Annotated in this window: 55 protein-coding genes, 1 tRNA gene and 1 riboswitch (1 of these 57 cut by a window edge); of the genes, 27 read left to right on the forward strand and 29 right to left on the reverse strand. The window is 66.8% G+C overall.

All coding sequences use genetic code 11. The annotated features are described in order from the left end of the window. Positions 1–235 precede the first annotated feature (235 nt). Positions 236–1,846 carry a S49 family peptidase gene (locus IEY21_RS12115; protein WP_188904611.1) on the forward strand — a complete coding sequence of 537 codons (1,611 nt, stop codon included), beginning with the start codon at positions 236–238 and terminating at the stop codon, positions 1,844–1,846. A gap of 71 nt (positions 1,847–1,917) precedes the next feature. Here the strand turns inward: IEY21_RS12115 and IEY21_RS12120 are convergent, their stop codons facing one another. Next, positions 1,918–3,741 carry a M3 family oligoendopeptidase gene (locus IEY21_RS12120; protein ID WP_229753066.1) on the reverse strand — a complete coding sequence of 608 codons (1,824 nt, stop codon included), beginning with the start codon at positions 3,739–3,741 and terminating at the stop codon, positions 1,918–1,920. Positions 3,742–3,894: 153 nt separating this feature from the next. On the opposite strand from IEY21_RS12120, the gene IEY21_RS12125 reads away from it, so the two are divergent. The 4 genes from IEY21_RS12125 to IEY21_RS12140 all read left to right on the forward strand — a co-directional run bounded on the left by IEY21_RS12125 (position 3,895) and on the right by IEY21_RS12140 (position 8,196). Next, a complete protein-coding gene (locus tag IEY21_RS12125) occupies positions 3,895–5,139 on the forward strand; it encodes an ABC transporter substrate-binding protein (RefSeq protein ID WP_188904612.1) in 1,245 nt (414 codons plus the stop codon). 21 nt (positions 5,140–5,160) lie between these two features. Then, the gene (locus IEY21_RS12130; protein ID WP_188904613.1) at positions 5,161–6,105 is read left to right on the forward strand and encodes a carbohydrate ABC transporter permease; all 945 of its coding nucleotides are present in this window, start codon (positions 5,161–5,163) and stop codon (positions 6,103–6,105) included. Then, positions 6,102–6,956, forward strand: a complete 855-nt coding sequence (locus IEY21_RS12135; protein WP_188904614.1) for a carbohydrate ABC transporter permease — start codon at positions 6,102–6,104, stop codon at positions 6,954–6,956. The genes IEY21_RS12130 and IEY21_RS12135 overlap by 4 nt, the downstream gene beginning before the upstream one ends. A 112-nt stretch (positions 6,957–7,068) precedes the next feature. After that, positions 7,069–8,196 carry an LLM class flavin-dependent oxidoreductase gene (locus tag IEY21_RS12140; RefSeq protein WP_188904615.1) on the forward strand — a complete coding sequence of 376 codons (1,128 nt, stop codon included), beginning with the start codon at positions 7,069–7,071 and terminating at the stop codon, positions 8,194–8,196. Between the two features lie 48 nt (positions 8,197–8,244). Here the strand turns inward: IEY21_RS12140 and IEY21_RS12145 are convergent, their stop codons facing one another. From IEY21_RS12145 to pstS, 5 genes are all read right to left on the reverse strand, one after another. Then, positions 8,245–8,976, reverse strand: coding sequence for a phosphate signaling complex PhoU family protein (locus tag IEY21_RS12145; protein ID WP_229753067.1), 732 nt, complete (start codon positions 8,974–8,976; stop codon positions 8,245–8,247). A 143-nt stretch (positions 8,977–9,119) separates the two neighbouring features. Then, the gene (gene pstB / locus IEY21_RS12150; protein WP_188904616.1) at positions 9,120–9,878 is read right to left on the reverse strand and encodes a phosphate ABC transporter ATP-binding protein PstB; all 759 of its coding nucleotides are present in this window, start codon (positions 9,876–9,878) and stop codon (positions 9,120–9,122) included. A 50-nt stretch (positions 9,879–9,928) separates the two neighbouring features. After that, on the reverse strand, positions 9,929–10,717 hold the full coding sequence (gene pstA / locus IEY21_RS12155; protein ID WP_373290512.1) for a phosphate ABC transporter permease PstA: 789 nt from the start codon (positions 10,715–10,717) through the stop codon (positions 9,929–9,931). 71 nt (positions 10,718–10,788) lie between these two features. Beyond that, entirely contained in the window at positions 10,789–11,799 is a 1,011-nt protein-coding gene (gene pstC / locus IEY21_RS12160; protein ID WP_188904618.1) for a phosphate ABC transporter permease subunit PstC, read from the reverse strand. Positions 11,800–11,985: 186 nt separating this feature from the next. Further along, on the reverse strand, positions 11,986–13,008 hold the full coding sequence (gene pstS / locus IEY21_RS12165; protein WP_188904619.1) for a phosphate ABC transporter substrate-binding protein PstS: 1,023 nt from the start codon (positions 13,006–13,008) through the stop codon (positions 11,986–11,988). Between the two features lie 179 nt (positions 13,009–13,187). On the opposite strand from pstS, the gene IEY21_RS12170 reads away from it, so the two are divergent. The 3 genes from IEY21_RS12170 (at position 13,188) to IEY21_RS12180 (ending at position 16,819) form a co-directional block, all read left to right on the forward strand. Beyond that, entirely contained in the window at positions 13,188–14,750 is a 1,563-nt protein-coding gene (locus IEY21_RS12170; protein ID WP_229753068.1) for an ABC transporter ATP-binding protein, read from the forward strand. Further along, on the forward strand, positions 14,747–15,805 hold the full coding sequence (locus IEY21_RS12175; RefSeq protein ID WP_188904620.1) for an ABC transporter permease: 1,059 nt from the start codon (positions 14,747–14,749) through the stop codon (positions 15,803–15,805). Before IEY21_RS12170 ends, IEY21_RS12175 begins: the two co-directional genes overlap by 4 nt. A gap of 120 nt (positions 15,806–15,925) precedes the next feature. Further along, a complete protein-coding gene (locus tag IEY21_RS12180) occupies positions 15,926–16,819 on the forward strand; it encodes an ABC transporter permease (RefSeq protein WP_188904621.1) in 894 nt (297 codons plus the stop codon). A 93-nt stretch (positions 16,820–16,912) separates the two neighbouring features. Here IEY21_RS12180 and msrQ read toward each other — a convergent pair whose 3' ends face one another. Both msrQ and msrP read right to left on the reverse strand, forming a co-directional pair. Then, a complete protein-coding gene (gene msrQ / locus IEY21_RS12185; RefSeq protein ID WP_229753069.1) occupies positions 16,913–17,488 on the reverse strand; it encodes a protein-methionine-sulfoxide reductase heme-binding subunit MsrQ in 576 nt (191 codons plus the stop codon). 107 nt (positions 17,489–17,595) lie between these two features. Continuing rightward, entirely contained in the window at positions 17,596–18,585 is a 990-nt protein-coding gene (gene msrP / locus IEY21_RS12190; protein WP_188904623.1) for a protein-methionine-sulfoxide reductase catalytic subunit MsrP, read from the reverse strand. Between the two features lie 382 nt (positions 18,586–18,967). Here msrP and IEY21_RS12195 point away from each other — a divergent pair, with 382 nt between their 5' ends. Continuing rightward, positions 18,968–20,137 (forward strand): BMP family ABC transporter substrate-binding protein, encoded by a 1,170-nt coding sequence (locus IEY21_RS12195; protein WP_188904624.1) that lies wholly within the window; start codon positions 18,968–18,970, stop codon positions 20,135–20,137. A gap of 81 nt (positions 20,138–20,218) precedes the next feature. On the opposite strand, the gene IEY21_RS12200 is transcribed toward IEY21_RS12195, so the two are convergent. Beyond that, positions 20,219–20,962, reverse strand: coding sequence for an MBL fold metallo-hydrolase (locus IEY21_RS12200; protein WP_188904625.1), 744 nt, complete (start codon positions 20,960–20,962; stop codon positions 20,219–20,221). 83 nt (positions 20,963–21,045) lie between these two features. On the opposite strand from IEY21_RS12200, the gene IEY21_RS12205 reads away from it, so the two are divergent. After that, the gene (locus IEY21_RS12205) at positions 21,046–21,615 is read left to right on the forward strand and encodes a peroxidase-related enzyme (protein ID WP_188904626.1); all 570 of its coding nucleotides are present in this window, start codon (positions 21,046–21,048) and stop codon (positions 21,613–21,615) included. Positions 21,616–21,627: 12 nt separating this feature from the next. On the opposite strand, the gene IEY21_RS12210 is transcribed toward IEY21_RS12205, so the two are convergent. From IEY21_RS12210 to IEY21_RS12250, 9 genes are all read right to left on the reverse strand, one after another. Beyond that, positions 21,628–22,050: a hypothetical protein gene (locus tag IEY21_RS12210; protein ID WP_188904627.1), complete on the reverse strand. Its 423-nt coding sequence runs from the start codon at positions 22,048–22,050 to the stop codon at positions 21,628–21,630. Positions 22,051–22,121: 71 nt separating this feature from the next. Next, entirely contained in the window at positions 22,122–23,252 is a 1,131-nt protein-coding gene (locus IEY21_RS12215; protein ID WP_188904628.1) for a M50 family metallopeptidase, read from the reverse strand. Next, positions 23,249–24,424, reverse strand: a complete 1,176-nt coding sequence (gene dxr, locus IEY21_RS12220) for a 1-deoxy-D-xylulose-5-phosphate reductoisomerase (RefSeq protein ID WP_188904629.1) — start codon at positions 24,422–24,424, stop codon at positions 23,249–23,251. The genes IEY21_RS12215 and dxr overlap by 4 nt, the downstream gene beginning before the upstream one ends. 82 nt (positions 24,425–24,506) lie before the next feature. Further along, positions 24,507–25,337, reverse strand: a complete 831-nt coding sequence (locus IEY21_RS12225) for a phosphatidate cytidylyltransferase (protein WP_188904630.1) — start codon at positions 25,335–25,337, stop codon at positions 24,507–24,509. 100 nt (positions 25,338–25,437) lie between these two features. Next, the gene (gene frr / locus IEY21_RS12230) at positions 25,438–25,989 is read right to left on the reverse strand and encodes a ribosome recycling factor (protein WP_188904631.1); all 552 of its coding nucleotides are present in this window, start codon (positions 25,987–25,989) and stop codon (positions 25,438–25,440) included. A 105-nt stretch (positions 25,990–26,094) separates the two neighbouring features. Then, positions 26,095–26,802, reverse strand: a complete 708-nt coding sequence (gene pyrH, locus IEY21_RS12235) for a UMP kinase (protein WP_188904632.1) — start codon at positions 26,800–26,802, stop codon at positions 26,095–26,097. Between the two features lie 181 nt (positions 26,803–26,983). Then, positions 26,984–27,781 (reverse strand): translation elongation factor Ts, encoded by a 798-nt coding sequence (tsf, locus tag IEY21_RS12240; RefSeq protein WP_188904633.1) that lies wholly within the window; start codon positions 27,779–27,781, stop codon positions 26,984–26,986. Positions 27,782–27,908: 127 nt separating this feature from the next. After that, entirely contained in the window at positions 27,909–28,703 is a 795-nt protein-coding gene (gene rpsB / locus IEY21_RS12245) for a 30S ribosomal protein S2 (RefSeq protein ID WP_188904634.1), read from the reverse strand. 257 nt (positions 28,704–28,960) lie between these two features. Further along, complete coding sequence (locus IEY21_RS12250) at positions 28,961–29,758, reverse strand: aminoglycoside phosphotransferase family protein (protein ID WP_188904635.1); 798 nt, start codon at positions 29,756–29,758, stop codon at positions 28,961–28,963. Positions 29,759–29,826: 68 nt separating this feature from the next. Between IEY21_RS12250 and IEY21_RS12255 the strand changes: the two genes are divergently transcribed. The 4 genes from IEY21_RS12255 to IEY21_RS12270 are packed head-to-tail and all read left to right on the forward strand — an operon-like array spanning position 29,827 to position 32,566. Next, positions 29,827–30,651 carry an undecaprenyl-diphosphate phosphatase gene (locus IEY21_RS12255; protein ID WP_188904636.1) on the forward strand — a complete coding sequence of 275 codons (825 nt, stop codon included), beginning with the start codon at positions 29,827–29,829 and terminating at the stop codon, positions 30,649–30,651. 27 nt (positions 30,652–30,678) lie between these two features. Next, on the forward strand, positions 30,679–31,734 hold the full coding sequence (locus IEY21_RS12260) for a heme-dependent oxidative N-demethylase family protein (protein ID WP_229753070.1): 1,056 nt from the start codon (positions 30,679–30,681) through the stop codon (positions 31,732–31,734). Then, a complete protein-coding gene (locus IEY21_RS16845; RefSeq protein WP_229753071.1) occupies positions 31,731–32,171 on the forward strand; it encodes a guanyl-specific ribonuclease in 441 nt (146 codons plus the stop codon). Before IEY21_RS12260 ends, IEY21_RS16845 begins: the two co-directional genes overlap by 4 nt. Then, entirely contained in the window at positions 32,168–32,566 is a 399-nt protein-coding gene (locus IEY21_RS12270; protein WP_188904637.1) for a barstar family protein, read from the forward strand. Before IEY21_RS16845 ends, IEY21_RS12270 begins: the two co-directional genes overlap by 4 nt. 83 nt (positions 32,567–32,649) lie before the next feature. Here IEY21_RS12270 and IEY21_RS12275 read toward each other — a convergent pair whose 3' ends face one another. The 3 genes from IEY21_RS12275 to ffh form a co-directional block, all read right to left on the reverse strand. Then, a complete protein-coding gene (locus IEY21_RS12275; protein ID WP_188904638.1) occupies positions 32,650–33,738 on the reverse strand; it encodes an alkene reductase in 1,089 nt (362 codons plus the stop codon). A gap of 230 nt (positions 33,739–33,968) precedes the next feature. Next, positions 33,969–34,044 (reverse strand) — tRNA-Lys (locus tag IEY21_RS12280). A 95-nt stretch (positions 34,045–34,139) separates the two neighbouring features. Then, positions 34,140–35,477, reverse strand: a complete 1,338-nt coding sequence (gene ffh / locus IEY21_RS12285; RefSeq protein WP_188904639.1) for a signal recognition particle protein — start codon at positions 35,475–35,477, stop codon at positions 34,140–34,142. Positions 35,478–35,557: 80 nt separating this feature from the next. On the opposite strand from ffh, the gene IEY21_RS12290 reads away from it, so the two are divergent. Beyond that, positions 35,558–35,863 (forward strand): nucleoside triphosphate pyrophosphohydrolase, encoded by a 306-nt coding sequence (locus IEY21_RS12290; RefSeq protein ID WP_188904640.1) that lies wholly within the window; start codon positions 35,558–35,560, stop codon positions 35,861–35,863. Here IEY21_RS12290 and IEY21_RS12295 read toward each other — a convergent pair. Beyond that, complete coding sequence (locus tag IEY21_RS12295) at positions 35,835–36,707, reverse strand: EamA family transporter (RefSeq protein WP_188904641.1); 873 nt, start codon at positions 36,705–36,707, stop codon at positions 35,835–35,837. The genes IEY21_RS12290 and IEY21_RS12295 overlap by 29 nt on opposite strands. A gap of 100 nt (positions 36,708–36,807) precedes the next feature. Between IEY21_RS12295 and IEY21_RS12300 the strand changes: the two genes are divergently transcribed. The 4 genes from IEY21_RS12300 (at position 36,808) to IEY21_RS12315 (ending at position 39,612) form a co-directional block, all read left to right on the forward strand. Beyond that, entirely contained in the window at positions 36,808–37,989 is a 1,182-nt protein-coding gene (locus IEY21_RS12300) for a thiolase family protein (protein WP_188904642.1), read from the forward strand. Between the two features lie 4 nt (positions 37,990–37,993). After that, entirely contained in the window at positions 37,994–38,305 is a 312-nt protein-coding gene (locus IEY21_RS12305; protein ID WP_188904643.1) for a YciI family protein, read from the forward strand. Between the two features lie 110 nt (positions 38,306–38,415). Next, positions 38,416–39,252, forward strand: a complete 837-nt coding sequence (locus IEY21_RS12310; protein WP_188904644.1) for a 3-hydroxyacyl-CoA dehydrogenase family protein — start codon at positions 38,416–38,418, stop codon at positions 39,250–39,252. A 108-nt stretch (positions 39,253–39,360) separates the two neighbouring features. After that, positions 39,361–39,612: a hypothetical protein gene (locus IEY21_RS12315; protein ID WP_188904645.1), complete on the forward strand. Its 252-nt coding sequence runs from the start codon at positions 39,361–39,363 to the stop codon at positions 39,610–39,612. A 17-nt stretch (positions 39,613–39,629) separates the two neighbouring features. Here the strand turns inward: IEY21_RS12315 and IEY21_RS12320 are convergent, their stop codons facing one another. After that, positions 39,630–40,643, reverse strand: coding sequence for an alpha/beta fold hydrolase (locus IEY21_RS12320; RefSeq protein ID WP_188904646.1), 1,014 nt, complete (start codon positions 40,641–40,643; stop codon positions 39,630–39,632). After that, complete coding sequence (locus tag IEY21_RS12325; RefSeq protein WP_188904647.1) at positions 40,640–41,971, reverse strand: O-acetylhomoserine aminocarboxypropyltransferase/cysteine synthase family protein; 1,332 nt, start codon at positions 41,969–41,971, stop codon at positions 40,640–40,642. The genes IEY21_RS12320 and IEY21_RS12325 overlap by 4 nt, the downstream gene beginning before the upstream one ends. A gap of 135 nt (positions 41,972–42,106) precedes the next feature. Further along, a riboswitch (SAM riboswitch) is annotated at positions 42,107–42,200 on the reverse strand. Positions 42,201–42,525: 325 nt separating this feature from the next. On the opposite strand from IEY21_RS12325, the gene IEY21_RS12330 reads away from it, so the two are divergent. Then, the gene (locus tag IEY21_RS12330; protein ID WP_188904648.1) at positions 42,526–44,595 is read left to right on the forward strand and encodes a zinc metalloprotease; all 2,070 of its coding nucleotides are present in this window, start codon (positions 42,526–42,528) and stop codon (positions 44,593–44,595) included. A 264-nt stretch (positions 44,596–44,859) separates the two neighbouring features. After that, positions 44,860–45,321 carry a hypothetical protein gene (locus IEY21_RS12335; RefSeq protein ID WP_188904649.1) on the forward strand — a complete coding sequence of 154 codons (462 nt, stop codon included), beginning with the start codon at positions 44,860–44,862 and terminating at the stop codon, positions 45,319–45,321. Positions 45,322–45,386: 65 nt separating this feature from the next. On the opposite strand, the gene IEY21_RS12340 is transcribed toward IEY21_RS12335, so the two are convergent. The 3 genes from IEY21_RS12340 to IEY21_RS12350 all read right to left on the reverse strand — a co-directional run bounded on the left by IEY21_RS12340 (position 45,387) and on the right by IEY21_RS12350 (position 47,543). Next, positions 45,387–45,770: a Fur family transcriptional regulator gene (locus IEY21_RS12340; RefSeq protein ID WP_188904650.1), complete on the reverse strand. Its 384-nt coding sequence runs from the start codon at positions 45,768–45,770 to the stop codon at positions 45,387–45,389. Between the two features lie 97 nt (positions 45,771–45,867). Then, a complete protein-coding gene (locus IEY21_RS12345) occupies positions 45,868–46,614 on the reverse strand; it encodes a hypothetical protein (protein ID WP_188904651.1) in 747 nt (248 codons plus the stop codon). Further along, the gene (locus IEY21_RS12350) at positions 46,614–47,543 is read right to left on the reverse strand and encodes a phage holin family protein (RefSeq protein WP_188904652.1); all 930 of its coding nucleotides are present in this window, start codon (positions 47,541–47,543) and stop codon (positions 46,614–46,616) included. The genes IEY21_RS12345 and IEY21_RS12350 overlap by 1 nt, the downstream gene beginning before the upstream one ends. Positions 47,544–47,644: 101 nt before the next feature. Here IEY21_RS12350 and IEY21_RS12355 point away from each other — a divergent pair, with 101 nt between their 5' ends. The 5 genes from IEY21_RS12355 (at position 47,645) to IEY21_RS12375 (ending at position 53,915) form a co-directional block, all read left to right on the forward strand. Continuing rightward, positions 47,645–48,301 (forward strand): class I SAM-dependent methyltransferase, encoded by a 657-nt coding sequence (locus IEY21_RS12355; RefSeq protein WP_229753073.1) that lies wholly within the window; start codon positions 47,645–47,647, stop codon positions 48,299–48,301. 138 nt (positions 48,302–48,439) lie between these two features. After that, positions 48,440–49,342, forward strand: coding sequence for a phytoene/squalene synthase family protein (locus IEY21_RS12360; protein ID WP_188904668.1), 903 nt, complete (start codon positions 48,440–48,442; stop codon positions 49,340–49,342). Between the two features lie 94 nt (positions 49,343–49,436). Continuing rightward, positions 49,437–51,185: a phytoene desaturase family protein gene (gene crtI / locus IEY21_RS12365; protein WP_188904654.1), complete on the forward strand. Its 1,749-nt coding sequence runs from the start codon at positions 49,437–49,439 to the stop codon at positions 51,183–51,185. 155 nt (positions 51,186–51,340) lie between these two features. Further along, positions 51,341–52,789, forward strand: coding sequence for an NAD-dependent succinate-semialdehyde dehydrogenase (locus IEY21_RS12370; protein ID WP_188904655.1), 1,449 nt, complete (start codon positions 51,341–51,343; stop codon positions 52,787–52,789). Between the two features lie 181 nt (positions 52,790–52,970). Next, a complete protein-coding gene (locus tag IEY21_RS12375; protein WP_188904656.1) occupies positions 52,971–53,915 on the forward strand; it encodes a DUF808 domain-containing protein in 945 nt (314 codons plus the stop codon). Positions 53,916–53,924: 9 nt separating this feature from the next. Here the strand turns inward: IEY21_RS12375 and IEY21_RS12380 are convergent, their stop codons facing one another. Continuing rightward, entirely contained in the window at positions 53,925–54,764 is an 840-nt protein-coding gene (locus IEY21_RS12380; RefSeq protein ID WP_188904657.1) for an alpha/beta hydrolase, read from the reverse strand. A gap of 82 nt (positions 54,765–54,846) precedes the next feature. Here IEY21_RS12380 and IEY21_RS12385 point away from each other — a divergent pair, with 82 nt between their 5' ends. Beyond that, entirely contained in the window at positions 54,847–55,284 is a 438-nt protein-coding gene (locus IEY21_RS12385) for an OsmC family protein (protein ID WP_188904658.1), read from the forward strand. A gap of 180 nt (positions 55,285–55,464) precedes the next feature. Here IEY21_RS12385 and IEY21_RS12390 read toward each other — a convergent pair whose 3' ends face one another. Beyond that, a protein-coding gene (locus tag IEY21_RS12390; protein ID WP_188904659.1) for a S8 family peptidase crosses the window boundary here: on the reverse strand, positions 55,465–55,474 show its end. It continues 1,115 nt past the right edge of the window; 10 of the gene's 1,125 nt are visible here — the last part of the coding sequence; its start codon lies off the right edge, out of view; the stop codon is at positions 55,465–55,467.

The raw sequence follows: 55,474 nt of genomic DNA on the forward strand, positions 1-55,474 counted from the left end.
CCGAAACGGAAGAAACGTGGTGCTACTTGGCCATGACCCGTCTCCTGCTCCGCCGGCTGGTCACAATATGAAAAGACTGTCTCAGACAGTCTTTTCATTTCCAAAACGGGCTCTAGGCGCGGGCCACAGTGCTCGCCGGCCTGCCCACGCGGCAGGCTTTTTTCATACCGGTATTCCGCTCTTCCGCCGCGCCGCGCCGGGAACCCTGGGCAGCGCGGAGGCGTACCTTACAGATATGCCTCCTTTCAACATTCCCTTCCTCAACAAGACCTCGGATCTGCCCAGCGGCATGACCCACCCCACCTGGATCGTGCTGGACGTCACCGGTCCGTACCCGGAACGCAATCCCAGCACTCCCCTCGCCGCGCTGTTAAACCGCACCGAAACGCTCGAGGCCCTGCAGGCCCGCATCGAGAAACTGCGCGAGGCCGAGTGGCTGCACGGCGTTCTGGTCAAGATCAGCGAGTTCAGCGCCTCGCCCGCTGCCGCGCACGCCATCCGGGGCATGCTGGGCCGGCTCTCGCAGGACAAACGGGTGGTGGCCTACCTGCCGCAACTCACCATGACCGCCCTGATCGCCGCGAGCGGCGCCAAGGAAATTGCCGCGCCCGAGTCGGCAGACGTGATGCTCGGTGGTTTTGGGGTGGAACAGACCTACCTGGGCGAGTTCCTGAAAAAGCACGGCATCGAGTTCGAGAACCTGCGCATCCGCGAGTACAAGGCCGCCCTGACCCGCTTCTCGCAGGACCACATGGACGACGCCAACCGGGAGCAGCTGCAGGCCTACCTCGACGGGCTGGAAGCCGCCTGGACCGACGACCTTGCCGCTGCGCGGGGCGTGGACCGTGAAGCTGCCGCCGCGTGGCTCGCAGGCGACCTGACCAGCGCACAGGGAGCGCTGGAGGCGGGCCTGATCACCAGGGTCGCCTACGAGGACGAACTTGTCGGCCCCGGCACCCGCCCGCTGGCCGCCGTGATCGACCTGCTGATGCCGCGCCAGTTCGGCAAGAAGGGAAGCGGCAAGGTGGCGGTCGTGCCGGTGATCGGCAGCATCGTCACCGGCAAGAGCCGCAACAACCCGCTGCCCCTGCCGCTGCTGGGCGGCCCGATGGCCGGTTCGGACACGGTGGTCGCTGCCCTCAAGCGTGCCAGGGAGGACAAGGACACCCGCGCCATCGTGCTGTATGTCAACAGCGGCGGCGGCTCGGCCCTCGCCTCGGACCTGATGTGGCGCGAGGTCGCCACCTCGGAAAAACCGGTGGTCGTGGTGATGGGCGAGTATGCGGCGAGCGGCGGTTACTACGTCGCCACCCACGCCAAACACATCGTCGCCTCGCCGTACACCCTGACCGGCAGCATCGGCGTGGTGAGCGGCAAGCCGATCCTGAGGGAATTTAACGCCCGTCAGGGCCTGAATCCCGAGCGGGTGGGCCGCGACCGCGCGCTGATGTACAGCCCCAGCCGCCCCTACAGCGATAACGAACGCGGGCACGTGGAGCGCGGCATCCTGGAGGTCTACGACCGGTTTACCACCCGCGTCGCCGAGGGCCGGGGCCTGAGCAAGGCGCAGGTCAACGAGATCGGGCGCGGGCGCATCTGGAGCGGGCGCGACGCTCTGGAGCGCGGTCTGGTGGATGAGCTGGGCGACCTGCACACCGGCATCGAGCGGGCCTGCGAGCTGGCCGGGCTGCCCTACGACGCGCCCGTGTACACCGCCACCCCCAAGAACCATGGTCCCCTGCCCGAATTTGTGCAGGAGGCAGGCCGCGCCGCGCAGGTGGGCGTGTGGCCCTTTGGCCGTGAGCGGGTGCTGACGTGGTTCGATCAGGAAGTGCGGGTGCGCTGAGCGCAATAAAAACAGAAGCGGGGGGGGGCCAGCAGACAGAACGCTGGCCCCCCCCGCTTCCGTCCAGGAACTCAGCCGGCCCCGACCGCCTCCACGTATGCCCCGATCTGCCGCCGGATCACGTCCAGGCTGCCCTCCCAGAAGTCGGGGGTGTGCAGGTCGATGCCAAAGCGCGCGGCCAGGGTCAGCGGATCGGCGCGGCCGGTGCTGGCAAGCAGTTCATCGTAGCGGGCCTGGAACTCGGCCTCCGCCCCCGTTTCCCGCGCCGCCTCGTACTGGGCGTACAGACCCAGCCCGAACAGCAGACCAAAGGTGTAGGGATAGTTGTAAAAGCCCAGGCTGTAGTAGTGCGGCTTGACCGCCCACATGTGGGGATGCAGCGTCGCCAGGGCGTCGCCGTAGGTCTCGCGCTGTGCCCAGGTCATCAGGTCGTTCAGGTCCTGGGCCCCCAGGTCGCCCGCCTCGCGCCGCTCGAACACCGCCCGCTCAAACAGAAAGCGGCTGTGGATGTCCACGACAACCTGCGCGTGGCCCATCAGCTGCGTTTCGAGGACGTACAGCCGTTCGGCCCCGGTGGCGGTTGCCAGGGCCGCGTTCTGTACCACCGTCTCGCAGAAGATGGAGGCGGTCTCGGCCAGGGTCATGGGCGTCTCCCGCTGCAGGGGCGGGTGAACGGCGAGGCGCGCGTTGTGGTAGCCGTGTCCCAGTTCGTGGGCCAGCGTGGACACACTGTCCAGGCTGGGGGCATGGTTCATCAGGATGCGGCTGTGGCCCTGCGCCCAGCGCATACAGAACGCACCGCTGCGCTTGCCCTCGCGTGGGCCGGCGTCCACCCAATCTCCGGCAAATGCCTGCGCGGCGAAGGCTCCCAGCGGGGCCGAGTAGCCGCGGAACTGCCGCTCCACGAACCCGGTTCCCGCCGCATAGGTCCACTCGGTGCGCGACTCGCCCACCGGCGCGAACAGGTCCCACCAGTCCAGCTTCGCCTTGCCCAGCGCGCGGGCCTTGGCCGCAAAGTAGCGCCGGAAATCGGGAAACGAACGCACCACCGCCGCCTGCATGGCGTCCAGCGTGGCGCGGTCTATGCCGTGCGTAAGTAGGCTGGGAGCCACCGCGTCGGCAAAGCCGCGCCGCCGGGCCAGCGTGCCTTCCTCGCCCTTGACACCGTTGAGGGCGGCGGCAAAAACCACTTCGGAAGACTGCCACGCCGCCAGTTCTGCCTCGTGGGCGTCGCGGCGCACGGCCTCGTCCGGGTCGCTGGACAGGGCGCGCAGGGCCGTCACCGGCAGGCGCTCGCCCCGGAAGTCTCCTTTTAATTGGCTGCTGACATTGCCGTGAAGCTTAGCCCAGCCCCCGGCACCACTGGGGCGCAGGCGCGCGGCGAGGTCTTCCTCGGGCGGAGACATCTGATGTCGGGCGAGTTCCACGGCGCGGCGCAAAAAGCGTTCATGGTCGCAGGCCACCCCGGAGTCGGCCAGCAGCCCCGCCAGAGCCTCGTCATCCAGACGGCCCAGCCACGCGGTCAGGCGTGAGCGCAGCGGCCCCAGCGGCAACGTCAGGGTGGTAAAGGCCGCCATGCGCGTCTGGGCCAGCGCGTCGCGGCTGTCGGTGGTAAAGAAGGCGTTGATGAACGAGCCCAGCGGCCCCGTTCGCTCGGCCACGGCGTTCATTGCGCCCAGCACGCGTTCAAGCGTTTCTGGCATGACCACAGTTCCGTCCTTGCGCACGTCCAGTTCATCGAACAGCTGTTCCAGGCCCTGGATTTCAGCGCGCAGGGCACTGAGGTCCGCCTCGAAGCGGGGATCGGCGAGGCCAGCGTACAGGTCATCGGTACGCCAGCGCGGCATGTCGGCGGCCGCGGTCGCCCCGGCGGGGTCCGTGTTGACAGGGATCATGCGGGCAGTCTAGAGCAGGCCCCCGGCTCTATTTGTTTGGCGCCGCTTTCCGGAACCGCCGAGGACACTCCACAAATGTCGCGCCCCGGAACTGCTAGATTTAAGGAACATTTCATTAAGCCTGGCCCCTCACCCCCCCACGGAGGTTCCACCATGCGTACCCGCCTTACCCTGTCTGCCGCGCTCGCCGTCTCTGGCCTGATGCTCTCCAGCGCTGCCAACGCCGTGACCACCCTGAACGTCTTCATGGGGAGTCAGCAGCGCCCCGAGGTGTTCCAACCGCTGTTTGACCGCTTTGAGAAGGCCAACCCCGACATCAAGATCAAGATCGAGACCGGCGGCGCGACGAGCGAGGCCCAGAACCAGTACCTGACCACTGTGCTCGCTGCCCGCGACGACACCCTCGACATCTTCCTGATCGACGTGGTGCGGACCGCGACCTTTGCCGCGGCAGGCTGGGCCGAGCCGCTGAACAGCTACATCAGCGGGCTCGACGCCTACCTGGGCAGCTTCCTGCCGGGGCCGGTCAACGCGGCCACCTACAACGGCAAGCTGTACGCCATGCCCGCCTTCACCGACGCGCAGTTTCTGTACTACCGCAAGGACCTGCTGAGCAAGTACAAGCTGTCGGTGCCCAAGACCTGGGACGAGCTGACCGCCGCCGCCACCAAGATCCAGAAGGGCGAGGGCGGCAACATGCAGGGCTTCAATTTCCAGGGCGCACCCATCGAGGGCACCGTGTGCAACTTCTTGGAAACCCTGTGGACTGCCGGCGGCGACGCCAGGAACGTGGACAGCGCGGCGGGCAGGCAGGGTCTGGGGTTCCTGGTGGACTCGGTCAAGTCCAGGCTGTCCTCCCCGGCCAGCGCCGAGATGAAGACCGACGATTCGCGCCAGCAGTTCCAGGCCGGCAACGTGGCCATGGGCCTGAACTGGAGCTACGCCTGGGCACACTTCCAGGGCAACAGCCCACAGCCCACCACGGTCAAGGGCAACGTGGGTGTGGCCCCGCTGCCCGCCTTCGGCAAGAATGCCAGCGCCACCTGCACCGGCGGCTGGGAATGGGGCGTCAATGCCTACGGCAACCACAAGAAGGAGGCCGTCAAGCTGCTGCAGTTCATGTCCAGCGTGAGTGTCCAGCGTGAGATGGCCGTCAACGGCGCGTATCTGCCGGTGCGCAAGAGCCTGTACAGCGACAAGGCGGTGCTCGCCGCCAACCCGCACTTCAAGGCGCTGTACCCGGTGGTCCTCAAGGCCCGCCCGCGCCCGGTCACGCCCAACTATCCCAAGGTCAGCGAGATCATCCGCAACAACGTCTCTGCCGCCGTCGCGGGCAGCAAGACCGTGGACGCGGCCCTCAAGGACATGCAGCGCGACCTCGCCCCACTGCTGAAATAAGCGGCCAGGAGAGATGAAATTGTGAGTCAGAAGACCACCGTCCGGCCCGTGGACGCTCGCCCGGGCCGGGACCGGGTGCGGCGCGAGACCTCCGAGGCGCGGCTGGCCTTCTGGCTGCTGCTGCCTGCCGCGCTGCTGCTGTGCGGCGTGCTGCTGTTTCCCATGTTGACCACCTTCCGGGACAGCTTCTTCTTCAACAAGCTCACCGAGCCGTACAACGGCCAGCCCTTCGTGGGCCTCAAGAATTACGTGCAGATGTTCGGCGATCCGCGTTTTGGGCAGGCGATGAGAAACACCCTGTTCTTCGCGATACTGACGGTGGGCGGTTCATTTCTGGTCGGCATCCCGATGGCGCTCGCGGCCCACACGCCCAGCCGCATCCGGGGACTGGCGCGGGTGGCGCTGCTGCTGCCGTGGGCCATGCCGCCGGTCATGACCGGCCTGATCTTCGCGTGGCTGTTCAATGCCCAGTACGGCGTGTTCAACGACTTTCTGGTGCGGCTCGGCATCGTTCAGGAGCCGCTGCGCTGGCTCAGCACGCCGGGACTGGCGGTGCTGGCCATGGTCGTCACGATTGTCTGGAAGACCAGTTCCTTCGTGGCCCTGATTGTGCTGGGCGGGCTGCAGGGCATTCCGCGCGAGCTGACCGAGGCCTCCGAGGTGGACGGCGCCACCCGCGTGCAGTCGTTCTTCCGGGTGATTCTGCCGCTGCTGGCCCCCAGCCTGGCGGTGGCCTTCATCTTCCGGGCCATCAGCGCCGTGCAGGTCTTCGATATTCCCTACACCTTCATTCAGCAGGCGCCCGCCCAGGGACTGCTGGAAACCCTGGGGGTCTACATCTACCGCACCTCCATCGAGTTTCTGGACTTCGGTTACGCCGCGACCCTGAGCGTGGCGCTGTTCGCGGTGAGCCTGGCGGTCACGGCGGTCTACGTGCGCTTCGTGCGCGACGGAGCGAGCACATGACGGCCGAGCAAGCCGCTCCCGAACGCCTGTCTCCGGGTGACCGGGTGGGCCGCGTGCTGGGCCTGAGCGCCCTGATTGTCGGCGGTTTCTTTCCGCTGGTGTGGATGATTCTTACCAGCCTCAAGACCGAGGCCGAGCTGCAGAAATTCCCGGTGCAGTACCTGCCCGGCGCGCTGGACTTCGCCAACTACACCCGCGTGTTCACCGAGCAGCCCTTTGCCCGCTTCTTCTTCAACTCGCTGACGGTCAGCCTGCTGTCCACGCTGCTGTGTATTGCCGTGGCGGTTCCGGCGGCCTACGCCCTGGCCCGCCTGCAGGTGTGGGGGCGCGGGGCACTCCTCACGGCGGTGGTCGCCTTTTCCATGTTCCCGGTGGTCAGCCTGCTCGTGCCGCTGTTCCGACTGTTCCGCGGCGCGGACCTGCTGAACTCCTACCCGGCGCTGATTCTGCCCTACGCCGCCCTGAGCCTGCCGGTGGCGATCCTGACGCTGGTGGCCTTTTTCAGCGCCATTCCGCGTGATCTGGAGGCCGCGGCGATGGTGGACGGCACCAGCCGGGTGGGTGCGCTGTGGCGGGTCGTGCTGCCCCTTTCTGCTCCCGGTGTGGTCACGGCCGCGCTGCTGATCTTCGTGAACTCGTGGAACGAATTTCTGCTTGCCCTGAGCTTCAACACCAAGCTGGACATGCGCACCGTGAGCGTGGGCGTCACACTGTACCAGGGCGAGTTCGCCTTTCCGTGGCCGCTGATCGCCGCCGCCGTCGTGATCGCCACCATTCCGGTGGTTGCGCTGATCGCGATCTTCCAGCGCCGTTTCGTGGCCGGCCTGACGGCGGGCGGGGTGAAGGCTTGAGGTCGGGGCCACCCATCCGGAGGCTGCCCGGACCTCAAGCGACGGGGCCGGCGGCCTCCCCCATCTTCAGACAGACGCAGGCCCCTCCCCTTTCACCCACACAGGAGCAACGATGACCCCTTCCTCCCAGTCCGAATTTCTGTGGTTCCTGCAACTCTCGCGGGACGGCGAGTTCATCGGCACCAAGGACAAGCCGCCGCGCAAACCCACGCTGCCGTATCTGCAGAGCCTGATCACCACGGCGGGCGAGGCGGGCTTTGACGCGCTGCTCACGGCCACCAACTACCACAGCGAACACGAGAACTACACGGCGGCGGTGGCCGCCCTGGCCCAGACGGCGGCCACCGACCCGGCGCTGCTCATCGCCGTGCGGCCCGGCATGTTCCAGCCTGCCATGTACGCCAAGATGCTCGCCACGCTGCAGAATCTGTTTCCGGGGCGCGTGCGCCTGAACATCGTGACCGGCAGCAGTCCTGCCGAAAACGCCATGTACGGCGACTTTGAGGACCACGCCCGCCGCTATGAGCGCACCCGCGAGTTCATGACCATCCTGCGCCAGCTGTGGACCCAGCCCCCTCCTCAGTCGCACCGGTCTGACCTGTACGCCTTCGAAAACGCCGTGCTGGATCCGCCCCCGGCGCAGCCCATCCCGATTTACTTCGGCGGGGCGTCTCCGGTGGCGCAGCAGATCGCTGCCGATCTCGCCGACGTGTACCTGATGTGGGGAGAGCGCGAGGACATGCTCGCCGAACGCATGGCCCAGATGCAGGCACTGGCCGATAAAAACGGCCGCACCCTGCGCTATGGCCTGCGCACCCACGTCATCGTCCGGGAAACCGAGGCCGAGGCCCGCGCCGCCGCCGAGCGGCTGATCAGCCGGGTCGATCCGCAGGTGCGCGCCGCCTTCGTCGCCAGCCACGCCCATGTGGATGGCGTGGGCCAGCAGCGTCAGATCGAGATGATGAAAGGGCTGGACAGCGATCTGATGGTCGAACCCGGCCTGTGGGCCGGCGTGGGCATGGCCCGCAGCGGCGTGGGCGTGGCCCTGATCGGTGATCCCCAGCAGGTGGCCGACAAGATCCGGCGTTATGAGGACATGGGCTTTTCCTCATTCATCTTCAGCGGCTACCCGCATCTGGAGGAGGCCCGCCGCTTCGGCGAACTGGTGATGCCGCTGCTGAAGGGGAAAGCCGAGGAGGGCCGCGCCATCCACACCGACAAGGTGGCGCCGGTGGCCTGAGCCGCACCCGGCCCGTCACCGGCCCAGCGAGCCACCGGGGACCAGAAGTCAGCTGGCCCGGTGGCTTCTTGTCGCACCTTCCGCAGCGTCACTGACCGGGGGTCCGTCACCCGGTACGGCGCAGGCCCCCACCTCACCGGCCGTCAGGGCCACCAGACGCTCGGCGACGTTGACCAGGTGGTCGCCCAGCCGTTCCAGGCTGCGGGCCATGCGCCCGGCGGTCAGGGCGACTCCGGTGTCCTCGGGGCGCTCGAGCAGGCGGGTCAGGCTGGCCCGCTGCATCTGCTCGTACAGGGCGTCCACCTGCTCAAAATCCAGGCGCATGACCTCACGGGCAGCGTCCACGTCACGTTCGGCAAAGGCGTAGGCCAGCCGCTCGAGCATCTCCGAGAGCAGACGGACCAGCGGCAGCACGTCCTGCAGGGTGGCGCTGCGGGCGCGGGGAGCAAAGTCCTCCAGGTCGCGGGCCAGTTTCAGGGCGTAATCGCCGACCCGTTCCAGATTGGTCAGGCTGCGAAAGACCACCGTATGAAAGGCCAGTTCCTCGCGGCTCAGCGGCAGGGCGAAGGCGCGCAGGCACAGGTCCTCGATCTCGCGTTCCAGGGCGTCGGTCTCGCGTTCCAGCGCGTGGGCACGGACCGATAACCCTGCGAATTCGGCGCGGGCGTCGGCGTCCCGCACGGCGTCAAGCTGCTCCATGATGATGCTGAGCATCCGCAAAAAGCGCCCGGTGACCAGGCCCACGCTGACCGGTCCGGTGATCTGTACGGCGCTGCTCATGTTCTGGAGTATGCCGCAGCGGTGTAATGGGCGGGTCAAGCCGGACCGGAAGAATCTCTCGTCCCTGCCTGCGTGCACCCATCAGAGACCAGACTGTCCGCCAGACCCGGACGGGCGGCGGACAGATGGGAGGCAGGAACAGCTCAGCCGAAGCGTCCGGTCACGTAGGCCTCGGTCCGCTCGTCGCGGGGATTCTGGAAGATCTGGTCGGTGGAGCCGTGTTCCACGAGGTCGCCCACCAGAAAAAACGAGGTGGTGTCGCTTACCCGCGCGGCCTGATGCATGTTGTGCGTCACGATGACGATGGTCGTGACCTTCTTGAGCTCGGACATCAGGTCCTCGATCTTGGCGGTGCTGGCCGGGTCGAGCGCGCTGGTGGGTTCGTCCATCAGCAGAATCTCGGGGTCCACGGCCAGCGCACGGGCGATGCACAGGCGCTGCTGTTGTCCGCCGGACAGGCCGGTGGCCGGGGTGTTCAGACGGTCCTTGACCTCCTCCCACAGCGCCGCACCCTTCAGGCTGCGCTCGGCCACCGCCATCAGCTGATCCCGGTTGCGTATGCCGGCCAGCTTGAGTCCGGCAACCACGTTGTCGAAGACGCTCATGGTGGGAAAGGGATTGGGCTTCTGGAAGACCATGCCCACGCGCCGGCGCATGGCCACCGGGTCCACCCCGGCAGCGTAGACGTCCTGGCCGTCCAGCAGGATCTGCCCGGTCACCCGCGCTCCGGGGGTGAGGTCGTGCATGCGGTTGATCGCCCGCAGAAAGGTGGTCTTGCCGCAGCCCGAGGGACCAATCAGGGCGTTGACGGTGCCGCGCTGCACATCCAGACTCACGTTTTGCACGGCCTGCTTGTCGCCGTAGAAGATATTGACATTTCGGGCACTGAGGATGGGGGTCATGGAAAGCTCCTGCGGAGAAAAGAGGGAGAAAGGGGGCAGACCGGCCGCACTTACCTGCGGCGGCTGAAGCGGCGGGCGAGCAGGCTGGTCACGAAGATCAACACGATGAGCAGCAGTGCGCCCGCCTTGGCCATGCGCTGGTTCTCGTCATAGGCGCTGGTGGCCCCCCGGTAGATTTCCAGCGGCAGGGCGCTCATGGGCTTGCTGGGATCCAAGTTGACGTTGGGGTTGCCAAAGGCCGTGAACAGCAGCGGAGCGGCCTCTCCGGCCACACGCGCCAGCGCGAGCATCACGCCGGTGATGATGCCCCCGGCAGCGGCGGGCAACACGATGCGCAGCGTGACCAGCCACTGCGGCAGGCCCAGGCTCAGCCCCGCTTCGCGCACGGCCTGCGGCACCAGCTTGAGCACTTCCTCGGTGGTGCGAACCACGATGGGAATCATCAGGAAACCCAGGGCCAGCGCTCCGGCAAACCCCGAGAAACCGAAGCGCAGCACGATCAATCCGTAGGCGACCAGTCCCATCACGATGGCCGGAATGCCGGCCAGCACGTCGCTGACCAGCCGGATGGTCGGCATCAGCGGATGGCGCGGGTACTCGGCCAGGAAGATTCCGCCCGAGATCCCGATCAGGACACCGAAGACGCTCGCCATCGCCAGCATGGTCAGGCTGCCCGTGATGGCATTGAGCAGGCCGCCGCCGGTCTCGCCCTCGGGAGCCGGCACCTTGGTGAAAAAGTCCAGATTGATGGCTCCCAGACCCTCGCGCAGCAGGTAAAAGAAGATCAGGATCAGCGGAGCAACCACCAGCAGGGTGGCGAACAGGATCAGGCCTCCCATCAACAGGTTGCGGGCCTTGCGGGCCGGGCTGAGCTGTGTCGTGGGCCGGGGGCTCAAGGTTGCCGTACCCATCATTGGATTCCCTTGGGCGTCAGCCGCTGAATCAGCACGCGGGCCAGCAGGTTCACGCCCACGCTCACGAAGAACAGGATGAAGCCCAGCGTGACCACCGAGGAGCGGTGCAGCAATTCCTGGGCGTCGCCGAACTGGTTGGCGATCACCGAGGCCATGGTGCTCGCGTTGCCCCACAGGCTCTTGATCACGTCCTGGCTGTCTCCGATCACCATCGCCACCGCCAGCGTCTCGCCCAGTGCACGGCCCAGTGCCAGGATGACTCCGCCCATGATCCCGGCGCGGGCATAGGGCAGGATGGCGCGCGAGATCACTTCCCACTTGGTGGCGCCCAGCGCGTACATCGCCTCACGCTGGTCGGCGGGCACCAGACGGATCACGTCTCGGGCCACGCTGGCGGTGTAGGGCAGGATCATCACGGTCAGGATGATGATGGCCAGGGCCAGTCCGCGCCCGGCGCCGGAGGACGGCACGAAAAAGCACTGCAGGGTTGTTTGGTCGTTGGCCCAGATGCCCGCACATTTGGTATACAGCGCCAGCCGCTCGGGGTACTCGGGATTGAAGAAGGTTACCTGCCAGCGGGCGAGCACGGGCGCGATCACGAACAGTGCCCACAGCCCGTAGACCACACTGGGAATGGCCGCCAGCAGCTCGATCAGGTACCCCACCGGGTTCGCCAGCCAGCGAGGAGCGTACTCGGCCACGAACAGGGCGCTGGCGATCGCCAGAGGCACGCTAATGATCAGGGCCGCAAAACTGGTGATCAGGGTGCCCATGATCATTGCGGCGGCTCCAAACGTGCCATTGACCGGGTTCCAGGTGCGCTGCGTGAAGAACTCCAGGCCAATGCGGCTCAGCGCGGGCCAACTTTCCACACCCAGCAGGTACAGACTGACCACGAACACCAGCACGATCACGCTGGCCAGCGCCAGGATCAGGTACCGGAACACGCGGTCGCTGCCGCTGGACAGCGAAGCGCGGGGGGGCAGGCGGCGGGCAGGTTCACTCATGGTTTCATCTCCCTGGCGGGCATATGCCTGACAGTTGAGCGTGGGGGCGTCAGGAGCATGTCAGGCCGCACGGTGGGCGTTCGGAACGCAGGGCCACACCTTCCCTGCACTGTTCCAGCGCACAGAGAAACGGCCCCGGACATGTCCAGGGCCGTCGCGGGGGCACTGCGCCTGCAGCTTCCCGGCTTACAGCTTCTTGCCGCCGTAGGTCACGGTGTTGATGATGCTCTTGGCCTTGTTGGCCGCGTTGGCAGGCAGCTTCGCGTAGTCCAGCGGCTCGTTGTACTGCTGACCCGTCGTGGTCATCCAGCTCAGCAGCTTCTTGAGTTCCCTGGCCTGGGCCTCGGTGCGGCCCCCGTACTTCTGGTCCTGATAGAAGATCACGTAGGTGAAGCTGGCAATCGGATACGCGTCGGCGTTGGCGCTGTTGGTGATGCTCACGCGGGTGTCGGCAGGAATCACGACGCCCTCGGCGGCCTTGCTCGCCGGACCGTTGTCGGCCAGCACGAACTTGCCCGCCCGGTTCTGCACCGCGCCGAAGGGCAGCTTGTTCTGCTTGGCGTACACCAGTTCCACGTAACCCAGTGCACCGGGGGTGCTCTTCACCACTCCAGCCACGCCGTCGTTGCCCTTCGCGCCGGTGCCCACGGGCCAGTCCAGGCTGTTGCCCACACCGACCTTGCTCTTCCACTCGCTGCTGACCTTGCTCAGGTAATCCGAGAACACATAGGTGGTGCCCGAGCCGTCACTGCGGCGGGCCACCGTGATGGGCAGCGGGGGAATGGTCACGCCGGGGTTCAGGGCCGCAATGGCCTTGTCGTTCCAGAGCCGGATTTTGCCCAGATAGATGTCGGCAAGCACCTTGCCGCTGAACTTCAGGGGCGCGCTCACGCCGGGCAGGTTGTAGGCCGGCACCACCGCGCCGATGGCGGTGGGAATGTGCAGCAGCTTGGCGGGCGCGGACCCCAGGGCCTCGTTGCTCATGGGGTTGTCGCTGCCCGCAAAATCCACGGTGCGTTCGATGATCTGCTTCTGGCCGCTGCCGCTGCCGACGCTCTGGTAGTTCACGCTGGTGCCGGTGTCCTTCTTGTACTCGGCGAACATCTTGCTGTACAGCGGGTAGGGAAAGCTCGCGCCCGCGCCGGTCAGACTCTGCGCGGAGGCGGTCGTTGCCACAAGGGTCAGGCCCAGCAGGAAGGTCTTCTTCATGCCCTGAAGTCTGAGGGGCTTGTGTCAGGGCCGGGTCACTGAATCGTCAGCCGACGGTCAGCCGGAGAGGGTGAGGTTCGCCGTCATGTGGCTTACGTCCGGGTCAGGTCAGCCTGGCCGCGCCCCGAACATCTGCACCGGAACTTCATGCGCCCTTAAGTATCTGGCAAGATGCGGGGGTGACCCAGCCCCCTACCGCTGTATCTGCCTCCCCGCCCGCGCTGGAGCTGCGGGGCATCACCAAGCGCTTTCCGGGCGTGGTCGCCAACGACGCGGTGGACCTGACGGTGGGTGCGGGCGAGGTATTGGCGCTGCTGGGCGAGAACGGCGCGGGCAAGAGCACGCTGATCTCCATTCTGTACGGCCTGTATCAGCCCGACGAGGGCGTGGTGGCCCTGAACGGCCGGGTTGTGCGCATCGGCAGTCCGGCCGAGGCGCGGCGGCTGGGCATCGGGCTGGTCCCGCAGCACCCGCTGCTCGTCTCGCGGCATTCGGTGGCCGAGAACCTCGCGCTGGGCGGCGGCAGCGGACTGTTTCCGGCCCGGGGCGTGGCGGGGCGGGTGCGCGGGCTGTCGGAAAAGTACGGCCTGGAGGTGGACCCCTCGGCGCGGGTGGCCGACCTGTCGCCCGGCGAGAAGCAGCGGGTGGAGATCATCCGCGCCCTGCTGGGCGGCGCGCGCGTGCTGATTCTCGACGAGCCGACCAGCGTCCTGACCCCCCAGGAGGCCGCGGGCCTGTTCCGCGTAATGCGCGAGCTGAAGGCCGACGGACGCAGCCTGATCTTCATCTCGCACAAGCTCGATGAGGTGCTGGACGTGGCCGACCGCGTGACCGTGCTGCGCCGGGGCAAGGTGGTGGGAGGCGTGCCCACGGCAGGCGCCACCCGCGAGAGCCTGGCCGAACTGATGGTGGGCCGCGGCGTGGACTTTACCCGCAAACGCGGTGCGCCCCCGGCCACCGACGACGTCCTGCTGAGCGTGCAACACCTGACGGCCAGCGGCGCACGCGGCCTGCCCGCCCTGCGCGGCGTGACCTTCACGCTGGGGCGCGGCGAGGTGCTGGGCGTCGCGGGCATCGCGGGCAACGGCCAGAGCGAACTGGTGGAGGTGCTTGCAGGCCTGCACCCGGCCAGGGGCGAGGTCTCGCTGGACGGCCAGCCCTTGGTCGGCGGCGCAGCGCAGCGGTTCGGAAACGGTGTGGCCCACATTCCCGAGGACCGTATTCACAGCGGCACCGTTCCCAGCATGACGGTGGCCGACAACCTGGCCCTGCGCAGCTACGACCAGCCGCCGCTGGCCCGCGGTCTGGCCCGTGATCTGGGGGCGGTGGACGACCGCGCCCGCCGGGACGTGGAGCAGTACAGCGTCGCCACCCCGGGCATCCACACCCCGAGCCGCCTGCTCAGCGGCGGCAACATCCAGAAACTGATTCTGGCCCGCGAGCTGCACGGCAATCCCAGACTGATCCTGGCGGTTCATCCCACCTACGGGCTGGACATCGGCGCGACCGATCAGGTTCACCGCGTGCTGCTGGAACGCACGGCACAGGGCGCGGGAGTGCTGCTCGTCAGCGAGGACCTCGACGAGTTGCTGAGCCTCTCGGACCGCATCGGCGTGATGGTGGGCGGCGAGCTGCGCGGTCCCTTTCCCGTGCAGGAGGTCACGCGCGAGTCGCTGGGCCTGCTGATGGGCGGCGCGCATCCGCACAGTCTTCCGGGCGCAGAGCAGGGGGTGGGCGCATGAGGTTTGTTCCGCTGACCGCCCCCTCTGCGGCGCGGGCCGGACTGGTCACGCTGGCCTCGGTCGCCGTGGCCCTGCTGCTGTGTGCACTGATCTTCGTGTTCTACGGCGTTTCTCCGGCCGAGGTCTACACCACCATGTTGAGCGGCACCCTGGGCGATTCCACCGGACTGGCGGAGGTCGGACGGCGCACCATTCCGCTGCTGCTCATCGGCGCGGGGCTGGCGATTGCCTTCCGGGCACAGTTCTTCAACATCGGCGGCGAGGGACAGCTGCTGCTCGGCGCGGTCTTCGCGGCGGGAACGGCGCTGTTCGTTCCGATGCCCGCCCCGGTGCTGCTGCCCGCCGTGTTCGTCATGGGCGCGGTGGGCGGTGGGCTGTGGGCCCTGATTGCGGCGGGGCTGCGCCGCTGGAATGTCAACGAGATCCTGTCCACCCTGATGCTCAATTACATCGCCGTGGCGCTGGTAACCTACCTGATCGCCGGCCCGTGGAAGGGCAAGGACGTGCGCGGATACATCTACACCGATTCCTTTCCGGACGCGGCCAGCCTGCCGGTGGTGGCGGGCACACAGGTCCACTGGCCCACGCTGCTGCTGGGCGTCGGGGTGGCGCTGGGCCTGCAGTGGCTGCTCAGCCGCTCCACCTTCGGCTACGCGCTGCGCGTGGTGGGCGAGAACCCCGGCGCGGCGCGCTACGCGGGCCTCAGCTCGGCGCGGGTGATGACCGTGGTGGCCCTGATCACCGGGGGCGCGGCGGGTCTGGCCGGAGCGGGCGAGGTCGCCGGGATTCACCACCGCCTGCTCGAGGCCGGACAGATCAGCCTGGGCTATGGGTTCACGGCCGTGATCGTGGCGTGGCTGGCCCGCGGCAATCCGGCCCTGTGCCTGATCACCGCACCCGTCATGGGCATCATTCTGGCCGGGGGCGATCTGCTCAAGATCGACCTGAACATGCCCTTCCGGGTGGTGGACGTCTTTTCCGGCGTGATTTTGCTGTGCCTGATTGCCTCGGAGGTGTTCGTGCGCAACCGGGTGGTGTGGAGCACCCGGGAATGAGGACCCATCCAGAAGCGGCGCAGGCACGTCCCCCGTGCTCCCTCGTCCCAGGCTTTTCCGTGTTTTTTACCCCCGCCGTGTTTCTTAGCCCCACTCCCCCAGCCCAGCCGGAGACTTCCCATGGATAACATCGTCGTCGAAGCCCTGATCCGCGCCCTGGCGGTGGGCACGCCACTGCTGCTCGCCTGCCTGGGCGCGATCATCAACGAACGCGCGGGTGTCGTGAATCTGGGGGTAGAGGGCATGATGGCCGTCGGAGCCCTGGCCGCCTTCGCGGTGGCCTCGGCCGGCCCAGACGCAAACCTGTGGATGGCGGTGGGGGCAGCCATGCTCGCCGGGGCAGCGCTCGCCGCCCTGCACGCGGTCGCCACGGTAACGCTGCGGGCCAACCAGTTCGTCAGCGGGCTGGCGCTGGCGCTGATCGGCACGGGGGCGGCGGGTCTGCTGGGCAAGAAGTACGAGGGGTTGCCGCTGTTCAACAAGGTGGCCGATTGGAACTGGGGAGGCTTTGTCATCAGCCCGTTCACGGTGGCGGCCCTGCTGCTCGCGGTCGCGCTGGCCTTTTACCTGAACGCCACCCGGCCCGGCCTGACGCTGCGCTCGGTGGGCGAGAACCCGGCGGCGGCCGACGTACTGGGCGTACATGTGGGCGCGGTGCGGGTGCTGGCCGTGCTCGCCGGCGGAGCGCTGTCGGGGGTCGCGGGGGCTTTTCTGGCGCTGTCGTACCGGGCGTCGTGGGCGGACAACATGACCGCGGGCCTGGGCTGGATTGCCGTGGCGCTGGTGATCTTCGTGGGCTGGCGTCCGCTGCGGGCCGTGCTGGGCTCGCTGTTCTTCGGCTTTCTGTACTACCTGCAGTTCCGGCTGCAGGGCAACAGCCCCGTTCCGCCCGAGGTCTTCAGCGCCATGCCCTTCGTGCTGGTGCTGGTCGTGCTCGCGCTGGCGGGCCTGCGGGGGCAGCAGGGCAACGCGCCCGCCGCGCTGGGCCGGCCGTATGTGCGGGGGGAACGGTAAGCGCCAGGCTCCTGACGGCACACCCGTAACTGCAGGGCAAGTCCATCCGGCGACTTGCCCTGCAGCGGTATGTCTGATCCCAGGGGGGCTGAATCAGGCCGGGCCGGGTCTGCCGCGTCCCCGCCGACCAACCGGCCCGCGCTTCAAAAACCGGACCAGGAACAGCGCCGCAATGATTCCAGCGTAGATCAGCGGCGGCACATGGTCCTTCTTGACGCCCCAGTAGTAATGCAGCGCCCCCAGGCTGGCGGCCAGATACACCAGTTGATGCAGCCGGGTCCAGCGGGCAAAGCCCAGACGTTTCACCGAGTTCCGGCCGCTCGTCAGGGCCAGGGGCACCAGCAGCAACAGTGCCGTGAACCCCGCCGTGACGAAGGGCCGCTCCAGCACGTCCTCGGTCATCGCACCCAGGCTGAAGCCGTGGTCGAGCAGGTAGATCAGGAAATGCAGCGCGCCGTAGCCAAAGGCCAGCAGGCCCAGCGCCTTGCGGATACGGGCGGGCCAGGTCCAACCGGTGAGCAGCCGCAGCGGGGTACATGCCAGCGACAGCACGAGCAGCGTCAGGGTCAGCAGCCCGGTCTGCAGGGTCGCCCGCTGAATGGGGTTCGCGCCCAATGCGCCCGTGTAGGCGTCCCAGATCAGCACCGCTGCCGGCAGCAGACCGCCCACTGTGACCGCAGGAACCAGCCACCCCAGCGGGGCGGCCCGGCGGCGCGGCGCGGCTGCACCATTCCGGCCGGGCCGAGATGGCGTACCCGCGTTCCCGGCGCTCATGTTTAGAAGAACTTCCGCAGGTCCATGCCCGCATACAGTCCGGCCACCTGATCGGCGTAACCGTTGAAGGGCAGGGTCTTGCGGCGGCCCAGCTCGCCGATGCGGCGCTCGGTGGCCTGACTCCAGCGCGGGTGCGGCACGGCCGGGTTCACATTGGCATAAAAGCCGTATTCTCCCGGCGCAGCCAGGGCCCAGGTGGTCTGGGGCTGCTTCTCGGTCAGGGTGATCTTCACGATGCTCTTGATGCTCTTGAAGCCGTACTTCCACGGCACCACCAGGCGCAGCGGAGCCCCGCTCTGGCCCGGCAACACCTTGCCGTGCAGGCCCACTGCCATAAAAGCGAGCGGGTGCAGCGCTTCATCCAGCCGCAGGCCCTCCACATACGGCCAGTCCAGCACGTTGCTCCGCTGGCCGGGAAACTGTTTGGTGTCCAGCAGGGCCGTGAACTGCACGTACTTGGCCTTGCCTGTCGGCTCCAGGCGGCGGATCAGACCGGCAAGCGGGAAGCCCAGCCACGGCATCACCATGCTCCAGCCCTCCACGCAGCGCATGCGGTAAATGCGGTCTTCCAGGGGAAACCACGATTGCAGCGTGTCTATGTCCACGGTCTGCGGTTTTTTCACCTCGCCGTCAATCCGGACCGTCCACGGGCGGGGCTTCAGGCTGCCGGCCAGCCGCGCGGGGTCGCTCTTGTCGGTGCCGAACTCATAGAAGTTGTTGTAGGTGGTGGCCTGCTGATAGGAGGTCACCGCTTCCTGGGTATCGTACGGCCCCAGCGGGCGGGCCGGGCGGACGAAGTCGGTGCCCTGGGCCTCGGCGCTGCCCGCCCCAGGACGGCGGGTCAGGACCTCCAGGCCGCCGCCCAGCGCGGCCACCGTGCCGGTGAACAACGCGGCGGTTCTCAGAAACTCGCGGCGGGGATTCAGGTTGCTGCCCGGTGTCAGGATCCGGCGTTCGGCAACGGGGTCTTTCTTGTCCGGTGGGGTGCTCATGGGTGAACCTCCTGTGAAGCGGGGACCTCTGCTCAGCTATGTGCAGCTATATGCAGTCTGGACCCGAACGGTTCATTTCACCGTCAGCAGGCTCGCACACTGCCGCGCCCTCATTGAAGACCCAGCGTTCCGGCAGCGCCCGGTGCGCTACAGGAGGATGGTGTTGCTCTCCCACGCCCTCCTCGCCTGGGGTACCGAAAAATCCGCTGGCCTGCCCCTCCAACCTGTGTTCTGCCGCATTCTTGCTCCCCAACGTGCGGGCATGACGCAGTCCACAGATCAGCCTGCATAGTCAGCCCCGACCACCCCTCATTCGTGCCTGAAAACTTAAGGCACAATGAAGAAGTTCGTCGGCCCATTGCTCCAACCGGAGGATTCATCCATGAAAAAAACCCTGCTGACCGTACTTCCCCTCTCGCTGGCCCTGCTCAGCTTCGCTGGCCCCAGCGCACATGCCCAGAAAAGCGACAAGCTCAAGGCCTGCTTCATCTACGTGGGTCCGGTGGGCGACATCGGCTGGAGCTACGCGCACAACGAGGCCCGCCTGAAAACCGAGAAGGCGCTGCCGTGGCTGGAAACCAAGTACGTGGAGAGCGTCCCCGAAGGGCAGGCCACGCCCGTCATTGACCGGCTGGTCAAGAACGACAAATGCCAGGTGATCTTCGCCACCTCCTTCGGCTTCATGGACCAGACGCTGGAAGCGGCCAAGAAATACCCCGACGTGATGTTCATGCACGCCAGCGGGTTTAAACGCGCCCCGAACATGGGCACCTATATGGCGGACTTCTACCAGGTCTACTACCTCAACGGCATGATGGCCGCCGCCGTCAGCAAATCCGACAAACTGGGCTATGTGGCCGCCTTCCCGGTGCCCGAACTCAAGCGGCACATCAGCGCCTTTGCCCTGGGCGCCCGCGCCGTGAACCCCAAGGCCACCGTGGGCGTCAAGTGGATCAACGCGTGGTTTGACCCCAACAAGGCCCGCGAGGCCGCCGAGGCCCTGATCAGCGAGGGAGCCGGCGCACTGGCCTTTACCGAGGACACCGCCACCGTGGTGCAGACGGCCGCCGCGCGCAAGATTCCGTCGTTCGCGCACTACTCACCCATGTACAAGTTCGCCCCCGACTACGCCGTCAGCGGACAGCTGGTCCACTGGGAAAAGATCTACATCGATTTCCTGACCAAGGTTCACAACGGCACTTACACGGCCAAGAACCTGAACAAGGTGGATTACTGGAACCTGCTGCGCGGCGGCAGCGTGGAACTCGGCGCGCAGGACGGCATGGCCATCAACCCCAAGTGGGTGCCGCAGCTCAAGGCCGCCAAGATGACGGTGGGCGACAAGCAGGTCAGCGTCTATGACCGCGTGATGGCGCTCAAGACCGAGATGGAAAAGGGCGGCAAATTTGATCCCTTCACCGGTCCCATCAAGGACCGCAACGGCATCCTGCGCGTGCCCGCCGGCAAGGTCATGAGCGTGGCCGACCTGAACAACATGTCCTGGGTGGCCCCCGGCGTGACCGGACAGGTGGCCGACGAGCCCAAGAAGTAAACGGCTCCGGATAAACCCTGGCGCGGTCCCCGGCAAGTCATTGCCGGTGGACCGCGCCCCTTTTGCACCCGCCTGTGTCCTCTACCCTTCCCGTTCTGCCCGGCGGCGCACCTGATCCGGGGAGAGGGGGCCGCCGTGACCGGGCAGAATGGTGTGCAGGTCCATCGTGACCATGCCCCTGAGGGTCTGTAGCGCCTGCGCGTGGTCCGCGTTGTAGGCGGCGCGGGGCAGGTGGGCTCCGTCTGCCGAGGCGACCACCGCGTCGGCGGCCACCAGCACGCCGCCGCGCAGCACGCCGATCTGACCGGGAGTGTGACCGGGCAGGTGAACCACCGTCCAACCCAGCACCTCCTCGCCGGGCTGAACGGACTGGACGGCGCGGGCCGGCACCTTGGGATGAACCCGGGACACCAGCCGGCCCAGGTCGGGGCGGCCAGCCGGATACGGCAGCTCGTGTACCCGACCGGTCAGCTGCGGATGTTCCAGCGGGTGTGCCAAAAGCGGTACGCCGCGCCGCGCCGCCAGCCACGCGCCGCCCGCATGATCCACATGGGCGTGGGTGAGCAGCAAGGCGTCGGGCTCGAAGTCCCTCAGAAGGCGGGCCAGCCTCGGCGCGTAGGGCAGCGCCCCGGCATCCACCATCAACCGGCCCGCTGGGCTGCTCAGCAGGTAGACATTGGCGTACAGGGAATGCACGGCGACCGGGGGCACAGGAACCTTCACGCGCCCGATGATGTCATGCCCTCCTTCCAGCGGATAAGCTGTGGGCCTCGCCACACTGAGTCCTGCCCTTGCCCCGCCCACGGCAAGGCCGCTGCTCTTCATAGACGACCGACGCGCCTCCACCTTCGCCATCTCACGCCGTCTCAATTTCTCGCTTTTCATCCCAAGCGGTATCTGGAGTTTCCATGAATCAGATTTCCTGGCTGGCCGTTCCGACACCCGACACTGCCCCCGAAGGCGTGCGCAAACTCTGGAGCAAGGCCGAGGCCAATCTGGGCTTTGTTCCCAATGTCTTCCGCGCCCAGGCCCTGAACGGCGAGCAATTCCTGGCGTGGTGGAATTACTTCAACCTGCTCGTGAACAGGGAGGGACACCTGAGCAATGCCGAGCGTGAGCTGATGGCCGTGGTGGTCAGCGGCCTGAACCGCTGCGTGTACTGCGCGGTCTCCCACGGCGCGGCCCTGCGCGGATACAGCGCGGACCCGCAACAGGCCGATACTGTGGCCGTCAACTGGCGGCATGCGCGCCTGTCTGCGCGCGAGGAAGCGTTGTGTGCCCTTGCCGAGAAACTCACGCTGCGCCCCGCCGAGATGACCCAGAGCGACCTGTCGCCCCTGCGCGAAGCGGGTCTGCACGACCCCCAGATTCTGGAGGCCGTGCAGGTCATCGGCATGTTCAACATGACCAACCGCATCAGCAGCGCACTGGGATTCATTCCTAACGCGGAGTACCACGCCCAGGCCAGGGAGGGCTGACCTCCCCCGTCCTCAGCCGCGGGTGTAGCCGCTGGCCTGCCAGCCGCAGCCTTCACGGACCAGATTTACAGTGCCACTGTAGGTATCGCTGACCGGTTTGCCGCTGCTGCGCTGCGTGGCCTTCACCGTGACCTTGCCCCCCACCTGGGCCGTGTTGCCGTGAATGCCCACACCCGTAATCTCGACTTTGTAGGACACGCCCGAGTACGTGGCGGTGTAGGCGAGGGCGGCGACAGACAGCGCACTGTTGGCGGCGGAACTGGCCACCGCACGGGCCGCGGCAATGTCCTGCTCCGGCGTCAGCTTGCATTCGGCGGTCGTGCTGTCCGTGTACGCAGCGCTGTCCGTGTACTGGGTACCCGACGAGGCCGGCATGCAGCTCACCATGCCGCTGGCCGCCAGACCCACCATCATCGCCCATCTCAGTGTCTTCATCAATTGCCCATGGTAGATCGCCCGACACGTCGCCGGTGTGGCATTTTCTTCAGCCTTACCCCCTCCCCCCCTCAGAAGAAACGGCTGACGTCGCGCACCACCACGAACATCATCAGCAGCATCACGAACGCGAACCCCGCCACGTTGATGGCCTGCTCCTGGGAAAAGCTCAGGGGACGCCGGCGCAGCGAGCCGATCATGACGAGCAGAATGCGTCCTCCGTCCAGCCCCGGAATGGGAATCAGGTTGAAGAAGGCCAGCGACAGGTTGAGCAGTGTGGCGACCTGCACCAGCGCCCACGGACTGGCGGCAGCGGCCCGGCCCACGATCTCGGTGGTGCCGATGGGGCCAGTCACGTTCTCGTCCTGCGAGAAATTGAGGGTCAGGAAGCGTCCGAACAGGTTGCCGAAAGCGCGCAGCACCTGCGGCACCGCCTGAACGGTGGTCGTCAGCGAGGTCTGGAAGGCAACCGGCAGAGGGGCGGGCACGATGTCCGGGCCGTAGCCGATGCCCAGCAACTGCCGCTGGCCGTTCACGGTGGGCTGCCACGCAAAGGTGACCGTGCGCGTCTGCCCGGCGCGTTCCAGGGTGAAGGTGTGCGGCCCCGGGGTGCCCAGCACGTTGCGCAGGTTCTCCCAGCCCATCACGGTGCGTCCCTCAATCTGCAGGGTCTCGGGAATCTCCCGGCCGTCTATGGCCGTAATCACGTCGCCCGGCTGAAGACCCAGCGTCTGGGCACGTGACCCCTCCTGCACGGTCTGGATGCGCGCCCGGTCGGCGGCCGGAATGCCCTGCGAGGTGAAGGTCAGGGTCATCAGGAAGACGGCGAGCAGCAGATTCATCAGCGGACCGGCCAGCAGCACCGCAATCTTGCCCCAGGAGGGCAGCGCCGCAAAACCGCGGGTGGCCTGACGGTAGCCCACCTCTCCCCCATCGGTCTTAAATTCCTCTGGAGCCATGCCGTCGATTTCCACGTACCCGCCGATGGGCAGCAGCGAGAGCCGCCACTCGGTGCCGCGCCACGCCCGCCGGAAGACCACCGGACCCATGCCGATGGAAAACGAATGGACCTGCACGCCCTGCCAGCGGGCCAGCGCATAGTGCGCCAGCTCGTGCATGAAGGTGGCCGCACTGATGATCAGCAGGGTCCAGAGCAAGCCCAGCGGGGTCAGGGCCGCCGAGAGACTCTGCAGAAAGCTCATGCCCGCACCCCCACCAGCTCGCGGGCCCGCACACGTGCCCAGGCGTCGGTATCGGCTAGGGCTTCCCAGCTCAGGGCCCCAGCAGGCGTCTCATCCAGCACCCGCTCGATCAGGCAGGGAATGCCCGTAAATGGCAGCTGCCCAGCCAGGAAAGCCTCGACAGCCACCTCATCGGCAGCGTTCAGGGCCACCGGCAACAGGCCACCGGCTTCCCCAGCACGGTACGCCAGAGCCAGACACGGAAAACGCTGAAAGTCCGGTTCACGGAACACCCACTCGCCGCGAAGCGGCCAGCCCAGGTGCCCGGCCACCTCACCGCCACGCCGCGCTCCACGCACGTCACCGGGACGCTGCATGCCCGTGGGCGCGGCGTCGATGGCATACGCGATGGGCAGGCGCATGTCGGTGGGGCCGAACTGCGCCTTGAGGCTGCCGTCGCGAAAGCGCACCGCCGCGTGCATCAGGCTCTGGGGGTGAACCACCACACCGACCTGAGACAGCGGCAACCCGTACAGGCTGGCGCATTCCATGACCTCCAGGCCCTTGTTCATCAGCGTGGCCGAGTCGATGGTCACCTTGGGCCCCATGCTCCACGACGGGTGCTTGAGGGCCTGCGCGGGCGTCACGCCGCGCAGGTCGGCGGGACCGTCACGGAAGGGCCCGCCGGAGGCGGTCAGGATCACCTCGGCCACGTCGGCCATGTGCTCACCGGTCAGGCACTGGTAGACGCCGGTGTGTTCGGAATCCACCGGCACCACACGTCCGCCGCCCCGGGCCGAGGCCTCCCACATCAGGTCCGCCGCCGTGACCATCGCCTCCTTGGTGGCCAGCGCCACCGCCCGGCCAGCCTGCAACGCCGCGCGGGTGGGTGCCAGACCGATCAGGCCGCTCATGGCATTGACCACCACATCCGCCTCCAGCGCCGCCGCCTCACTGGGGTCGGCAATCACGCGCAGACCGGAGAAGTCGGGGCCGGAAAACAGGGCCCGGGCCCCGGCGTATACCGTGGCATCCACGCTGACCACCGTAGGCCGGAACTCGCGCACCTGAGCGGCGAGCAATTCCAGATTGCGGCCCGCCGCCAGCGCACCCACCACATACCCACGCTCCCGGGCCACATCCAGTGCCTGAGTGCCAATACTGCCGGTGCTGCCCAGAACAGAAAGCTTCATTGCGCCCCAGCATGACGCATGCGGCGCGCGCAGAGTGTGGCACAAAAGCAGGAGAGCGGCCCAGGGTCCGCCTTCCCGGTTCTCAGCGCGAGAAGACGCTGATGTGCAAAAACAGGTAGGTAGCGGGCACCGCGAACAGCAGGCTGTCAATGCGGTCCAGGAATCCGCCGTGCCCGGGCAGGCTGGTGCCGCTGTCCTTGGTTTTCAGGGCGCGCTTGATCAGGCTCTCGGACAGGTCACCCAGCTGACTGGCGCTGGCGACCAGAATGGAATACAGCAGCGACTCGAAGGGCGACCAGATGCCGGTCAGGCTGGAAATGATCAGCACGATCAGAAAGCCTGCGAGCAGGCCGCCGACGGCTCCCTCCACCGTCTTTCCGGGGCTGACTTCCGGGGCCAGCTTGCGGCGCCCGAAAAAGTGCCCACCAAAAAACCCCCCGATGTCCGCGGCGAAGGTCGCGAGCAGCGGCAGCGCAAAGTACAGCAGACCCGAGGACGCATCCGGGCTGTAACGCAGCAGCAGAAAGTAGCCCAGCAACCACGGAATGTACAGCAGCCCGAACAGGCTGTACACGATGCGCTCCAGCGGACGCTCCCCGGGGCGCATGACCTCCATGACGAGCAGGTAACCCAGAGCCACGGTCAGCACCGCCTCGCGCCAGGAGCCGCCGGGCCACGGCGTCTGCGGCCACATCGGCAGGCTGGCAACGATCAGGGCGGCGGCGAAGACCCCCAGACTGACCCGCCGCACGTCGATGTCGTTGCGGTCGAGCATACGGATGTACTCGTACAGGCCCATGACCGACACGAACACCAGCGCGGGCAGCATCGCCCACCACCCGATCCACACGATGGCGCTGATCAGGGCGAAGCCGACCACACTGGTCAGAACGCGGGTGCTCAGCGTTTCCACGGCGGCCTCCCCGGCCATCTGTGGCCTGAAGATGAAAGGGAAAACGTGGACCGTGGTGATCTCTGCCCACGACCCACGCCCCACAGGCTGCGCTGTGCCCTCACCCGAGGATTTCCTGCTCCTTCTTCTGCACCGTACTGTCCACGCGGGCAATGAACTCGTCGGTGATCTTCTGCACGTCGGCCTCGCCGCGCTTGATCTCGTCGTCGCCGATGCCCTCGACCTTCTTGACCTCGTCCAGCGCGTGCTTGCGCAGGTTGCGCACCGCGATGCGGGCGTCTTCGCCGTAGGTCTTGGCGTTCTTGACCAGATCACGCCGGCGTTCCTCGGTCAGCATGGGCAGCGAGATGAAGATGGTATCGCCCTTGTTGTTGGGGTTCAGCCCCAGATCGCTGTCGCGAATGGCCTTCTCGATGGGGGCCAGTGCGCCCCGGTCCCACGGCGTGATGACCAGCGTGCGCGCGTCGGGCGTGCTGACGCTCGCCACCTGATCAATGGGCATGTGCGAGCCGTAGTAGTCCACCACGATCTTCTTCAGGATGCCAGGGTTGGCGCGGCCCGTGCGCAGCACGCTCAGGTTGCTTTCCAGCGACTCGATGGCCTTGCCCATCTTCTCGCGGGTCTCGGCCTGGATGGTTTTCATGTCGGACATGGGGAAACACTCCTTGGGGGTTGAAGGCGGGCGGATGGGGTTGGACAGGATTGTAACGGGTCCAGGACGTTCGCCGCAGGGGAAACGCCGCTTCAGACCACAGTTTTAACTTTCGATCAGGGTACCGACCCGCTCGCCACGGAACAGCCGCTGCAGATTGCCGTCCTGGAACAGGTCAAACACCACGATGGGCAGGCCCTTGTCCATGCACAGCGTCAGGGCGGTGGCGTCCATGACTTCCAGGCGGCGTTCCACCACTTCACGGTGCGTGGCCTGCGCGATGAACTTCGCGTCTGGGTTCTTGCGCGGATCGCTGTCGTACACGCCGTCGACCCGGTTCTTGGCCATCAGCACCACGTCCGCGCCGACTTCCAGGGCGCGCAGGGTGCTGGTGGTGTCGGTGGTGAAAAAAGGCGCGCCGTTGCCACCGCCGAAGATCACCACGCGGCCCTTTTCCAGATGGCGCATGGCCCGGCGGCGGATGTACGGCTCGGCCACCGCCGCCATCTGAATGGCGCTCATCACGCGGGTGGGACGCCCGGCACTCTCCATGGCGTCCTGCAGGGCCATGGCGTTCATGACGGTGCCTAGCATGCCGATGTAATCGGCAGTGGCGGCGTCCATGCCCACGCCGTTGCGGGCGCCGCGCCACAGGTTGCCGCCGCCGATCACCACCGCCAGTTCGACGTCTGTGCCCTCCAGGGCAGCGACAATCAGGCGGGCCAGACGGGCAGTGGTTTCGGGGCTGATGCCATAGCCCTCCTCGCCAGCCAGAAATTCACCGGAGAGCTTGAGCAAAACGCGCTTGAACATGGGGGGCCACCTCGGTGGGGAAAACAGAGAAAGAACGCGAAAGCGCGCAGACGATGGTCAAAGAAAATCCGGCGGACCGCAGAGGGCCGCCGGAATCACGAAAAAGTGCGGCCCGGGCGTCTCCCGGGGCATCGGCCCAAAAGGAGGAGGCGGCCACCTGCGCCGGCCTCCTCCCCTGCACTCACGAACCGATTTCGAAGCGGACGAAGTTGTTGACGCTGGCGTCCCCGAGGTACTTGCCCACGGTCACCGAGTTGTCCTTGACGAACTTCTGCTCGGGCAGGACTTTTTCCTCGTAGAACTTGCCGATCTGACCCTCGACGATGCGCTCCACGATCTGCTGGGGCTTGCCTTCGTTGATGGCCTTGTTCGTCAGGATCTCGCGCTCTTTCTCGATGTCCTCGCTGTTGACCTGCTCGCGGCGCAGGTACTGCGGGCGCTCGGCCGCCACGTGCAGGGCCACGTCCTTGGCCTGGGCCTCGGTGCCGCCCGAGAGGTCCACGAGCACGCCGATCTTGCCGTTGCTGTGCACGTATCCGGCGATGCGCTCGCCTTCCATGTAGGCCACGCGGTTGAGCACCAGGTTCTCACCGATCTTGCCGGCGGTGGCGGCCAGCGTGGTGCCCACGCTCTCGCCTCCGTCCACCGTGAAGTTCCTGAACTCCTCGATGTCGCTGGTCTTGGCCTGCAGGGCGGTCTGGGCCAACCCCTCGACGAGCGCCTGGAAGTCGGCGTTGCGGGCCACGAAGTCGGTCTCGCTGTTCACTTCCACCATGGCGGCGCGGTTGCCGTCCACGACAAAGCGGACCAGGCCTTCACGGGCTTCACGGTCGGCCTTCTTGGCGGCCTTCACGATGCCGCGTTCGCGCAGCAGCGCCACAGCCTTCTCTTCGTCGTTGCCCGCATCGGCCAGGGCCTTCTTCACGTCCATCATGCCCGCGCCGGTCAGCTCGCGCAGCTTCTTGATCGATTCCAGCATCTCGTCTCTCCTCGTTTGGTCCTGAGTGGTCCGGTGGTCCCGAGTGACTCTGAGCCCCTCGGGTGGTCCAACAAAAGGGGAGCGCGGCCCGCTCACCGCGCAGCGACGCCCCCCCGGTGCGGGTGTCTTAGCTGCGGCCCTGCGTGGTGGTCAGCTGGGCGCTGTCGCCTTCCGCGCCGTTCTCGGCAGCGGCCATGTCGGCGTTCTCGCCGTCCACGCGCTCACCCGAAACGTCCTCGCCGCCGCCACGCGCCTCGACGAGCAGGTCGCCGATGCGGTGCGTGATCAGCTGGATGCTGCGGATCGCGTCGTCGTTGCCAGGCACGATGTAGTCGATGACATCCGGGTCAGAGTCCGTGTCGGCCAGGGCAATGACGGGAATACCCAGCTTGTTGGCTTCCTGCACGGCGATGACTTCCTTGGTGGGGTCCACCACGAAGATCGCGTCGGGCAGGCGGTTCATCTTGCGGATGCCGCCCACGAAGCGCAGCAGACGCTCGCGCTGGGTCGCCAGCTCGATGCGCTCGGCCTTGGGACGGTCATTGATGCGCTCGGACTCGAACAGGTCGTCGAGTTCGTTCAGGCGGTCAATGCGGGTACGGATGGTCTTGAAGTTGGTGAGCATGCCGCCCAGCCAGCGGCTGGTCACGAAGGGCATGCCGGTGCGGCGGGCTTCCAGCTCCACGATTTCCTGCGCCTGCTTCTTGGTGCCGACGAACAGGATCACGCCGCCGCGTTCCGCGAGGTCCTTGATGAAATCGAAGGAGCGGTCCACCTGCTTCAGGGTCTTCTGCAGGTCGATGATGAAGATGCCGTTGCGCTCGGCGAAGATGAAGCGCTTGAACTTGGGGTTCCAGCGCTTGGTTTCGTGGCCGAAGTGAACTCCGGCTTCCAGCAGTTGCTTCATGCTGATGTAGGACATGCTTTGCTCCGTGAGCGTTGAAGTTGGGAAGAGTTTGCCGTCCTCGTGCCAGCCCAGCGTCCGCTTACGCCGAAGTGGTGGGCCAGGCCATGCGCGACGCTCCAGCGCGCACAGCGGGTCACGGGGGCACCCAAACGGAGAGTATAGCGGGTTTTGGCCGGGACATGCGGCGTCCGGAACGATCCGCCGCACCGCCTCTGCTGCGCGACGTCTTTCTGCACTGTGGCCTGCGGGGAGGCCTGCGGGGAGGCCTGCGGTCAGTTCAGGCCCAGCTCCGCCGCCGCGAGGCGGGCCACCTCCAGGGTCTGCAGCGCCGCGTGCTCCGCGTTATCTTCCAGAGACCACGCTGCCGACAGCCCTGCGTAGGCCAGAACCCAGCGCAGCACCCGGCCATGTTCCAGATTCGCGGCCTGTGCAATGACGTGGGCCTGCCGCGTCAGTCGGCCCGGCCGGGTGGCCACCACCAGGGTGGGGTTGCACAGGATGTTGGCGTGGTCGTAGCCGCGCTCTCCGGTCAGTCCCTTGGGATCGATGGCGAGCCAGCCGCGACCGGGGCTGAACAGGACGTTGCCGTGGTGAAGGTCGCCGTGCAACACGCCCACATCCTGCGGTTCGGCGAGCAGGGCGCGGGCCGTGGCGAGGGCGGTGACGAACACACCTCCCGCCGACGGAGCTGCCCTCTCCAGCGCCTGGAACCAGCGGTTCAGGGTCGGCCATCCGGGTTGCGGGTGGGTCCGGGGCAAGTGGCCCGCCACGCGGCACAGAATGCGGGTGGCCTCATCGTCCTGCCCCCGCTCCACCATGTCCGTCAGCGAGGGGTGGGGGTCCAGCCGTTCCAGCACCACCGCCGCGCCGTCATGCTCCAGCACGCGGGCTGCGCCCCGGCCATTCCACCAAACCATCAGCGAGTTGCCCCGCTGCTCCTCAGCGCTGCGGGCCACCTTGAGCATGGCCGCCTGCCCCTGGTAACGCACGGGCAACAGGTCACTGCTGTGGGTGTGCAGGGCCTCTCCGTCCTGCACGAGGGTCCAGCGACGCAGATGGGGTTCAAACACCACCCGCCCAGTCTGCACCTTTCGGGGGACTCCTGCGGCCACGTGATTGGGCCTACACTCTGACGGTCATGGATTGGTTTTACGCCATTATTTACGGAATCGTCGAGGGCATCACCGAATTCCTCCCCATCAGTTCCACCGGTCACCTGATCCTGACCGGCAACCTTTTGGGCGTGCCGTGGCCCAAGGACGTCAAGGACACCTTCGAGGTGGTGATTCAGGGCGGCGCGATTCTGGCGGTGCTCGCGTACTACTGGCGCGACTTTCTGAAGATCCGCCACATTGCCTCGGACCGCTCGCAGGGACGGCTGTGGCTGGGAGTACTCGTGGCGGTCATTCCCGCCGTGATTCTGGGGCTGCTGTTCGGCGACATCATCAAGGCCAACCTGTTCCGGCCCAGCGTGGTCGCGTGGGCCCTGATCGTGGGCGGCGTGGTGATCTGGCTGGTCGAGAGCCGGCGCACCCAGCCCACGGTCCACACCATCGAGAACATCGGCGTGCCCCGGTCCCTGATGATCGGCGTGCTGCAGTGCGCGGCGTTGCTGTGGCCCGGCTTCTCGCGCAGCGCGAGCAGCATCCTGGGCGGCATGGTGCTGGGCCTCGACCGGCCCACCGCCACCAAATTCAGCTTCTATCTGGGCGTGCCCACGCTGGGCGGCGCGGCGCTGCTGGACTTCATCAAAAGCCGCGACATCCTCGGGCAGATCGGCGTCCTCAACGTCTTGCTGGGCGCGGCGGTCAGTTTTGTGGTGGCCTACTTCGCCATCGGCTGGCTGCTGCGCTTCGTGTCCAGCAACAACTTCAAGGGCTTTGCCCTGTACCGGGTAATCGTGGGCGTCGTGATCCTGATCCTGATCGCCACCGGCGTGCTGAACAACGGCAGCCTGGCGTAACGTCCCCAGGCACACCGAAAGGCCGCCTTGGGGGGATGCGGCAGGCAACGAGCGAACGGCAGTGCTAAGCTGCCCCACATCCGTCCGCTGCCTGCCGCGCCCATCTACCGGCCCTTTCTGGAGGGCACCTACACCGTCTCGGCGGGACTGTTCCGCCTGGGAAAACAGCCGGTGCCGTGGCGCGAGGACGGCGCGGCAGAGTCCCACACCTTTGAGCCCGACAGCTCCTGGGCGCAGTTTGTGGACAGCAAATGGGCGGCCCACCGCCGGGGGCTCCACCACTACGCCGGAGAAGCCAACCTCGCGCCGGGCCTGCGTGAGGCAGCCCTGAACTTCGTGGCCCACACGCTGGCCGCCGAAAGTGGTGGGGCCATGACCTGGGACGGCCGGACCTTCTGCAACCTGCGGCTGGGGTGGGAGGCGACGCTGGACCTCCGGCGGGGCAGCGTGGATGGGCTGCGGCGCTTCGAAGCGCCGTGGTCTGCCCTGCGGAGCGACCTGGAACCGGTGGGGGCCCTGGACTTTCTGGGCCTGAACGCCGCCGAGGACCTCGCGATCATTGCCCGTGACCCGGTGACCGGACGCGACTGGCTCGCGGCGGCGCACGTCCTCTCGCCGGGCCATTGGGACCCGCGAGACAAGCTGGGGCGGGACTTCGTGGCGGTGCATGGTCCGGTCGCGGGCGCCGGGCGCATGAATGCCACCGCGCCCCGGCTGGTCGAGGCCGTGATTCAGCGCGGCCCGTTTCTGCGCTTTGCCTGGGGCCTCACGGCAGATGACCGGCTGGACCACCACCCCGAGCTGAGTGCCTCCGCGCCCGAAGCGTTTGACCCGGAACAGACCTATGTGCGGGTGGAGCGGCAGACGCTGACCGGTTTTCCAGATCAGCACGGAGCGCTGTTTACCATCCGGCCCTACCTGTACCCGCTGCGGCAGGCCGTGCGGGAAGCGGCACACGCCCAGGCCCTGGCCTGCGCGCTGCGCAGCATGACGCCACAGCAGCGGACCTATAAGGGTTTGGGGGCCATTCTCCCGGACCTCCTCATCTGGCTGGACGCACGCGCTCTAGACTCGGGGCCGTGAAGCCGCCCGCCCTCCTGTACGCCCTGCTCGCGACCGTGCTGGCGGGGTGTGACCTGCCCTCCGGCACCCAGGACGCCCAGAGCCAGCCGCAGATTCAGACCCAGCGTGCGCCCGATGCGGCGGAGGCGCTTGATCCTGCCAGCGGACTGCGCTGGATGTCGGCGGACGCCCTGCCGCGCGAGGGCACCCAGGTGCTGACCGCCATCCGGAAGGGTGGCCCGTTTCGCTACAGCAAAGACGGCACGACCTTCGGCAACCGTGAGGGGTTGCTGCCGCAGCAGCCGGGCAATTATTACCGCGAATACACCGTTCCCACCCCCGGCGAGGCGGACCGGGGAGCCCGCCGCATCGTGTGTGGAGGCTTGCCCATCACCCGCGCCGATGAGTGCTACTACACCGCCGACCATTACAGCAGCTTCCGGAGGATCCGCCCATGATGCAGGTGTTTGACGAACGGCCGGGCGGCATCCAGCGTGCCCCGCACGAACCGCGCATTCTGGCGGCCGGTCATCAGGTCAGCCTGCGCGAGATCTCGTTTTCCGAGGTGGACGACAAGGACGGCCTGATGCTCGCCATGTTGCGCGGACTGGCCCTCACCGACAGTTTCGGGCGCAACTGGGATGCTCTGTACGATGTCCTGACCGATCCCGAGGGCCGCCCGCCCCGGCTGGCCCTGCTGCTGTGCGATTACCTGCACTTCTGCAAACGCCACCCGCGCCTCAGCGCCGATCTGGAGCGCGTTCTGCTGGACGCTCAGAAAACCCTGGATACCCAGGACCGACAGTTGTGGTTGCTGACGGAGGAACCTGACAGCGACACCCGGCACTGGTAGGGTCAGCTTTGCGGCCAGGAATTCACGGGCGGCGGAGAACCCCCGCACAGGAGTCCTCCGCCAGCTCATTTGCGAATCCCGGTTCAGCTCTGAACGAGGTCCTCCGCCAGGGTGGGATACGAGGTGTACCCCTGCGCGCCGCCGCCATACATGGTGGCCCGGTCGGGCTCGGCGATGGGGGCATTCTGCCTCAGCCGCTCCACCAGATCGGGATTGGCGATATACGCGCGGGCAAAACCGATCAGGTCGGCCCGGCCGTCTTCGAGGGTCTGTTCGGCTGCCTCACGGTCATAGCCCCCGGCCGTGATGATGACGCCCCGGAAGGTGGAGCGCAGCAGCGCCGTGGGATTGTGTCCCTCCATGCCCTGGGGAGGCGCGTCCTGCGAGGCGTCCACCACATGAACATATACCGGGGCCAGCGCGTCCAGCGCGCGTCCCACGTATTCGGTGGTGGCCACTGGATCGGCGTCGCTCATATCGCCAAAGACGCCCCCGGGCGACAGCCGCACGCCCACCCGCTCGTGGCCGATCGCTTCCGTTACCGCCTGCACAACCTCCAGCAGCAGGCGGGCCCGGTTCTCGATGCTGCCGCCATACCTATCTGTCCGGTGGTTGGTCCCGCTCTGCAGGAACTGGTCGAGCAGATAACCGTTGGCGCCATGAATCTCCACGCCGTCGAAGCCCGCCTCCAGGGCGTGGATGGCCGCCTGACGGAAATCGGCCACGATGCCAGGGATTTCGTCGGTTTCCAGGGCCCGGGGCGTCTCAAACTCCACCATGCCCGCCTGCGTGAACAGCTGGCCGGCCGGCCGGATGGCCGAGGGAGCGACCGGCAGTTTGCCACCGTGGTAGGACGAGTGCGAGATGCGCCCGACATGCCACAGCTGGGCGAAGATTCGGCCCCCGGCCGCATGAACGGCCTCGGTCACTGGCCGCCACGCGGCCACCTGCTCTGCCGTGTGCAGGCCGGGGGTGTCCGGGTAGCCCTGGGCCCCCGCCGACACCTGGGTCGCCTCCGTGATGATCAGGCCTGCCGAGGCACGCTGGGCGTAGTACTCCGCCATCAGGGCGGTGGGAACGGTACCCACCGCGCGGCTGCGGGTCATCGGGGCCATCACCACACGGTTGGGAAGTTGCAGTGCGCCGAGTTCAAAAGGTTCAAACAGTTTCATCTTGTCTCCAAAACAGGGGGGCCCGGGAGGATCAGGGCCCATCAGAAGGGTGCGGGACCTCCCGAGAGCCGGGCAGGAGGTCAAGCGCGCAGCATAGAACCTTCAAATCGATGGTTTGAATAATAAATCACTATATTCGGTAAATCTAAATGTGGTGGGCAGAGTGCGCTCAAAAATTTTATCCGCCCATGAACCAATAACAGAAGGCCCGCACAGGGCGGGCCTTTCTCTGGTGGGTCGTGTAGGACTTGAACCTACAACCCGCTGATTAAAAGTCAGCTGCTCTACCGATTGAGCTAACGACCCGCCGCGCCGTGCCGCCCACGCAGGGGCGTTTTGCAGCGGGTGTGAGTATACGGAGGGCCGCCCGAACTGTCAATCTCCGGCGGCTTCCAGACAGCTCAGCGCCGGACGTTGGGCGGCAGGTTGGGCATGCGGGGCGGCTTGCCCCCGGGGCCCTTGCCGCTCATGCGCCCCAGCATTTTCATCATGTCCTTCATCTGCTCGTGCATCTTGAGCAGCTTGTTGATGTCCTGCACGCTGTGGCCGCTGCCCGACGCGATGCGCTTGCGCCGCCGCCCGTCAATAATCTTGGGATTGCGCCGCTCTTTCAGGGTCATCGAGCTGATCATGGCGTCGATGCGCTGGATCTGCTTCTCGTCGACGTTGAAGCCCTCGGGCAGCGCACGGCTCATGCCGGGAATCAGCTTCATCAGCTCGCCCAGCGGGCCCATCTTGCGAATCTGGCGCAGCTGGGTCAGCAGGTCCTCAAGGTCGAAGTCGCCGGGCTTCTTGACCTCCATCGCCTTGAGGTCTGCCTGCTGCGCCCGCTCGATCAGTCCCAGCACGTCGCCCATGCCCAGGATGCGCCCGGCCACGCGGTCCGGGTGGAAGGCGTCCAGGCCCGCGATCTTCTCGCTGGTCCCGGCAAAGTAGATCGGCTTGCCGGTCACGCTGCGCGCCGAGAGCGCCGCTCCGCCGCGGGCGTCACCGTCCATCTTGGTGATGATCAACCCCGACACCTGCACGCGCGTGTCGAAGGTCTGCGCCACGTTCAGCGCCTCCTGCCCAGTCATGGCGTCCACCACCAGCAGCGTTTCGGTGGGCTGCATGGCGGCCTGAAGGTCGGCGAGCTGGTCCATCAGCGCCTCGTCAATCTGCAGGCGGCCTGCGGTATCCACGATCACCAGATCACGGAAATCGGTTTTCAGGTGTTCGTCCACGCGGCGGCGGGTCTCGGCCGGAACCTCGCCGTCGGCGACCTTCAGCACCGGCACACCCACCTGCCGGGCCAGCACTTCCAGCTGGTCGCGCGCGGCCGGGCGCTGGGTGTCGGCGGCGACCAGCAGCACGCGGCGGCCCTTGCTCTTGTAGTACGCAGCCAGCTTGCCGGTGCTGGTCGTTTTGCCCGCACCCTGAAGGCCGACCATAAACCACACGTTGCCCTCGGTCTTCAGCTCGGGCTGCACCGTCTTGCCGCCCAGGGTCTCGATCAGCTCGTCATGGACTAGCTTCACGACCGTCTGCCCGGAGTTCAGGCTGCCCGCCACCTCCTGACCCACCGCCTTCTCGGAGACGCGGGCCACAAATTCCTTCGCGACGCCGAAGTTCACGTCCGCTTCCAGCAGCGCCATACGGATCTCTCGCATGGACGCCTTGACCTGCGCCTCGGTCAGCTGGCGCTCCTTGCCCATCCGGTCCAGGATGTCCTGCAACTTGTTGCCCAGGGACTCAAACATGAGGGCAAATTAGCACGCGGGGGCGGGCCTTTTCTGTCACCACAGGCGGAAAGCCGTGAGACGGACCCTATGCTGTTGTCATGGACAAACTGGTCCGCGACCGCATTCCTGAATTGTTTGGCGGCAGTGCCCGCGCCCTGGACCCGGAGGAGTTCCGCGCCGCCCTGGGGGCCAAGTTGCAAGAGGAGGTAGCGGAATACCTGCACTCGGGAGAGGAACTGGAACTTGCAGACGTGCTGGAGGTCGTGTATGCCCTGGCCCGCCTGAACGGACTGACCCCCAGCGAACTGGAGGACCTGCGGGCCCAGAAGGCCGGGGAGCGCGGCGGCTTTGAGGCGCGGCTGTGGTGGACCGCACCTACCTCAGACCCACCAGGGCCGTGCTGAGACACGCCAGGGCCACCCCGGCCCACTGCACGCCGCCTAGGCGCTCGCGGTTGAAGACCAGGGCCAGCACCGTCGTCAGCACGATGGACATGCTGCCCAGGACCGTCACGACGCTGTCCTCGCCGCGTCCCAGGCCCAGCGCCGTGAACAGGACCGCCGCCGTGGAGAGCAGGCCGGACACGCCGGCGTATTTCAGCGCCCCGGGACCGGCCAGGGCAGGCAGTCCGGCGCGGCGCTGTCGCCACACGCTCAGGGTCAGGAAGGTCAGGACCAGGGTACACAGCCGCAGGGTCCACGTGCCCTGTACGCCGCCCACACGGGGCGTCAGGCCGTGGCCCATCACGAAGAAGCCCGCTCCCAGGGTCAGCGCGGCGAGGATGGCCCACCACGCTCCCTGAAGCTGCGCGGGGGTGGACCGGACTCCCTGTGGGCGCTGCGGCAGCGATACCAGCACCACCGCTGCCAGCACGCCCAGCAGCCCCACGCCGGTCAGCAGCGTCAGCCGCTCGCCGCTGAGCCACGCCAGCGCGGTGGTCACGGCTCCGTAGCTGCCCATGACCGGAGCCACCACCGCGAGTTGCCCCAGCCCCAGCGACTGGTAAAAGGCCAGTCCGCCCACCGTCATCAGGGTGGAGGCCCCCAGCGCCCAGGCCCACGCCACGGCGTCGGTGGGAATGACGCTCTGTCCGGTCAGCAGCAGGTATGCCAGCAGCGCCGCCACGCCAAAGCCCTGCGCCACGAAGGCGGCGCGCATGGCTCCCATCCGCCGCGAGGCCGGCTGCGCCAGATAGTCCGCAAACCCCCACGCCAGCGCCGCCAGCAGACCCAGGCCCACGCCGCTCACCGCTTCACGACCCGACCTGTTTCTTGCAGACCCACCGGCAGAGGATAGCGGTCCCGGTCTTCCTAACGCCCGTTAGGTTCTGCGCGCTATCCTGCCTGCCATGAGCAAAGCTGTAATCGTGGCGGCGTCGCGCACGCCGACGGGCAAGTTTCTGGGGGCGCTGGAAAGTGTGGGCGCCGTGGAGCTGGGCAGCATCACCCTGGCCGAGACGCTGCGGCGCTCGGGGCTGCCGGCCGACGTGATCGAGGAAGTCATCATGGGACAGGTCGTGCAGGCGGGCTGCGGGCAGAACCCGGCGCGGCACGCGGCCCTGAAGGCGGGCCTGAGTCATGAGGTCGGCGCCCTGACCATCAACAAGGTCTGCGGCAGCGGCCTCAAGGCGGTCATCCTGGCCGCGCAGAGCATTCGTGCGGGCGACCAGAGCGCGGTGCTCGCGGGCGGCATGGAAAGCATGAGCAACGCCCCGCACCTGCTGCCCGGCGCCCGCAAGGGCTACCGCCTGGGCCACGCACAGGTGCTGGACGCCAACACCCACGACGGGCTGTGGTGTTCCATCAACGACGAGGGCATGGGCCTGACCGGCGAGCGCGTGGCCGACAAGTACGGCATCAGCCGCGAGGAACAGGACGCCTTCGCCACCCGCAGCCACCAGCGGGCCATCGCGGCGCAGGAAGCCGGGCGCTTTGCAGACGAGATCGTGCCCGTGACCGTCAGGGGGCGCAAGGGCGACACCGTGGTGGACGCCGACGAGGGACCGCGCGCCGACACCAGCCCGGAGACGCTGGCCCACCTGAAACCCGCCTTCAAGAAGGACGGCTCGGTCACGGCGGGCAACGCACCCGGCCTGAACGACGCGGCGGCCAGCCTGCTGATCATGTCCGAGGAAGCCGCGGCGGCACACGGCCTGACCCCGCTCGCCGAGATCGTGGAGTACGCCACCGGAGGCCTGGCCCCCGAGTGGGTCATGATGACGCCCGTGCCTGCCACGAACAGGCTGCTGCAGAAGCTGGGCTGGACGGCGGCCGACGTGGACCTGTGGGAACTCAACGAGGCCTTCAGTGCCCAGAGCTTGGCCGTGATGAACGAACTGGGCCTGAACCCCGACCGGGTGAACGTCAACGGCGGCGCAGTGGCGCTGGGCCATCCGATCGGCGCTTCGGGAGCGCGCATCCTCGTGACCCTGCTGCACGCGCTGAAGCAGCAGGACAAGGAAACCGGCGTCGCCACCCTGTGCATGGGCGGCGGCAACGGCCTCGCCCTGGCCGTCAAGCGGGTAGGCTGAGCGCATGGCACCGACCCTGTGGATCATCGAGAGCCGTTACACCAAGTCCGGCGATGAACTGGCCGCCGTCACGCCCCGCCACCGCGAATGGCTGGACCAGCATTACCGCTCGGGCGTGTTCCTGACCTCCGGGCGCAAGCTGGACAACACCGGGGGCGTGCTGGTGGCGCAGGCAGAGAGCGAGGAGCAGCTGCGCGACCTCTTCAAGGACGATCCCTTCGTGCTCGAAGGCTGCTCCGAGTACCGCTACACGCCATTTACTCCGGTCAAGCGCGGGCGGGCGCTGGAGCTGGACGGCGTGGCGCTGGTGGAGTGAGTGGCTCTCAAGTAATACGCACTCTCTTCCGTTTGATCCCCGGGGATGGGATCAGACTTCCCGTGTGCCCGGACAGCCCCAACAAGCTCAAACACAGCTGAGGAGAAAGAATGAAATTCGGAGTCATCGGCGCAGGACAGATGGGCGGCGGCATCGCGCAGGTCGCCGCGCAAAGTGGATTTGACGTGATCGTGCAAGACGTGCAGCAGGAGTATCTGGACCGGGGCCGGGGCGTCATCGAGAAGAGCCTCGCCAAATTGCACGAGAAGGGGCGGCTGAGTGAGTTGCCCGACGAGGTTCTGGGACGCATCCGCTTCACCATGGATCTGCAGGACTTCGCCGACTGCGATCTGGTCGTCGAGGCCATCGTGGAGAATCAGGCGGTCAAGAACGCCCTGTTCGAGCAACTGGGGGGAATCGTCAAGCCGGAGGGCATCCTGGCGAGCAACACCTCCTCCATTCCGATCACGGCGCTCGCCTCGGCCTCGGGCCGCCCGGAGCGGTTCATCGGGATGCACTTCATGAACCCGGTGCCGCTGATGGCCCTGGTGGAGGTCATTCGCGGGTACGCCACCAGCGACGAGACGGCGCGCATTGTCACCGCAACGGCCCAGAAGATGGGCAAGACGCCGCTCACCTGCAATGACTTTCCCGGTTTCGTGTCCAACCGCATCCTGATGCCCATGCTCAACGAGGCCGTCCAGTGCGTCATGGAGGGCGTGGCCGAGCCCGAGGCCATCGACGGCATCATGAAGCTGGGCATGAACCACCCGATGGGGCCGCTGACCCTGGCGGATTTCATCGGCCTGGACACCTGCCTGAGCATCATGGAAGTGCTGCACGCAGGGCTGGGCGACGACAAGTACCGCCCCTCACCGCTGCTGAGAAAGATGGTGCAGGCCGGCCTGCTGGGCCGCAAGAGCGGGCAGGGCTTTTACAAGTATTGACATAAGTACTGAACTGAAGCAATTGCTGCTATTCTGCTCCACCCGTATCTTAACGCCTCGTCATTTTGGCGGATGTTTCTGTCATATTCCCGGGCCTATGCTGGGTGCATGAACGTCACCCGTCATTTCAGCGACACGCGGACGGAATGGGGCCGCGTCCGGTTTCTGCTCCAGTCCAGCCGCGTGGGCCTGATGGCGGAGGGGCCTGGCTGGCAACACTGCAGCACCCATGACACGCTGGCTGACGCCGCCACGTACCTGGCGGTGCTGCCCGAGCTGTGTCAGAGCCTGTACCGTCAGGCGCTGGATGATCTGGAGCGGCAACTGGCCTTTGAACGTGGCTTCGAGGGTGCCGCCTGAGGGGCGCGCCCCCCCGGCTACGGCCCCTTTAGAAAAGCCTCCACCCGTTCCGGCAACCCGCCCGCGTCCATCAGGAACGCGTCGTGGCCGTGGATGCTGTCCAGTTCCCAGTACGCCGCGTTTGGCAGCAGGGCGGCCCCGGCCCGGACCTCTGCGGCGGGATACAGCAGGTCGCTGGAAATTCCGACCACGAGCACTGGAACGCGCACACAGGCCAGTTCGGCGTCTTCCGGCTGGAAGTGGTCCATCGCCCCGGTCAGGGCCAGATAGCTGCCCTCATTGAAGCGGGCGAGCAGTTTCTCGCCCTGATATTCCAGGTAGGAAGTGACCGCGTGAACCCCCGGAGTCCGCTGACCGGACTGCGTGGCGGCCAGGCTCTGCGGACTGCGGTACGACAGCATGGCGATCTGGCGGGCCACCTTGAGTCCAGCGCCGCCGGGGGCCGCGCGGATGGCGGCGCGGGCCGCGCTGTTCAGGCCCACCGCCCACGGCGAGTGGCGCACCGGAGCGCCGATCACCACCGCCCGCTCTACCAGATCGGGACATTCCAGCAGCCACGCATAGGCGAGCAGGCCGCCCATGCTCGCCCCAATTACCCGCACCCGCTGCACGCCCAGGTGGTCCAGCAGCGCGCGGCCCACCCGCGCCATATCGCGCAGGGACAGAGCGAGGTCGCCCAGCTCGGCGGGACCGTCCGTGCCGGCGCAGCCCCCCAGCACATTGGCGCAAACCACAAAGTCGCGGCTGGGGTCCAGCGGCCGTCCCTCTCCCAGGAACTCCGGCCACCACTCGTGAACGGCGCTGTTGCCGGTCAGGGCATGCAGCACCAGCGTGGCCTCCTTCTGCCTCTCCCCGTAGGTGTGGTAGGCCACGCGCACGTCACTCAGCGCCCGTCCGCAGTCCAGCAGCAGCGGTGCGGTGCGGAACAGCACGGCCGTCTTGGGCTTCAGATCCGCCGGATTACCGGAAAAACATCGTTCGGAGTCCTGCAGCGGCAGCGTCAGGGCAGCGGGGCGGGACACGGCGGTCATATCCCCTCCGGCTCCGCGGCCTCGACCAGCGCGGCGGCCAGCGCCTGGGCAAAATCCTCCCGGATGTCGTCTATGTGCTCGATGCCCACCGACACGCGCACCAGCCCGGGCGTGACGCCCGCCGCCGTCTGCGCGGCCTCGTCCAGCTGGCTGTGGGTGGTGCTCGCCGGGTGAATCACCAGCGTGCGGGTGTCGCCCACATTCGCCACGTGCTGGGCCAGCTGCACGCTGCGGATGAACGCCTCGCCCGCCTCACGCCCGCCCGCGAGCTCGAAGGTCAGCACCGCCCCCGCACCGCGCGGCAGGTAGTGCTGGGCCCGGTCGTAGTGCTTGTGGTTGCTCAGGCCCGGATAGGTCACGCGGCGCACGTCGGGATGTGCCGAGAGCCACTGCGCCAGCGCCAGCGCGTTCTGGGCGTGGCGCTCAGCCCGCAGCGACAGCGTTTCCAGGCCCTGGATAAACTGCCACGCCTGCTGCGGGGCCAGGGTGGTGCCCAGATCGCGCAGCCCCTCGGTGCGGGCGCGGGTGATGAAGGCGACGTTGGGCAGGCCCAGGGGGTTGCCCTCCCCGAAGGTTTCCCAGAAGTTCAGGCCGTGGTAGCTGGGCGAGCCTTCGGTCATCAGCGGGTAGCGCCCGTTGCCCCAGTCGAAATTGCCGCCATCCACGATGACTCCGCCGATGCCGTTGCCGTGGCCGCCGATCCACTTGCTCGCCGATTCCACGATCACATTGGCGCCGTGCTTGAGGGGCTGGCAGTAATACCCACCCGCCCCGAAGGTGTTGTCCACAATCACCGCAACGCCCTGGGCGTGGGCGGCGGCGGCAATCGCCTCGAAATCGGGAATGTTCAGGGCCGGATTGCCGATGGTCTCCAGGTAGACGGCGCGGGTGTTGCCGTCGATCAGGGCAGTGAATTCCTCGGGGCGCTCGTCCTTGCTGGTAAACCGCACCTCGATGCCCAGCCGGCGCAGGGTCACGCGGAACTGGTTGACGGTGCCGCCGTACAAGTTGGGCGTGGACACGATGTTGTCGCCGGCCTGCGCCACATTCAGGATTGCCACCAGCTGGGCGGCGTGTCCGCTGGACACCGACAACGCCGCCACGCCGCCCTCCAGCGCCGCGACCCGTTCCTCGAACACCGCATTGGTCGGGTTCATGATGCGGCTGTAGATGTTGCCAAAGGCGCGCAGCCCGAACAGGTCGGCGGCGTGCTGCGGCGACTCGAAGACGTAGCTGTTGGTCGGGTAGATCGGCACGCTCTGTGCGCCCGTGGTGGGATCGGGTTTCTGGCCGGCGTGAACCTGCAGCGTTTCAAATTTGTGCGACATATGGCGGCTCCCCTGTGGGTGCTGGGTGGAGGCCGCGCCACAAGCAGCGCAGCGCCCCGTCTCGGAAGGTGCTGAGAAGGGGCGCAGATTTGTCCGCGTGACCTTCCCGCTTGGCCCCGCCCGCTGCGGTCATCGTTGATCCGCCTGCGGGGGGCTGGCCTTGGCACCGTGACGCGATGGGGTCCGGTTGCCGCGCCGTCAACGAGCCAGTTCTCTCGGGCGCTCTGAAGTGGGTTCAGCTCCACGCGGGAGCTGCCTCAAAGGGTAGCGGCTGTGACCGGGGCGGGTCAAGCCAGCCCTCCAGACAGGTGATTCCCATGAAATCCGTACAGCCTCATCGCTGAAGAGGCAATGAAAAGAATGAGAACAGATTAAAGCTGGGCTTCAAACAAATAAGGCTTCCCTGTCGAGCGGGCCGCGTTACACTTCTCACGTTTCATTTCCCGAACAGTACAGTTGTCTGGTCCAGACGCGTTGCAAACGCGCTTATTTCCATCCATTCCCTTCTCAAAGTCGTTCCCTAAACAGGGTACAGAGAACGACACAGGAGACCCATGAAGAAAAGAATGCTTGCCACCCTGGCCCTCAGCTTTTCTCTGCTTGCCGCATGCAACAGTGGCCCGGCCCCCAGCCCACAGCCCACGACTCCCACCGACTTCAGCAAGCTGAAGACCCTTAACCCCGGCAAGCAGGACACCATCCGCACGCAACTGAAGGTGAACATCGTCTTTGTGGGCTACCGTCAGACCCTGCCAGGACAGGTGGCCACCGCCCGCCAGGTGAACACCGCCGACTTCAATGAGATCCTGCCCAAGACCTACGAGTCCATCGCCCGTATTCCCAGCGCCTACGGCCGTACCGAACCCACCGGCAACGCCTTCGATTACCAGTACAACTATGTGTTTGCCGACCAGAACTTTGAGGACAGCTTCTTCGGTTATCTCAAAGCCCAGGGAAAAGATGCGCCTCTGACCTTCCAGCAGAAGCTCTACAACTGCCAGAATGATGTAGACCCCGAGACGGGCGCCCCCACCTGCGAAACACCAGCGGGGAACATCAACCGCGTCATTGACGGCAACCTGCAGATTGATGCCCGGGTCACCGAGAACTGGCTGGCCGACAACGTGGCGCGGGTGGGCGTCAACCCCGGCGAGTACACCATCTTTATGGTGAACTGGTTTGACCGCCCCGACTTCAAGTACCACAGCTACACCCGGCTTGACGCCGTGGACAGCGACGCGGATCAGGCCAATCCGGCCCCGGCCAGCGTGTTCGGCCAGCGCGGCAGCCGCCGTCTGATCGCCTGGGGCGGCAGCGTCCGCGACAATGCTCCAGCGCAGCGCGTGTGGTTCTACGATCTGTCGGCCAACCCCGATCCGTGGACCAACGCCTATGACGTGACCAACCCCGACGTGGACGGTGACCGCGAACCCGACTACCGCATGCCGCCCATCTGGGAATACGGCACCCGCAAGGCGAGCATCGGCTACGGGCGCAAGGTCAGCCCGGACCTCGCCCTGGTCACGCGCTACGCGGCCCTGAACCTGCTGTTCACGCCCAGCCCGATCTACCGCGCCGCGCTGACCCCGCCGCAAATGCCCGAGGAAATCGAGCTGAACGTGCATGTCGAGCAGGGTTCAGGGGCGGTGGCCCAGGGCAAGGTGTACCAGCCCGATCTGGCCCAGCGCCGGGTCTCGGTGCTGCAGCCGTTCGCCAAGTTCACGAGCACCGTCAAGGAAACCCCGCTCAGTGGTGACCTCTCCGACGTGTACCAGTGCTTCTTTGCCGATCCGAGCATTCCCGCGGATATCTGCTCGCCGGACTATGCCGACGCGACGGGTGAACGGCTGTTCACCTTCGCCGTCGACGAACTGCGCCGGGAGTACGCCAACACGCCTGCCAACAAGTACCTGCTTCCCATCTACCTGTTCAACGATCAGGCAAACACCCAGCCGGGTCTGCTGGGCATCGCCTACGACGACGGCGAGACCGGCACCCAGAGCTTCGTGTACTCCTTCCTGACGCCCGGATTGAATGCAGCAGGCTACGGCTTCACCGACACCTCGGTGCACGAGGTCGGCCACCACCTCAGCCTGTCGCATCCGCACGACGGCTACGACAGCGAGAAAGATATTTCCTACGGACCCAGCGGTCAGTTCCTGTTCGTGAACGTGGGCGATGAGAGCGCCACGATCATGTCCTACAACGACCTGTCGCGTGACTTCGGGCAGTTCAACCTCGACAGTCAGTACCGCTACCTGACCGCCGCGTATCTCAACAACACCAACGCCATCCTGGAACTCAGCCGCCGCTCCTCGCAGGAGGGCAAGGTGGCCGTGGCCGCCACCGCCGCCGATACCCTGTTCGCGCAGGCCAAGGCGAAATACGATGCCCTGGCGTACCTGGACGCGGCCCGCCTGGCCCATCAGGGCTACCGGGAGGTGCTGGACGCCGCCAAGACCGCCGGGGTCGACGTGCAGGCGTACAAGTGGTACCAGAACCTCAACGGCCTGTCGGCGGGCAAGGCCAAGCCCACCTTCAGCCGCACCTTCCAGGCTCAGAAGGGTGTGGTTATCTTTCCCGAAGAGAACGCTTTCCAGCGCAGCAAGCGTCTGGCTCCGTAACCCTGATCCAGCAACAGAGCCAGCAACAGGGAGGGGACCCGGCAAGGGTCCCCTCCTTCCCTGTTGCCAAGGACGCAGGGCCTGAAGACGGCATTTCAGAGCCGCGTCATACATGGTCATTAAGGTGGAAAGATGAAATACCTCGCCCTCGGGTTAACGCTGGCCCTCGCGCTGCCGGGAAGTGCCTGCGCGTGGAGTGGAACGGCGACGCGGACGGCACCGGCGCTCCCATCGTCACCGCAGCGGGCCACCGAGGGGGGAGGCATGAGGGCAACGGCCATCCAGGACGCGCAACCGACGCTGGAGTTGCTGATCACGGTCAGGCTGCTTGCTGGGCTGACCGGGCAGCCGGAGTTCAGGCGGGAGGCCCGAACCCGCCTGGCCCTCAGCGACCTGTTGCGCCCCCTGACCGATATGTCAGCGTTGTACCCCAGCGAGGCCCGCACCCTGAACGCGGCCCTGCAGGCTGCCCTGACCCCCGCGCAGGCACAGATGCTGACCCGTGCCCGCGCCGCGCTGGAGGCCCAAGTGCGATCATTTATGGCCCGCGCACGGTTTGCCACACCGGACGGCCCGCTCAACCTGACCGTGGCCCGTTACGGCCTGATGGTGCCGGGCGGCCCCGACATCGTTCGGGGCGTAACAGACTGCTCACTCCCCAATCCCTACCACACGGGGGTCAATGCAGCGCTGCTGGAGCGGCTGCTGACCGCACTGGCTCCCTGAAGCCGGACCCTTCCGGGCAAGCCGGGACCGGGGCGGGCCAGCCCCCGCTCACCACTTTCCGGCGCTCAGGCTCCCGCGCAGTCGGGGCACTGGCCGTACAGCGTGACCTCATGGGCTTCCACGATGAAGCCGCCCGGATACACCGTGCCGCTGGGCAGCGCGACCGGGCAGGTGTGCAACGTGAACACACGCCCGCACCGGGTGCAGGAAAAATGGTGGTGGTGGCCCTTGCCCGCAGTCTCATAGCGGGTTTCGCCATCAAGCGTGACCGGATGAATGCGCTTCTGGTCGGTCAGCAGCTTGAGGGTCCGGTAGACCGTGGCAATCCCCAGTCCCGGGAGATCACTCTGGGCCCGGGACAGCACCTCGGGCACGGCCAGCGGCCCCGGTGCCGCGTCCAGCACGCGGGCGATCACATCACGCTGGCGGGTGCTGCGGGTGGCCGTCATGTCCTCAGGCTAACAGAGCCGCGCGCCTGGCATCAAAAAACAGCCCACCATTCCGCGGTGGGCTGTTTCAAACGTTTGAATGTTGGACAGGCAGGCGCTAATGCCGGTTGGGGTTGCTCTTTTCCTCGGGGGCAATCACGCTGCCCTGGGCTTTGGCCTCCACCACGCTCTTGGGAGTGGGCACCACGCCCGGATGCTCCGGGTTGACCGCCTGGGGCGGCGTGCTGCCAGCCGCCGGGGCCTGCTGGGCATAGCTTTCCGCCACGTTCGGGGAGGGACGGGCGGCGCCGTCGGGCGCGGATTTGAGAAACGAGGCAGTAGCGGCCGAACTGGTAGACGCCGTGCCCATGGGGCGGGGGGTCTGCGCTGCGGGCTTGCTGGGCAGGGCGCTGCGCTCCGGCCGACCGGAAGCGGCCTTGCCCGGGGTGGTCTTGGGCGACTCGCCTGCTTTTTCCAGCAGGGAATTGGCGAGTTCTTCCAGCTTGGGTGCCAGTACCCGGTCGGTCAGGGTCTTGACGGCCAGCGTGCCCAGGGTGGCGACGAGGGCGCCGCCCACACCGCCCACACCCCCCTTGTCGGACTTCTGGGCCTTGATCAGCGCCTGCTGGTGCTTGACCGGGCTCTCGGCATCCACGTAGATCTTCTTGCTGCGCCGGAACTGCCGCCCGATCACCAGGCCAATCACGGCGCCCACCGCAGACGCGCCGCCCAGCAGCTTGGCCGGTTCCTTCTGCATCTGCAGCTGCAGGTTGGCACGGTCGGCCAGCGCGTCAATGCTCTCCTTCAGGCGCTCACGGGCTTCTTCCCGCTCGGTCCGGGGATTCATGTAATCGTAGTCGGCCATCAACTTTCACCCTTGCCCTTTTTGATGTCTTCCTGATAGGTGGGATCGGTGCTGACCCGAATGCCCGGCGCGTCCTTCAGGACCACGGGGTTTTGCAGCGCGGGGTCATGGTGATGATCATCCGTTCGGATACCCGGCTCGGCGCGGTTCGCTGCCGGCACCTCGCCCCGGTCCAGCTTCTCGTTAAGGGTGTTGCCGTACATCTGCGCGCGGCCATCGGCCTCACTCTCGTACACCGGCACGGTGGAGGTGCCGCCCTCTACCCGCACGGTGGCCCGTTTGGGGTCCTCACTGACAAAGCGGTTTTCTCCGGCAGGGTACAGCCCCGGATCGCGCGGCACTTCCACCGAGGCCCGCACGGTGTGGCCGGGTCCGGAAGTGTTGTCCCGGCTGGGATCAATGCGGCCCGTATTATGCGTGGCGTCCAGGCGGCCCTCGGAGGCGGGCCGGGGCGGCTGCGCCACGGCCTGGGTACCGGTCGCTCCCGCCGTGGCGGTACCAAACTGCTCCTCACGGCGTTTGCGGGCGGCCTGCTCGGCCTGATACTGGGCTTCCAGACGCTCGTCCTCGGTCATGGGTCCGGTCTTGTGGGCGTGCGGCTCTTCGGTCTCCACCTCGGCGCCCAGCTTGCGAATTCCCATCATGACCATCACCGCCGTGACCACCAGGCTGAACAGCGCGATCAGCAGGGCGGCGGCCCACGCTCCCAGACCCAGACGCATCAGGCCATAGAACACGAACAGAATCAGGAAGACCAGCGCCAGAATCAGCGGCCCGGTGGCCGCCAGCAAAAACACCACGCCCAGGCCCTTGGCCTTGGCCACCGCGCTCAGCCGGCGGATGATGGCGTTGATCTCGGATTTTACGAGGGTGACGCCCGCATCGAACACGTCGACGAGCGCTCCTCCCATACTCTTGCGTTCTTCCATGCCTTCCTCCGGGAAACGGCCCCACGCCTCACTTCAGGCGGCGTGAACAGACAGGCCAGATGTTGCCCAGCATAATGATTTCTGTGACCCCCCGGCCCCAGATGCAAGAAAACCTGAACCCAGACGTTCGCGGTGGGCCGCGCTTGACCCTCGCCCAGCGCAGCAATTCCGGGGAAATCACGGCGCGCGGATATGCGCTGTGGCGCGCGCGTTCGCTGTCGCTGCTCAGCGGTGTGCCCTTCGGGCTGGACCGCGAGGCGCGGCTGTTCCGGGCGCTGTGCCGGCCCCAGCCGGGCGAGCAGTGGCTGGATGCGGGGACCAGTGCGGGCTTCTACGCGGGCGTGCTGGCCCGCGCGGGCTGCCGGGTGCTGGCCGCCGATCTCAGCGCCCCGATGCTGCGCGAGGCGGCCCGGCGCGAGACCAGCCCACAGATCGACTGGGCGCTGATGAATCTGGAAGCCAGCGAACTGCCCGGCGCCAGCTTCGATGGCATCACCGTGGGCGCGACCCTCAACGAAACGCACGATCCGGCGCGTTTTCTGGCTGAACTGGCCCGCCTGCTGCGGCCCGGCGGTCAGCTGTGGCTGATGTACGTACCGCGCACGGGCGGCCCCCTGCAGGCCCTGCTGTCGCGCCCGGCGCTGGGTGGGCTGAATTTTCCCGACCCCGCGTGGGTGGCCCGCCAGCTGCCCGGCTGCTCACTGGTGGATGGCCTGGGCATGGGTGCGGTCCGGTTCGGACGGTACCTGAAAACCTGACCCCCGGTCGCTGGCCCTGGCCCCCAGCGGATTTCCGCACCATTCCGCATCTGTGAGAAACTGCATCTGTAAGAATACGTGACTTTCTTCCGTGTTCCACCGCCTAGACTCGGCAACAAGGAATCAACCGTGACCAACGTGACGCTCTCCTCCTCAGACCAACCGCCCCTCCAGGCGGTGGCGTACTGCCAGAGGGTCACGCAGGAACACAGCAAAACCTTCTACCTGGGATCACGCTTCTTTCCGCTGCGCCAGCGCCAGGCGGTGTGGGCGGTGTACGCCGCGTGCCGGGACGGCGACGACATCGCCGACGACACCGGCACCGGGGACGCCGTTACCGAAGCGCAGCTGAACGACTGGTGGCAGCGCGTGCAGGCGGCCTTTGCCGGGCGCGGGGGCCCGCATCCGGTGGACACGGCGCTCGCGTGGGCCGCCCGGACCTACCCCATTCCGCTCTCGGCCTTTGCCGAACTGCACGAGGGCCTGCGCATGGACCTGCGCTGCCACGTCTACCGTGACATGGATGACCTCACGCTGTACTGCCGCCGGGTGGCGGGCGTGATCGGGTTCATGATTGCGCCCGTCAGCGGCTACAACGGCGGCGAGCAGACCCTTCACCACGCGCTGATGCTGGGGCAGGCCATGCAGCTCACCAACATCCTGCGTGACGTGGGCGAGGATCTGGAACGTGGACGCGTTTACCTGCCCCAGAGCCTGCTGGACCGCCATGGCGTGTCGCGCGCCGATCTGGAGCGCGGCGAGGTCACGCCGGAATACTGCGCGCTCGTTACCGAACTCAGCACCCTGGCCCGTCGGTGGTACGCCGAGGGCCGGGTGGGCATTCCGATGCTGCATGGCAGCGCCCGGCTGGCTGTGGCGGCGGCGGCGCGGGCCTACGAGGGCATTCTGGATGATCTGGAGCGCTCGGGCTATGACAATTTCCGGCGCCGCGCCCATGTCAGCGGCCCCCGCAAACTGCTGATGCTGCCGCGCGCATGGTGGGAACTGTGCGCGGCCACGCCCCTCGGTCCGCGGGCCTGAACTGCCACTCTTCCCCACCCGCCCAGCCGCCTGCACTGCAGGACCCGACTCCCAGTTCTCCACGCACACCGCTTCGGCGGGAGGTTAACCACGCATGACTGCATTCCCCACGTCCCCTGACCTCAAGTCGCCCCGCGCCTGCGGACGCAAGACCGCCGTGATCATCGGCTCGGGCATCGGTGGCCTCTCGCTGGGCATTCGCCTGCAGAGCCTGGGCTTTGACACCACCATCCTGGAACGGCTGGACGCTCCGGGGGGCCGCGCCTACCAGAAGCGCACCGACGACGGTTACGTGTTCGATATGGGCCCGACCGTGATCACGGTGCCCCATTTCATCGAGGAGCTGTTCGCGTCGGAACGCGACAGGGCCATGCTCGCCGAACCGGATTACCCGCCCCACACCCTGGCCGAGGGAGCGCGCGTGAAGACCGGCGAGAGCGGCGGTCCCCGCACCCGCGAATACGTGCAATTGGTGCCGATTCTGCCCTTCTACCGCATCTATTTTGATGACGGCACCTTCTTCGATTACGACGGTGACCCGGACAGCACCCGCCGTCAGATCGCGGAACTGGCCCCCGAGGACCTGGAAGGCTACGAACGCTTTCACGAGGACGCCCGCGCCATTTTCGAGCGCGGCTTCCTGGAACTCGGCTATACCCACTTTGGCGACGTGGCGGCCATGCTGCGGGTGGTGCCGGACCTGATGCGCCTGGACGCCGTTCGCACGCTGTTCTCGTTTACCAGCAAATATTTTCAGAATCCCAAGATGCGGCAGGTCTTTTCGTTTGAGACGCTGCTGGTGGGCGGCAACCCCCTGAGCGTGCCGGCCATCTACGCCATGATCCACTTTGTGGAGAAAACCTGGGGCATCCACTACGCCATGGGCGGCACCGGAGCGCTGGTCCGCGCGTTCGTGCAGAAATTTGAGGAACTGGGCGGCCAGATTCGCTACGGCGCGGGGGTCGAAGAGATCCTGGTCCGCGACCGCCGGGGCCAGCCGGTGCGCCGCCCGGTGGGTCAGCGGACTGCCCGTGGGGTGCGGCTTGAAGGCGGCGAGGAACTGCACGCCGATATCGTCGTGAGCAACGGCGACTGGGCCAACACCTATCTCAAGCGCGTTCCCGCCGCGGCCCGACTGGTCAACACCGACGTGCGCGTCAAGGCGGCCCGCCAGAGCATGAGCCTGCTCGTCATCTACTTCGGCTTCCGTGACGATCCGGACCGCCCGCTGCAGCTGCGCCACCACAACATCATCCTGGGGCCGCGCTATGAGGCGCTGCTCACCGAGATTTTCGGGGACAAGGTGCTGGGCCAGGACTTTAGTCAGTACCTGCACGTGCCCACCCTGACCGACCCCAGCCTGGCCCCCCCCGGCCACCACGCCGCCTACACGCTGGTCCCTGTGCCCCACAACGCCAGCGGCCTGAACTGGGAGGTGGAGGGACCGAAGCTGGTGGAGCGCGTATACACCTTTCTGGAAGAGCGCGGCTACATCCCGGACCTGCGCGCACGCCTCACGCACAGCGAGTTCATCACGCCCGACTACTTTGCCGGCACACTGGACAGCCACCTGGGCAACGCCTTCGGCCCGGAGCCGATCCTGGCCCAGAGTGCGTACTTCCGTCCGCACAACCGCTCGGAGGACGTGGGCAACCTGTACATGGTGGGAGCGGGCGCACAGCCCGGCGGCGGTACCCCCAGCGTGATGATGTCGGCCAAGATGACGGCCCGCCTGATCGCTCAGGACTTCGGCATCCACCCGGACGTGCGCGACGGAGTGCCCGGCTCCGCTCCGGAACACGAGGCGGCGCCGCAGACCGGGGCAGCTGGAGCCGCCGACTGACCCCGTTCCCACCGGGACACGCGCTACGCTGCTCTGAGCCCCCGACGCCCACCCCTTCTCAGGGCCGCCTATTCTGCTTCCCGACCGCTCTTCCAGAAGCCTGAGGCAGTACGCTGCGCCCTGAACCGCTCCTTCCTTCCCCCCCGAGGTACTCCATGACGACCATCCAGAACGATCCCGTGACCCGCAGCCAGGCCTACTTTGACGGCGGCTGGCACACCACGCCCCGGACCTTCGAGGTGTTTCACCCCGGCAACGGCCAGAGCATCGGCGCGGTGGCCGACTGCACGGCGGACGATGCCCGGCGGGCCATTGACGCCGCCGAGATCGCCCTGAAGGAATGGCGCGCGGTCAATCCCTACGTGCGCGGTCAGATCCTGCGCCGCTGGAACGACCTGATGCTCGCTCACAAGGAAGAGCTTGCCCGGCTGATGACCCTGGAAATGGGCAAGCCGATCACCGAGACGCGCGGCGAGGTGCATTACGCCGCCTCCTTCATCGAGTGGTGTGCCGAGGAAGCAGGACGCATCGCCGGAGAGCGCATTCCCATGCGCTTTAACCACAAGCGCGGCTTTTCCAATGCCGAGCCGGTGGGCATCGTGTACGCCGTGACTCCCTGGAACTTTCCCGCCGGCATGATCACGCGCAAGGCGGCCCCCGCGCTCGCCGCCGGGTGCGTGATGATTCTCAAGCCCGCCGAGCAGAGCCCCATGACCGCGCTGTATCTGGCCGAGCTGTGGCTGGAAGCAGGCGGCCCCGCCAACACCCTGCAGGTGCTGCCCACCAACGACGCCCCCGCCTTCACCGCACCGTTCATGGAAGACCGGCGTGTGCGCAAGCTGACCTTCACCGGGTCCACGGCGGTGGGGCGCCTGCTGTACACCCAGGCTGCCCAGACCATCAAGCGCGTCTCGCTGGAACTCGGCGGGCACGCTCCCTTCCTGATCTTTGCAGACGCCGACCTGGACAAGGCGGCCCGCGAGGTGGTGGGCAGCAAGTTCCGCAACGCCGGACAGACCTGCATCAGCACCAACCGGGTGTACGTGCAGCGCGAGGTGGCCGGGGAATTTACCCGCCTGCTGACCGAGAAGACCGCCCGGCTGACCCTGGGCGATCCCCTTCAGGACGGCACGGGGGTCGGTCCGGTGGTGGAACAGGCCGGACTGGACAAGGTGAAGGCGCAGGTGGCCGACGCCCTGCAGCGCGGCGCGAAGGCGACCACCGGCGGCGAGGCCACGGGCGGCCTGTACTTTCAGCCCACCGTCCTGACCGATGTTCACCCCGATTCGCTGATTCTGCGCGAGGAAACCTTCGGGCCGGTGGCCCCGGTGGTCGTGTTCGACACCGAGGAAGAGGGACTGCGCCTCGCCAACGACTCCGAGTACGGACTGGCCGCCTACGCCTACACCTCTGATCTGGGCCGGGCATGGCGTTTGGCCGAGGCGCTGGAATACGGCATCGTGGGCATCAACGACGGCACGCCCAGCAACGGCGCTCCCCAGGTGCCCTTTGGCGGCATGAAGAACAGCGGTGTGGGCCGGGAAGGCGGGCACTGGGGTCTGGACGAGTACCTGGAAACCAAATTCATCAGCATGGGCGTCTGAAGCGGCTTAAGGAATGGGAAGGTAGGGATCGGGCGGCCGGTGCCTGAACGTTCCCGGAAGCGTGGGCCGGGCGGCGGGTTGATAAGGTAGGAGGCCTGATGACCCTCTGGCCTCTGCCCGGCAACCTCCCTCTCCCCCGGCCTCCGGCGACCGCCCAGCCCGCGCCTGTGGCGGTGACTCCATGAGCGGCGGCTTGGTGGCGCTGCTCGACGACGTGGCGGCCATCGCTAAACTGGCCGCCGCCTCTATTGACGACATCGGGGCGGCGGCGGGCAAGGCCGGCGTTAAGGCGGTTGGGGTGGTCGTGGACGACACGGCCGTCACGCCCCGGTATGTCACGGGCTTTACCCCCGAGCGCGAACTGCCGATCATCTGGCGCATTGCCCGGGGATCGCTGCGCAACAAGGTCGTGTTTATCCTGCCGGCCGCGCTGCTGCTCAGCCAGTTTGTGCCGTGGATCATCACCCCGATCCTGATGCTCGGCGGAGCCTACCTGTGTTACGAGGGGGCCGAGAAGCTGTACGAGGCGGTCTCGGGCCACCACGACACCCCGGACGCTGGGGTCGCCACGCTGTCCGGCCCGGCCCACGAGGAAAAGATGGTGGCAGGCGCCATCCGCACCGATTTCATCCTCTCGGCGGAGATCATGGCGATCTCCCTGGCCGAGGTCACCAACGAGCCCTTTGTCTCGCGGGCGCTGATCCTGGTGCTTGTGGCCCTGCTGATCACCGCGCTGGTGTACGGCGTGGTGGCCCTGATCGTGAAAACCGACGACTTCGGCCTGAAACTGACCCAGAGCGACTCCGGCGCGGCCCGCTCGGTCGGACGCGGACTGGTCAAGGGCATGCCGGTGGTGATGGCGGCGCTGTCGGTGATCGGCACGGCGGCCATGCTGTGGGTGGGCGGGCACATCCTCACCGGCGGGCTGGAGGAGTTCGGGTTCGGGTGGCCGGCCCACACCCTGCATGACCTTGCCCTGAGCGCCGGCCACGCGGTGCCCGCCTTTGCCGAGGGCACGGTGGAGTGGCTGGTTGAAACCCTGGGGTCGGCGCTCGTGGGCATTCTGGTGGGAGGCCTGATCGTGGCCGTCATGCAGTTGCGTCCCCGCCGGGCCAATGCCCACTGAGCGCCCCGCCTAGGAGCGCTGGAGCAGCCAGTCCAGAATGGCCTGCCGGATCTCGGCGCGTGGCCGGTCATTGAGCAGCTCATGGTAGCCGCCCTCCTGAGCAATCAGGGTCTTATCGGCGCTGGCAATGGTCTCTATGAACCGCTGGCTGCCGCTGGGATCGGTGATGGTGTCGGCGGTGCCGTGGACGACCAGGGTCGGCAGCCGCCACGACGCATACTGCGGCCACAGCTTCTGGCTCAGCCCCAGCATGGTTGCAGCGCTCAGGGCTGGAACCTTGCCGTGATACACCAGCGGATCCGCCTTGTACGCCGCCACTTCTTCGGGCAGGCGCGACAGTCCGTCGGTGTCCAGCTGGGTGGTGGGGGCCGCAGGAGCGATCCTGGCGAGCAGCGGAGCCAGCCTGCGCACCAACGGCGGATTGTTCTGACCGACGAGCAGAGAAGGGCTGGACAGAATCACTCCGCTGAGGCCGCGTGGGTCGCGGGCGGCGCTGGCCGCCGTGATCAGGCCCCCCATGCTGTGGCCCAGCGCAAAGACCGGCTGGTCCTGATCGTCGCCGGGGCGGGAACGCAGCGTCTCACGCGCTTTCAGGTGGTCTTCCACCAGCAGGTTCATGTCGGCCACCGCCCGAGGTCCCTGCGAGTGGCCGTGACCGCGCTGGTCGTAGGCATACACGCTGAAGCCGCTGGCGACCAGGGTGGGAATCAGGGCGTAATAGTGGTCCACATACCGCGCCGCGTACTCGCCGAATCCGTGGGCAATCAGCACCGCGCCGCGCGGATGCGGCGCAGCCCAGAGATAACCGTTGACCGGCGCACCGGGCACCTTCCATTCCTGACTTTGCATGCGTCAGAGTGTAGCGTCCTCTAAAGCCTGTCTAAATTCTGCTCAGAACGGCGCTTCCGGCGGGGGCGGCAGACTGAGCGGCATGGCAGATATTGCGAGAAAAGCAGATGCACAGTGGATGGGCGACCTGAAGCACGGCAAGGGCAACATCAGCACCGAGAGCGGAACGGTCAGCAATGCCCAGTACTCCTTCGGCACCCGTTTTGAGAACGGTACCGGCACCAACCCCGAGGAACTGCTTGCCGCCGCGCACGCCGGCTGCTTCACCATGCAGCTGTGCGCCATTCTCGCGGGCCACGGCCACGATCCCCAGGACGTGCGGACAGACGCCACCTGCGAGATGGTCAAGGACGGCCCCGGCTTCAAGGTCAGCACCATGCGCCTGAAGGTTCGCGGCAAGGTCGGCAACATTGATCAGGCCGAGTTCGAGAAGCACGTGGCCCAGGCCGCCGATTCCTGCCCCATGAGCCGGGTCATGAAGGGCAATGTGGAGATCGTCCACGAGGCCGTGCTGGAGTAACACAGGGAAGGTGGGGTTCAGACGGCGTACACCTTCCGGGTCCTACCGTGCCCACTTTGTAACCAAAAGAGCGCCTCAGCTTTACCTGAGGCGCTCTTTCTGTATTCCCTATCCCCGTCCCTTCACTGAGCGCAACCCTACGCACATGAGGTCAAGGATTCACTGCAGATGTGCTCCTGCTCAGGGCAGA

It is taken from the genome of Deinococcus aerophilus (assembly GCF_014647075.1).
GTDB classification, from domain to species: Bacteria; Deinococcota; Deinococci; order Deinococcales; family Deinococcaceae; genus Deinococcus; species Deinococcus aerophilus.

What these genes read in the sequence shown, in the direction of transcription:
- crtI (WP_188904654.1), top strand. Translation starts at nt 49,437, where the DNA reads ATGACTGCATTCCCCACGTCCCCTGACCTCAAGTCGCCCCGCGCCTGC.
- tsf (WP_188904633.1), bottom strand. Translation starts at nt 27,781, where the DNA reads ATGCTGGAATCGATCAAGAAGCTGCGCGAGCTGACCGGCGCGGGCATG.
- IEY21_RS12145 (WP_229753067.1), bottom strand. Translation starts at nt 8,976, where the DNA reads ATGAGCAGCGCCGTACAGATCACCGGACCGGTCAGCGTGGGCCTGGTC.
- dxr (WP_188904629.1), bottom strand. Translation starts at nt 24,424, where the DNA reads ATGAAGCTTTCTGTTCTGGGCAGCACCGGCAGTATTGGCACTCAGGCA.
- IEY21_RS12335 (WP_188904649.1), top strand. Translation starts at nt 44,860, where the DNA reads ATGAGGGCAACGGCCATCCAGGACGCGCAACCGACGCTGGAGTTGCTG.
- IEY21_RS12255 (WP_188904636.1), top strand. Translation starts at nt 29,827, where the DNA reads ATGGATTGGTTTTACGCCATTATTTACGGAATCGTCGAGGGCATCACC.
- pstS (WP_188904619.1), bottom strand. Translation starts at nt 13,008, where the DNA reads ATGAAGAAGACCTTCCTGCTGGGCCTGACCCTTGTGGCAACGACCGCC.
- IEY21_RS12120 (WP_229753066.1), bottom strand. Translation starts at nt 3,741, where the DNA reads ATGATCCCTGTCAACACGGACCCCGCCGGGGCGACCGCGGCCGCCGAC.
- IEY21_RS12305 (WP_188904643.1), top strand. Translation starts at nt 37,994, where the DNA reads ATGGCACCGACCCTGTGGATCATCGAGAGCCGTTACACCAAGTCCGGC.
- IEY21_RS12300 (WP_188904642.1), top strand. Translation starts at nt 36,808, where the DNA reads ATGAGCAAAGCTGTAATCGTGGCGGCGTCGCGCACGCCGACGGGCAAG.
- IEY21_RS12135 (WP_188904614.1), top strand. Translation starts at nt 6,102, where the DNA reads ATGACGGCCGAGCAAGCCGCTCCCGAACGCCTGTCTCCGGGTGACCGG.
- IEY21_RS12275 (WP_188904638.1), bottom strand. Translation starts at nt 33,738, where the DNA reads ATGAAACTGTTTGAACCTTTTGAACTCGGCGCACTGCAACTTCCCAAC.
- IEY21_RS12115 (WP_188904611.1), top strand. Translation starts at nt 236, where the DNA reads ATGCCTCCTTTCAACATTCCCTTCCTCAACAAGACCTCGGATCTGCCC.
- IEY21_RS12195 (WP_188904624.1), top strand. Translation starts at nt 18,968, where the DNA reads ATGAAAAAAACCCTGCTGACCGTACTTCCCCTCTCGCTGGCCCTGCTC.
- ffh (WP_188904639.1), bottom strand. Translation starts at nt 35,477, where the DNA reads ATGTTTGAGTCCCTGGGCAACAAGTTGCAGGACATCCTGGACCGGATG.
- IEY21_RS12330 (WP_188904648.1), top strand. Translation starts at nt 42,526, where the DNA reads ATGAAGAAAAGAATGCTTGCCACCCTGGCCCTCAGCTTTTCTCTGCTT.
- IEY21_RS12215 (WP_188904628.1), bottom strand. Translation starts at nt 23,252, where the DNA reads ATGAGCTTTCTGCAGAGTCTCTCGGCGGCCCTGACCCCGCTGGGCTTG.
- pstB (WP_188904616.1), bottom strand. Translation starts at nt 9,878, where the DNA reads ATGACCCCCATCCTCAGTGCCCGAAATGTCAATATCTTCTACGGCGAC.
- pstA (WP_373290512.1), bottom strand. Translation starts at nt 10,717, where the DNA reads ATGGGAGGCCTGATCCTGTTCGCCACCCTGCTGGTGGTTGCTCCGCTG.
- IEY21_RS12345 (WP_188904651.1), bottom strand. Translation starts at nt 46,614, where the DNA reads ATGGCCGACTACGATTACATGAATCCCCGGACCGAGCGGGAAGAAGCC.
- IEY21_RS12325 (WP_188904647.1), bottom strand. Translation starts at nt 41,971, where the DNA reads ATGTCGCACAAATTTGAAACGCTGCAGGTTCACGCCGGCCAGAAACCC.
- msrP (WP_188904623.1), bottom strand. Translation starts at nt 18,585, where the DNA reads ATGAGCACCCCACCGGACAAGAAAGACCCCGTTGCCGAACGCCGGATC.
- IEY21_RS12175 (WP_188904620.1), top strand. Translation starts at nt 14,747, where the DNA reads ATGAGGTTTGTTCCGCTGACCGCCCCCTCTGCGGCGCGGGCCGGACTG.
- IEY21_RS12380 (WP_188904657.1), bottom strand. Translation starts at nt 54,764, where the DNA reads ATGCAAAGTCAGGAATGGAAGGTGCCCGGTGCGCCGGTCAACGGTTAT.
- IEY21_RS12340 (WP_188904650.1), bottom strand. Translation starts at nt 45,770, where the DNA reads ATGACGGCCACCCGCAGCACCCGCCAGCGTGATGTGATCGCCCGCGTG.
- IEY21_RS12200 (WP_188904625.1), bottom strand. Translation starts at nt 20,962, where the DNA reads ATGAAGAGCAGCGGCCTTGCCGTGGGCGGGGCAAGGGCAGGACTCAGT.
- IEY21_RS12355 (WP_229753073.1), top strand. Translation starts at nt 47,645, where the DNA reads ATGCAAGAAAACCTGAACCCAGACGTTCGCGGTGGGCCGCGCTTGACC.
- IEY21_RS12270 (WP_188904637.1), top strand. Translation starts at nt 32,168, where the DNA reads ATGATGCAGGTGTTTGACGAACGGCCGGGCGGCATCCAGCGTGCCCCG.
- IEY21_RS12290 (WP_188904640.1), top strand. Translation starts at nt 35,558, where the DNA reads ATGGACAAACTGGTCCGCGACCGCATTCCTGAATTGTTTGGCGGCAGT.
- frr (WP_188904631.1), bottom strand. Translation starts at nt 25,989, where the DNA reads ATGTCCGACATGAAAACCATCCAGGCCGAGACCCGCGAGAAGATGGGC.
- IEY21_RS12210 (WP_188904627.1), bottom strand. Translation starts at nt 22,050, where the DNA reads ATGAAGACACTGAGATGGGCGATGATGGTGGGTCTGGCGGCCAGCGGC.
- IEY21_RS12375 (WP_188904656.1), top strand. Translation starts at nt 52,971, where the DNA reads ATGAGCGGCGGCTTGGTGGCGCTGCTCGACGACGTGGCGGCCATCGCT.
- IEY21_RS12140 (WP_188904615.1), top strand. Translation starts at nt 7,069, where the DNA reads ATGACCCCTTCCTCCCAGTCCGAATTTCTGTGGTTCCTGCAACTCTCG.
- IEY21_RS12315 (WP_188904645.1), top strand. Translation starts at nt 39,361, where the DNA reads ATGAACGTCACCCGTCATTTCAGCGACACGCGGACGGAATGGGGCCGC.
- IEY21_RS12370 (WP_188904655.1), top strand. Translation starts at nt 51,341, where the DNA reads ATGACGACCATCCAGAACGATCCCGTGACCCGCAGCCAGGCCTACTTT.
- pstC (WP_188904618.1), bottom strand. Translation starts at nt 11,799, where the DNA reads ATGAGTGAACCTGCCCGCCGCCTGCCCCCCCGCGCTTCGCTGTCCAGC.
- IEY21_RS12125 (WP_188904612.1), top strand. Translation starts at nt 3,895, where the DNA reads ATGCGTACCCGCCTTACCCTGTCTGCCGCGCTCGCCGTCTCTGGCCTG.
- rpsB (WP_188904634.1), bottom strand. Translation starts at nt 28,703, where the DNA reads ATGTCCTACATCAGCATGAAGCAACTGCTGGAAGCCGGAGTTCACTTC.
- IEY21_RS12320 (WP_188904646.1), bottom strand. Translation starts at nt 40,643, where the DNA reads ATGACCGCCGTGTCCCGCCCCGCTGCCCTGACGCTGCCGCTGCAGGAC.
- IEY21_RS12180 (WP_188904621.1), top strand. Translation starts at nt 15,926, where the DNA reads ATGGATAACATCGTCGTCGAAGCCCTGATCCGCGCCCTGGCGGTGGGC.
- IEY21_RS12350 (WP_188904652.1), bottom strand. Translation starts at nt 47,543, where the DNA reads ATGGAAGAACGCAAGAGTATGGGAGGAGCGCTCGTCGACGTGTTCGAT.
- IEY21_RS12310 (WP_188904644.1), top strand. Translation starts at nt 38,416, where the DNA reads ATGAAATTCGGAGTCATCGGCGCAGGACAGATGGGCGGCGGCATCGCG.
- pyrH (WP_188904632.1), bottom strand. Translation starts at nt 26,802, where the DNA reads ATGTTCAAGCGCGTTTTGCTCAAGCTCTCCGGTGAATTTCTGGCTGGC.
- IEY21_RS12205 (WP_188904626.1), top strand. Translation starts at nt 21,046, where the DNA reads ATGAATCAGATTTCCTGGCTGGCCGTTCCGACACCCGACACTGCCCCC.
- IEY21_RS12385 (WP_188904658.1), top strand. Translation starts at nt 54,847, where the DNA reads ATGGCAGATATTGCGAGAAAAGCAGATGCACAGTGGATGGGCGACCTG.